General features: G+C 51.9%; 53 protein-coding genes and 1 riboswitch (2 of these 54 cut by a window edge). Of the genes, 20 read left to right on the top strand and 33 right to left on the bottom strand.

Annotated elements, in window-relative coordinates; all coding sequences use genetic code 11:
• The 3 genes from phoU to BV405_RS06150 all read left to right on the top strand — a co-directional run.
• On the top strand, window positions 1-501 hold the 3' portion of the coding sequence (gene phoU, locus BV405_RS06160) for a phosphate signaling complex protein PhoU (protein ID WP_086479975.1). It extends 222 nt beyond the left edge of the window; 501 of the gene's 723 nt are visible here — the last part of the coding sequence; its start codon lies off the left edge, out of view; the stop codon is at window positions 499-501.
• 255 nt (window positions 502-756) lie between these two features.
• The gene (cysZ, locus tag BV405_RS06155) at window positions 757-1,524 is read left to right on the top strand and encodes a sulfate transporter CysZ (RefSeq protein WP_086479974.1); all 768 of its coding nucleotides are present in this window, start codon (window positions 757-759) and stop codon (window positions 1,522-1,524) included.
• A 7-nt stretch (window positions 1,525-1,531) separates the two neighbouring features.
• On the top strand, window positions 1,532-2,365 hold the full coding sequence (locus tag BV405_RS06150; RefSeq protein ID WP_086479973.1) for a response regulator: 834 nt from the start codon (window positions 1,532-1,534) through the stop codon (window positions 2,363-2,365).
• Here BV405_RS06150 and phoR read toward each other — a convergent pair.
• The 4 genes from phoR to BV405_RS06130 form a co-directional block, all read right to left on the bottom strand.
• Window positions 2,330-3,721, bottom strand: a complete 1,392-nt coding sequence (phoR, locus tag BV405_RS06145; RefSeq protein WP_086479972.1) for a phosphate regulon sensor histidine kinase PhoR — start codon at window positions 3,719-3,721, stop codon at window positions 2,330-2,332. The two genes, BV405_RS06150 and phoR, sit on opposite strands and share 36 nt — an antisense overlap.
• Window positions 3,722-3,830: 109 nt before the next feature.
• Window positions 3,831-4,520 carry a phosphate regulon transcriptional regulator PhoB gene (phoB, locus tag BV405_RS06140; RefSeq protein ID WP_086479971.1) on the bottom strand — a complete coding sequence of 230 codons (690 nt, stop codon included), beginning with the start codon at window positions 4,518-4,520 and terminating at the stop codon, window positions 3,831-3,833.
• Between the two features lie 129 nt (window positions 4,521-4,649).
• Entirely contained in the window at window positions 4,650-5,525 is an 876-nt protein-coding gene (ubiA, locus tag BV405_RS06135) for a 4-hydroxybenzoate octaprenyltransferase (RefSeq protein ID WP_086479970.1), read from the bottom strand.
• Window positions 5,526-5,576: 51 nt separating this feature from the next.
• Window positions 5,577-6,146 carry a chorismate--pyruvate lyase family protein gene (locus BV405_RS06130; RefSeq protein WP_176330067.1) on the bottom strand — a complete coding sequence of 190 codons (570 nt, stop codon included), beginning with the start codon at window positions 6,144-6,146 and terminating at the stop codon, window positions 5,577-5,579.
• Window positions 6,147-6,286: 140 nt separating this feature from the next.
• On the opposite strand from BV405_RS06130, the gene BV405_RS06125 reads away from it, so the two are divergent.
• On the top strand, window positions 6,287-6,562 hold the full coding sequence (locus BV405_RS06125; protein ID WP_086479968.1) for an HU family DNA-binding protein: 276 nt from the start codon (window positions 6,287-6,289) through the stop codon (window positions 6,560-6,562).
• A gap of 116 nt (window positions 6,563-6,678) precedes the next feature.
• On the opposite strand, the gene BV405_RS06120 is transcribed toward BV405_RS06125, so the two are convergent.
• Window positions 6,679-8,079 (bottom strand): HDOD domain-containing protein, encoded by a 1,401-nt coding sequence (locus BV405_RS06120; protein ID WP_140054482.1) that lies wholly within the window; start codon window positions 8,077-8,079, stop codon window positions 6,679-6,681.
• 120 nt (window positions 8,080-8,199) lie between these two features.
• Window positions 8,200-10,380, bottom strand: coding sequence for an ATP-dependent DNA helicase RecG (gene recG / locus BV405_RS06115; protein WP_086479966.1), 2,181 nt, complete (start codon window positions 10,378-10,380; stop codon window positions 8,200-8,202).
• A gap of 231 nt (window positions 10,381-10,611) precedes the next feature.
• Between recG and BV405_RS06110 the strand changes: the two genes are divergently transcribed.
• Window positions 10,612-11,505, top strand: coding sequence for an SDR family oxidoreductase (locus BV405_RS06110; protein WP_086479965.1), 894 nt, complete (start codon window positions 10,612-10,614; stop codon window positions 11,503-11,505).
• Between the two features lie 84 nt (window positions 11,506-11,589).
• Here BV405_RS06110 and BV405_RS06105 read toward each other — a convergent pair whose 3' ends face one another.
• From BV405_RS06105 to BV405_RS06080, 6 genes are all read right to left on the bottom strand, one after another.
• On the bottom strand, window positions 11,590-13,266 hold the full coding sequence (locus tag BV405_RS06105; protein ID WP_217895581.1) for a SulP family inorganic anion transporter: 1,677 nt from the start codon (window positions 13,264-13,266) through the stop codon (window positions 11,590-11,592).
• Between the two features lie 259 nt (window positions 13,267-13,525).
• Window positions 13,526-13,912, bottom strand: coding sequence for a RidA family protein (locus tag BV405_RS06100; RefSeq protein ID WP_086479964.1), 387 nt, complete (start codon window positions 13,910-13,912; stop codon window positions 13,526-13,528).
• Between the two features lie 130 nt (window positions 13,913-14,042).
• Window positions 14,043-16,181, bottom strand: coding sequence for a bifunctional GTP diphosphokinase/guanosine-3',5'-bis pyrophosphate 3'-pyrophosphohydrolase (gene spoT / locus BV405_RS06095; RefSeq protein WP_086479963.1), 2,139 nt, complete (start codon window positions 16,179-16,181; stop codon window positions 14,043-14,045).
• 75 nt (window positions 16,182-16,256) lie between these two features.
• The gene (rpoZ, locus tag BV405_RS06090) at window positions 16,257-16,499 is read right to left on the bottom strand and encodes a DNA-directed RNA polymerase subunit omega (RefSeq protein WP_086479962.1); all 243 of its coding nucleotides are present in this window, start codon (window positions 16,497-16,499) and stop codon (window positions 16,257-16,259) included.
• A 113-nt stretch (window positions 16,500-16,612) separates the two neighbouring features.
• Window positions 16,613-17,266, bottom strand: a complete 654-nt coding sequence (gene gmk / locus BV405_RS06085; RefSeq protein ID WP_086479961.1) for a guanylate kinase — start codon at window positions 17,264-17,266, stop codon at window positions 16,613-16,615.
• 142 nt (window positions 17,267-17,408) lie between these two features.
• Complete coding sequence (locus BV405_RS06080; RefSeq protein ID WP_086479960.1) at window positions 17,409-19,160, bottom strand: diguanylate cyclase; 1,752 nt, start codon at window positions 19,158-19,160, stop codon at window positions 17,409-17,411.
• 304 nt (window positions 19,161-19,464) lie between these two features.
• On the opposite strand from BV405_RS06080, the gene BV405_RS06075 reads away from it, so the two are divergent.
• The gene (locus BV405_RS06075) at window positions 19,465-20,334 is read left to right on the top strand and encodes an AraC family transcriptional regulator (protein ID WP_245832252.1); all 870 of its coding nucleotides are present in this window, start codon (window positions 19,465-19,467) and stop codon (window positions 20,332-20,334) included.
• Between the two features lie 16 nt (window positions 20,335-20,350).
• Here BV405_RS06075 and BV405_RS06070 read toward each other — a convergent pair whose 3' ends face one another.
• The 3 genes from BV405_RS06070 to BV405_RS06060 all read right to left on the bottom strand — a co-directional run bounded on the left by BV405_RS06070 (window position 20,351) and on the right by BV405_RS06060 (window position 22,430).
• Entirely contained in the window at window positions 20,351-21,103 is a 753-nt protein-coding gene (locus BV405_RS06070) for an HNH endonuclease (RefSeq protein ID WP_086479959.1), read from the bottom strand.
• Between the two features lie 124 nt (window positions 21,104-21,227).
• The gene (locus BV405_RS06065; protein WP_086479958.1) at window positions 21,228-21,440 is read right to left on the bottom strand and encodes a hypothetical protein; all 213 of its coding nucleotides are present in this window, start codon (window positions 21,438-21,440) and stop codon (window positions 21,228-21,230) included.
• A gap of 126 nt (window positions 21,441-21,566) precedes the next feature.
• The gene (locus BV405_RS06060; RefSeq protein ID WP_086479957.1) at window positions 21,567-22,430 is read right to left on the bottom strand and encodes a YicC/YloC family endoribonuclease; all 864 of its coding nucleotides are present in this window, start codon (window positions 22,428-22,430) and stop codon (window positions 21,567-21,569) included.
• Between the two features lie 400 nt (window positions 22,431-22,830).
• Between BV405_RS06060 and rph the strand changes: the two genes are divergently transcribed.
• Window positions 22,831-23,553, top strand: a complete 723-nt coding sequence (gene rph / locus BV405_RS06055) for a ribonuclease PH (protein WP_086479956.1) — start codon at window positions 22,831-22,833, stop codon at window positions 23,551-23,553.
• A 359-nt stretch (window positions 23,554-23,912) separates the two neighbouring features.
• Here the strand turns inward: rph and BV405_RS06050 are convergent, their stop codons facing one another.
• Window positions 23,913-24,674 (bottom strand): exodeoxyribonuclease III, encoded by a 762-nt coding sequence (locus tag BV405_RS06050; RefSeq protein ID WP_086479955.1) that lies wholly within the window; start codon window positions 24,672-24,674, stop codon window positions 23,913-23,915.
• Between the two features lie 90 nt (window positions 24,675-24,764).
• On the opposite strand from BV405_RS06050, the gene pyrE reads away from it, so the two are divergent.
• The 4 genes from pyrE (at window position 24,765) to BV405_RS06030 (ending at window position 28,160) form a co-directional block, all read left to right on the top strand.
• A complete protein-coding gene (gene pyrE, locus BV405_RS06045) occupies window positions 24,765-25,412 on the top strand; it encodes an orotate phosphoribosyltransferase (protein ID WP_086479954.1) in 648 nt (215 codons plus the stop codon).
• A gap of 135 nt (window positions 25,413-25,547) precedes the next feature.
• A complete protein-coding gene (locus BV405_RS06040; RefSeq protein ID WP_086479953.1) occupies window positions 25,548-26,096 on the top strand; it encodes a YfaZ family outer membrane protein in 549 nt (182 codons plus the stop codon).
• 78 nt (window positions 26,097-26,174) lie between these two features.
• A complete protein-coding gene (locus tag BV405_RS06035) occupies window positions 26,175-27,539 on the top strand; it encodes a deoxyguanosinetriphosphate triphosphohydrolase (RefSeq protein ID WP_245832251.1) in 1,365 nt (454 codons plus the stop codon).
• Window positions 27,540-27,695: 156 nt separating this feature from the next.
• Entirely contained in the window at window positions 27,696-28,160 is a 465-nt protein-coding gene (locus BV405_RS06030; RefSeq protein WP_245832250.1) for a PaaI family thioesterase, read from the top strand.
• Between the two features lie 129 nt (window positions 28,161-28,289).
• On the opposite strand, the gene BV405_RS06025 is transcribed toward BV405_RS06030, so the two are convergent.
• Entirely contained in the window at window positions 28,290-28,721 is a 432-nt protein-coding gene (locus tag BV405_RS06025) for a DUF423 domain-containing protein (RefSeq protein ID WP_086479951.1), read from the bottom strand.
• Window positions 28,722-28,901: 180 nt separating this feature from the next.
• Between BV405_RS06025 and thiS the strand changes: the two genes are divergently transcribed.
• From thiS to trmB, 3 genes are all read left to right on the top strand, one after another.
• Window positions 28,902-29,102, top strand: a complete 201-nt coding sequence (gene thiS / locus BV405_RS17770) for a sulfur carrier protein ThiS (protein ID WP_217895580.1) — start codon at window positions 28,902-28,904, stop codon at window positions 29,100-29,102.
• Window positions 29,103-29,171: 69 nt separating this feature from the next.
• Window positions 29,172-29,969: a thiazole synthase gene (locus BV405_RS06020; protein ID WP_217895579.1), complete on the top strand. Its 798-nt coding sequence runs from the start codon at window positions 29,172-29,174 to the stop codon at window positions 29,967-29,969.
• 111 nt (window positions 29,970-30,080) lie between these two features.
• Complete coding sequence (gene trmB / locus BV405_RS06015; protein ID WP_086479950.1) at window positions 30,081-30,866, top strand: tRNA (guanosine(46)-N7)-methyltransferase TrmB; 786 nt, start codon at window positions 30,081-30,083, stop codon at window positions 30,864-30,866.
• Window positions 30,867-30,935: 69 nt separating this feature from the next.
• Here trmB and BV405_RS06010 read toward each other — a convergent pair whose 3' ends face one another.
• From BV405_RS06010 to thiC, 5 genes are all read right to left on the bottom strand, one after another.
• On the bottom strand, window positions 30,936-32,150 hold the full coding sequence (locus BV405_RS06010) for a polyhydroxyalkanoate depolymerase (RefSeq protein WP_086479949.1): 1,215 nt from the start codon (window positions 32,148-32,150) through the stop codon (window positions 30,936-30,938).
• 203 nt (window positions 32,151-32,353) lie between these two features.
• The gene (locus tag BV405_RS06005; protein ID WP_086479948.1) at window positions 32,354-33,826 is read right to left on the bottom strand and encodes a DASH family cryptochrome; all 1,473 of its coding nucleotides are present in this window, start codon (window positions 33,824-33,826) and stop codon (window positions 32,354-32,356) included.
• A complete protein-coding gene (locus tag BV405_RS06000) occupies window positions 33,820-34,539 on the bottom strand; it encodes an SDR family oxidoreductase (RefSeq protein WP_086479947.1) in 720 nt (239 codons plus the stop codon). Before BV405_RS06000 ends, BV405_RS06005 begins: the two co-directional genes overlap by 7 nt.
• A 118-nt stretch (window positions 34,540-34,657) precedes the next feature.
• The gene (locus tag BV405_RS05995; protein WP_245832249.1) at window positions 34,658-35,467 is read right to left on the bottom strand and encodes an EAL domain-containing protein; all 810 of its coding nucleotides are present in this window, start codon (window positions 35,465-35,467) and stop codon (window positions 34,658-34,660) included.
• 238 nt (window positions 35,468-35,705) lie between these two features.
• A complete protein-coding gene (gene thiC, locus BV405_RS05990) occupies window positions 35,706-37,604 on the bottom strand; it encodes a phosphomethylpyrimidine synthase ThiC (RefSeq protein ID WP_086479945.1) in 1,899 nt (632 codons plus the stop codon).
• A gap of 193 nt (window positions 37,605-37,797) precedes the next feature.
• A riboswitch (TPP riboswitch) is annotated at window positions 37,798-37,902 on the bottom strand.
• A gap of 158 nt (window positions 37,903-38,060) precedes the next feature.
• Between thiC and BV405_RS05985 the strand changes: the two genes are divergently transcribed.
• The 3 genes from BV405_RS05985 to BV405_RS05975 all read left to right on the top strand — a co-directional run bounded on the left by BV405_RS05985 (window position 38,061) and on the right by BV405_RS05975 (window position 42,781).
• A complete protein-coding gene (locus BV405_RS05985) occupies window positions 38,061-38,477 on the top strand; it encodes a hypothetical protein (RefSeq protein WP_086479944.1) in 417 nt (138 codons plus the stop codon).
• A gap of 311 nt (window positions 38,478-38,788) precedes the next feature.
• A complete protein-coding gene (locus tag BV405_RS05980; RefSeq protein ID WP_086479943.1) occupies window positions 38,789-40,105 on the top strand; it encodes a TolC family outer membrane protein in 1,317 nt (438 codons plus the stop codon).
• Between the two features lie 198 nt (window positions 40,106-40,303).
• Complete coding sequence (locus BV405_RS05975) at window positions 40,304-42,781, top strand: sensor domain-containing protein (protein WP_086479942.1); 2,478 nt, start codon at window positions 40,304-40,306, stop codon at window positions 42,779-42,781.
• 10 nt (window positions 42,782-42,791) lie between these two features.
• On the opposite strand, the gene hemW is transcribed toward BV405_RS05975, so the two are convergent.
• From hemW to BV405_RS05935, 8 genes are all read right to left on the bottom strand, one after another.
• A complete protein-coding gene (gene hemW / locus BV405_RS05970) occupies window positions 42,792-43,994 on the bottom strand; it encodes a radical SAM family heme chaperone HemW (protein WP_086479941.1) in 1,203 nt (400 codons plus the stop codon).
• Between the two features lie 109 nt (window positions 43,995-44,103).
• Complete coding sequence (rdgB, locus tag BV405_RS05965; protein WP_086479940.1) at window positions 44,104-44,703, bottom strand: RdgB/HAM1 family non-canonical purine NTP pyrophosphatase; 600 nt, start codon at window positions 44,701-44,703, stop codon at window positions 44,104-44,106.
• A 137-nt stretch (window positions 44,704-44,840) separates the two neighbouring features.
• Window positions 44,841-45,302: a DUF4426 domain-containing protein gene (locus BV405_RS05960; protein ID WP_086479939.1), complete on the bottom strand. Its 462-nt coding sequence runs from the start codon at window positions 45,300-45,302 to the stop codon at window positions 44,841-44,843.
• Between the two features lie 108 nt (window positions 45,303-45,410).
• Window positions 45,411-46,010, bottom strand: coding sequence for a methionine biosynthesis protein MetW (metW, locus tag BV405_RS05955; protein ID WP_086479938.1), 600 nt, complete (start codon window positions 46,008-46,010; stop codon window positions 45,411-45,413).
• A complete protein-coding gene (gene metX / locus BV405_RS05950; protein ID WP_086479937.1) occupies window positions 46,001-47,185 on the bottom strand; it encodes a homoserine O-succinyltransferase MetX in 1,185 nt (394 codons plus the stop codon). Before metX ends, metW begins: the two co-directional genes overlap by 10 nt.
• A 338-nt stretch (window positions 47,186-47,523) precedes the next feature.
• Window positions 47,524-48,117, bottom strand: coding sequence for a YggT family protein (locus BV405_RS05945; protein ID WP_086479936.1), 594 nt, complete (start codon window positions 48,115-48,117; stop codon window positions 47,524-47,526).
• Between the two features lie 187 nt (window positions 48,118-48,304).
• On the bottom strand, window positions 48,305-49,129 hold the full coding sequence (proC, locus tag BV405_RS05940; RefSeq protein ID WP_086479935.1) for a pyrroline-5-carboxylate reductase: 825 nt from the start codon (window positions 49,127-49,129) through the stop codon (window positions 48,305-48,307).
• A gap of 79 nt (window positions 49,130-49,208) precedes the next feature.
• The gene (locus tag BV405_RS05935; RefSeq protein WP_086479934.1) at window positions 49,209-49,913 is read right to left on the bottom strand and encodes a YggS family pyridoxal phosphate-dependent enzyme; all 705 of its coding nucleotides are present in this window, start codon (window positions 49,911-49,913) and stop codon (window positions 49,209-49,211) included.
• A gap of 78 nt (window positions 49,914-49,991) precedes the next feature.
• Between BV405_RS05935 and BV405_RS05930 the strand changes: the two genes are divergently transcribed.
• From BV405_RS05930 to BV405_RS05920, 3 genes are all read left to right on the top strand, one after another.
• Window positions 49,992-51,029 carry a type IV pilus twitching motility protein PilT gene (locus BV405_RS05930; protein WP_086479933.1) on the top strand — a complete coding sequence of 346 codons (1,038 nt, stop codon included), beginning with the start codon at window positions 49,992-49,994 and terminating at the stop codon, window positions 51,027-51,029.
• A gap of 222 nt (window positions 51,030-51,251) precedes the next feature.
• Window positions 51,252-52,358: a PilT/PilU family type 4a pilus ATPase gene (locus tag BV405_RS05925; RefSeq protein ID WP_086479932.1), complete on the top strand. Its 1,107-nt coding sequence runs from the start codon at window positions 51,252-51,254 to the stop codon at window positions 52,356-52,358.
• Window positions 52,359-52,610: 252 nt separating this feature from the next.
• Window positions 52,611-53,999, top strand: coding sequence for a DEAD/DEAH box helicase (locus tag BV405_RS05920; protein ID WP_245832248.1), 1,389 nt, complete (start codon window positions 52,611-52,613; stop codon window positions 53,997-53,999).
• Between the two features lie 513 nt (window positions 54,000-54,512).
• Here the strand turns inward: BV405_RS05920 and BV405_RS05915 are convergent.
• The 3 genes in view from BV405_RS05915 to BV405_RS05905 are tightly spaced (at most 15 nt apart) and all read right to left on the bottom strand, a layout consistent with a single transcriptional unit that may run on beyond the window.
• Complete coding sequence (locus BV405_RS05915) at window positions 54,513-55,745, bottom strand: heme biosynthesis HemY N-terminal domain-containing protein (protein WP_086479931.1); 1,233 nt, start codon at window positions 55,743-55,745, stop codon at window positions 54,513-54,515.
• Window positions 55,742-57,238: a uroporphyrinogen-III C-methyltransferase gene (locus BV405_RS05910; RefSeq protein ID WP_086479930.1), complete on the bottom strand. Its 1,497-nt coding sequence runs from the start codon at window positions 57,236-57,238 to the stop codon at window positions 55,742-55,744. The genes BV405_RS05915 and BV405_RS05910 overlap by 4 nt, the downstream gene beginning before the upstream one ends.
• A 15-nt stretch (window positions 57,239-57,253) precedes the next feature.
• Window positions 57,254-57,671, bottom strand: partial view of a uroporphyrinogen-III synthase gene (locus tag BV405_RS05905; protein ID WP_086479929.1) — the 3' portion only. The gene runs 368 nt beyond the window's last position; the window shows 418 of its 786 coding nt (coding positions 369-786); the start codon falls outside the window, past its right edge; the stop codon is at window positions 57,254-57,256.

Raw genomic sequence — 57,671 nt, 5'->3', positions numbered from 1 at the left:
ACCCGTATTCTGGCCCGTCGCCAGCCTGCGGCGAGTGACCTGCGTCTGGTGATGGCGGTAACCCGCGCGACGTCTGATCTGGAGCGTATTGGTGACGAGGCATCCAAAATTGCCCGTCATGCGATTCAGCTGGCTGAAGAAGGCGAGCCACCACGGGGTTATATCGAAACCCGCCACATCGGCAACCATGTACGCAACATGGTGAAAGATGCTCTGACCTCTTTTGCCCGTTTCGATACCGATCTGGCGTTGTCTGTTGCTCAGGAAGACAAAGCTGTGGATCTGGAATACCGCTCTGCGATGCGCGCTCTGGTTACTTTCATGATGGAAGACCCGCGTTCGATCAGCCGTGTGCTGAACGTGATCTGGGTACTGCGTTCTCTGGAGCGTATCGGTGACCACGCCGATAACATCGCGGAATACGTGATCTATCTGGTAAAGGGTATGGATGTTCGTCACTCCTCCCCGGAAACCATCGAGCAGCGTCTGAGTGCAGAGTAACTTCTGATCAGATGTTTGAAAAAGGAGCTTCGGCTCCTTTTTTTGTGCCTGAAAACGGACATTCAATCAAAACGGCACGCGTCAGTTTAAGCGGCTGATTTATTAAAAAATGTAATTTACACCCCTATTTTGTCAAAAGAGCGATGACTGGAACTTTATTCCCTCCTGCGGGTAGAGTTAATATCCACACGGGAGTGATTTGCATTTAAGTATTTCGCTTCTGATCTGAATTGTTAACGCTCAAACTGAGGTCTTATGACACATCTCTTTTCAGGCCCTGCAGCCCTTGCCGCAGGTTTTCGACTGATCACTACGCCGGGCATGAAGCGCTTTGTACTGGTGCCTCTGTTAAGCAATATCGTTATTCTTTCGGCTTTTATCTGGTTTGTACTGGGCTTGCTGGGTGGCTGGGTCGACAGCGTCGTTGCGATGCTGCCTGAGTGGCTGAGCTTTATGAGTTGGCTGCTATGGCCGCTGGCGCTGATTTCGATTCTGGGCTTTGTTGTCTATGGCTTTAATGCCACTACAGCTCTGATTGCTGCGCCCTTTAACGGTCTGCTGGCAGAGAAGATTGAGCATAAGCTGCGCAATGGTCAGGTGAGCTTTCCGGATGAAACCCTAGCCGAGATGGCTAAGCGCTCACTTCAGCGTGAGCTGCAGAAACAGTGGTTCTTTCTGAAACGGGTTTTGCTGCTTCTGATCATCAGTTTTATCCCGGTTATCAATCTGTTAAGCCCTGTTTTGTGGTTTTTGTTTTCAGTTTGGATGCTTTCTGTACAGTATATGGACTATCCGATGGATAACCATAAAATAGACTTCCATGCGATGCAGCGACGGCTGAAGCAGAACTGGTGGCATACCGTGAGTTTTGGATTGGTGTGCTATCTGCTGATGTTTGTCCCCTTCATCAATCTGATCTTTATGCCCGCAGCCGTTGCCGGCGCAACCTGGCTTTGGGTTCAACAGGTGTCCATCCATCCCGATGCCGCACTTGAGCTTCCATCCGGCATGAAGGATATCTGAGAGAATTATGAAAACAGCCCGAATACTTGTTGTTGATGATGCCAAATTTACCCGTGACCTGATGGTTAAGGCGGTAAAGGCAGAATATCCCCAGTTTGAAGTTGAAACCGCTCAGGATGGCCGTAAGGCACAGAAACTGCTGGAGATCGGTCGTTTCGATCTGGTGCTTTGCGACTGGGAGATGCCTGAGATGTCCGGTATCGAACTGCTAACCTGGCTGAGAGAAAACGAAGAGAGCCGTAATAAAGACGTACCTTTTATTATGGTGACCTCGCTGGGCGACAAGGAGTATGTCGTAGAAGCTGCTCAACATGGTGTGACGGATTACATCACCAAGCCATTCAACAATGATCAGCTGGTTAATAAGGTAACCAAGCAGCTGGTGAAGTCCGAGATCATCTCCCGGGAAGAGCTGGCGGAAATTATGAATCGCCGCACCCGTGTGATGGGTGGTGGTACCACGGCTAATGTGCTGACCAGTAAACAGGGCATGCAGACGGCATCCATGCAGGCAGGTCGTCGGGTTCGCGGTAAAGCGATGCTGATGTTCGGTGAAAATAAGCTGCCGGTGGTCATTCGTGAGCTGAACACTCAGGAAGTGGTGGTGATGGCCAAGCGTGGTCAGGCAATACCTGAGCTGTTTGAGGAGCTTTCTGTCGGCTTTATCGCCGGTCAGGGGGAGCAGCAGATGCGACTGACAGCCAATGGTAGTGTGGTGCTGATGCAGGCGCAGGAGAAACGCACCAACGCAGAGGCTGTCTACGTTGGTGTACGCTTTACCGATATGGATCAGAAATCCGGTCAGTTACTGTCTAAAATTATCGCCCGGTTGAGCAGCTAGGTCGGATAATTCAGGGCTTCGGGCCAGCGCCTCATTGTGGTGTCTGGCCTCTTCACCCGGCCAGATCAGGCGCAGATCGGGGAATATGCAGGTAAAGCGTGTTCCCCTGCCCACTTCACTTTTAATATCCAGTTTGGCGTTATGACGCAGCAGAACGTGCTTCACAATCGCCAGTCCCAGACCGGTACCTCCGGTTTCCGCAGAACGTCCCTTATCCACACGGTAGAAGCGCTCAGTCAGACGCGGCAGATGGCGGGCATCGATCCCTTCACCGTTATCCTCAACAATCAGCACGGCACCACTGCTTTGTGGTAACTCCTGCCAGGTCATCTCGATAGTGGAACCCGGTGGCGTGTATTTCACAGCGTTAAAGACCAGATTGGAGATCGCGCTGCGCAGCTCATTTTCAGAGCCGATCACCTGGGCGCTGGTACGCAGATCGATACGGATCTTGTGCTCTTTATCGCCGCTCAGTAGTTCAGCATCCTGCATGATACTCTCCAGCATAATACCGATCTCGATATGTTGCTGCTGGCCTTCAATATCTGTGGTTTCCAACCGGGACAACAGTAATAGGTCGTTAATGATGTTCTGCATACGACGGGATTGCTGCTGCATCTGGTTGGTTGCCCGTCCCCAGCGAGGCGGAAGTTGGTCACTGTAATCAGCAAAGGTTTCCAGATAGCCGTTAATCACCGTTAGCGGGGTTCTCAGCTCATGAGAGACATTGGCGACAAAGTCCTTACGCATCTGTTCCAGGCGGTACAGACGGGTGATGTTACGCACCAACATCAGACGCTCATTGCGACCGAAAATAGTGATCTGATACTCCAGCATTACGTTGTCATCCATGGGGGATGTGAGTACCAGAGGGTCCTGATAGTCCTGCTTGTCGTAGTAGCTGATAAAGCGAGGATCGCGCAGCAGGTTGGTCAGAGCCTGACCTTTATCGGTTGGAGAGCGAAAGCCCAAAAGGCCTTCTGCGGCCCTGTTCCACCACTCCAGACAGCCGTGCTGGTCAATCATCACCACAGCATCACGCAGAGCTCCACTGGAGCGCTGCACCTTGTTGATAATTTCAGTCAGGCGCTGCTGTTGTTGCTGATAGCGGCGCTGATGGCGGTACATTTTGTCAAACAGATAGCCCCAGATACCCCAGCTTTCCGGGGGCTCTTCATTGGAGTTATGTTCCAGCCAGTAATCAAGGCGTTGCAAAAAGCGCAGTGCAAAAGTGATGTAGATGGCCATGACAGTGGTCAGCGCCCAGGCCATAGAGCCGGAAAGCCAGCCAACAATGGCTGCAAACAAGGCGATATATACGATCCGTGTGAGTTCAGCTTGCCAGATTGGAGTCACAAGCGATTACCTTACTTCTTGCCCGTAGAAGCTGAACCATTGGGAAAACGGCCTGATCTGCAGTTACAGATCAGGCCGTTTCGGTGTTCAGCAGTTGATTTGTCCGGTATCAGACCTTAACGGAAAAACGATAACCTGTCCCGCGTACCGTTTGAATCAGTTGCTCATGTTTTTCACCCAAGGCTTTACGTAAGCGACGGATATGAACATCAACGGTGCGTTCTTCAACATACACGTTACCACCCCAGACCTGATCCAGCAGTTGGTTACGGGTATAGGCGCGTTCCTGGTGGGTCATAAAGAACTGCAGCAGACGGAATTCGGTCGGACCGATCTCCAGAGGCTCGCCATCTGAGGTAACGCGGTGACTGGCAGGGTCCAGAACCAGACCACCGACATCAACCGGATCTTCAATACCTTTAGGCGTGGTGCGGCGCAGAACGGCTTTCAGGCGGGCAACCAGTTCACGGGGGGAGAAAGGCTTGGTGATGTAATCATCCGCCCCGGCTTCCAGACCCTGAACTTTGTTGTCTTCTTCACCCTTGGCGGTCAGCATGATCACTGGGGTTTCTGCGGTAACCGGGTCACGCTTTAAGCGTCGTGCCAGTTCAACACCACTGGTTCCCGGCATCATCCAGTCCAGAAGGATCAGATCCGGGCGCTTATCGATCACCATGGCGTGTGCCTGCTGGGCGTTTTCCGCTTCCAGACAGGTGTAATCGGCCATCTCAAGGGCGACCGCGATCATCTCCCTGATCGGGGCTTCGTCATCTACTATCAGGACGGTTTTTCCTGTCATATCCGTGTTCCCGTCTAAGTCGGTTATGTCATCAGTAATGGCAATATTACAGCGAGTAAATATGACAATAAGATGACATGATGACGTTTGTGTGAACTTCCGCCGAATCTAGCAGTCTTTGGCCGTTGGCTATTTCAAAGCATAGTCCAGAATAATACCCAGTAGAATCAAAACTCCCACCCAGTGATTATTCAGAAAAGCCTTGAAGCAGGCCTCCCGTTCACGATGGAAAATCAGTTTGGTCTGGTAGATAAAAAGGCCACAAGCGGCAGCAAGACCCAAATAGAACCAGATGCCGAGCCCCTTGTGAGCAGCAACAATCAGAAGAGCTATTACCGCCAGAATCTGCAGTAAAGCAATAATATGCCGATCAAGCTCACCAAACAGGATGGCGGTGGATTTTACTCCGATCTTCACATCATCATTCCGATCGACCATGGCGTATTGAGTATCGTAAGCCACTGTCCAGAGCAGCTTGGCGCTGAACAGCAGCCAGGCTTCAACCGGAACGCTGTTAGTTTGAGCGGCATAAGCCATAGGGATTGCCCAGGAGAATGCCGCACCCAATACGACCTGTGGCAGGTGGGTGTAGCGCTTCATAAAGGGATACATAAAGGCCAGCAGTATGCCGCCAAGGGATAAAAGAATGGTTAGCGGGTTGGTCATCAGTACCAGCCCGAAAGAGATGAGTCCCAGCACAATAAACAGGCCGATCGCTTCTTTCGCCGTGACATCTCCGGTGGCCAGCGGGCGCTCTTTGGTGCGTTCCACATGGCCGTCGATCTTGCGATCCGCAAAGTCGTTAATCACACAGCCTGCTGCCCGCATGCTGTAAACACCCAGAATAAAGATTACCAGAACATCCCAATCCGGGATGCCTTCGGCGGCAATCCACAGTGCCCACAGTGTTGGCCAGAGCAGCAGATAGGTGCCGATAGGACGGTCGACCCGCATCAGTTTGATGTAGTGAGGAAACTGCTGCTGAATAAAAGCGACAGAGGACATCGGCTGGCTCCTGGGGCTGTATTAGGCGGATTTAAACGAGTTTCAGGTCAATCATGGTGTCAGATCGAGATACTGGCGGAAAGGCTCCAGAAAGAGCTCCGTCACCAGTAGTGGCGCCTGACCTATTTCAAAGGTAGATCGTCGTCCCCAGATAAAGGGGGCGCAAAAGTCAGGCTGCTGCCGGGTGATCTCCTGAGAGGTGCGTCGGGTTCGGGCATTTTTGAACAGTACGCTACCTAAAGAGCGGTTACCGAGCAACATCAGATGGCGATTGCCCTGGTTCAGGGTGGAAAGCGGAATCACCGTTCGGGCGAACACCCAGGGCTGTCCTGCGCCGTGCAGGATTACCTGGCGTATCAGAGCGTGTTCCTGTGGCGCTAAACCAAGCAGGCTGCTTTCATTCAGAGCCGGTCTGATCAGGCGCTGCTGCAGTAGCTGGACATGGAACCTCTGGCCACTGGTTTGTTTCAGCCGCTTAGTCAGAGAAGAGCCGTCTGTCAGCCAATCGAGCCATGGGGCATCCGGTTGTATCTGCCCCGGGGTATGGGGTTTTACCCAGTTGAGTTGTTCCCATTCCGGGCGGGATGCTGCCCGTCGAGATGTCAGTTGCTGTGGATCCAACACATGCCTCTTTATTCCATCTTTCAGTGGGCTGGGATTCTATCACAGACAGGGAAAAAACCTTTGCATCCCGCATGGCAGGCTGATTAAATAACTGCGGTCATACACGGATTAAATAGCAATAACAAAGAGGATAACGCATGCGTAAGCCTGAACTGGCAGCAGCCATCGCAGAGAAAGCGGAGCTGTCTAAAGATAAAGCGAATGAAGTTCTGAATGCACTGTTGGATGAGATCACTGGCGCGGTAGCCAAGGGTGATTCTGTATCTCTGATCGGCTTCGGTACTTTCTCAGTACGTGAGCGTAGTGCTCGTAAGGGTAAAAACCCACAGACTGGCGAGCCGATGGATATTCCGGCGAGCAAGACTGTTGGCTTTAAAGTAGGCAAGAAGCTGAAAGACGCTGTTGACTGCTAAGCCTCAGAGTTAATGAAAAAACCCGCAATGTTTTAGCACTGCGGGTTTTTTTGTGTCTTAAGAAAAGCGTCAAACAGAAACAGAACCTGAAAATCAAAGGGTTCCGAGGGTTGTTTCTATTTACTGGCTTTTTCCAGCATCTCTGCCAGAGAGTTCAGCTCTTCGTTGAAGCTGCTGATATCAGCAAGGGTCTCTTCAATTTTGGCTCTATCCAGATGAACACGATTCAGAACGGTTTCCGGTAGTTTGCCTAAACGCACTTCACCATCACTCTGAACCAGCTGATTGACGATATACAGCAGGTTGGCGTATTCGTGGTGAAGGCCTTCATAGGATGCATTGTGCAGATGACGGATCGCACTGCAGACTTCATCCGGAATGCCCCAGGTCTGGAACAGGAAGCTGCCGATCTGCTCACGGGTAATACCAAACAGGAAGCGTTCGATATACATCGCCGGAACATGAGGGTTGGCTTCCTGATAACGGCAATACAGGGAGAAGTACGGCGGGAAAACTTCTGCAATCACCAGATAGCCGAAGTTATTCACCAGACCGGACAGATAGCTCAGACCAACAAACGGGCGGTTCGCCGCAGGAATCTGTTTGACCAGACGTTCCATCAGCATCGCTTTCATCACCGCTTCACGCCAGTAGTTGCGGTAACCGAAAACGCCATCGCTTGGCATCTTGATGTTTTTACCCAACGACAGACCCAGTGACAGGTTCATGGTCAGGTCAAAGCCCAGCACCCGAATGACGGCATCTTCAATAGAGCGAATCTGTCCCGGCAACCCGTAGTAGGGCGAATTTGCCCAGCTGATCACCTGAGAGGCCAGACTCGGATCGGACTCCACAATAGACGCCAGTTCTTCGGCTCCAGCGTTTTCATCGCCGCGCAACATAATGATGTTGTGCGCGCTTAGCGGCAGTGGCGGAATCTCAATGCTTTCCGCCAGACGGGTACGGATACGGCGGGAAGTAATCGTTTCCACAGCCGCTTTGATCTCCATCTCGTCCTGATCGACGGCGGTCAGATTCGGGCGAATAGAAACCAGTGGGATAGCAAATTGTTCGATTTTAGCGCTGTTGCTGAAGTCTTCGATGAGGGCTTTGTATTCGTCGCCGGTAAACTCCAGCAACCAGGCCGGATCACCGGATTCTGTGAAAACGGTTTCGTTATCAAAGCAGCGGCTATCAACAATCAGATCGTAATCGATCACTTCCGGAATTGCAGGCACCGAAAGAATCTTCTTACGTTTCAGCAGGGATTGTTTGGCATCCGGTGAGATCGCACGATAGTTCTGATACAGCTTCATATCCAGCAGGCAGTGTGCCGGGAAGGCGAACAGATGACGAACTCCATCAGGATCTTCCAGTACCGAGGAGCGCACCAGCTGTTTTGCGGTGGCCCGGTTACGTGGAACCAGTCGGCTTTTGAGGGGCTTAGGAAAGTCATCCGGTGTAACGGACTGAGTCATACTCTCCTTAAGGGCCTGTACTAATCCTTGAAGGGACATGGTGATCTCCAACTAAAAACTCCTGTAATTATACCTACTATGCCTTAGCGGAAGATATAAGAACATGGCTTAAAACATGTATTTTCAATGGCTTAATTAGCGTTTTTAGTCATTATTTTGTCAAACCTGAGCATATTGCTCCGCACCACCCAGCCAGCGTTCCACCAGAGGTGTCAGGTTTTCAGGATAGTGCTCAATCAGCTGGTTTGCCGCTTTATTGACATCGTTAAGCAGATACTGATCCCGAACCAGATCAGCAATTTTCATCTGAGCCAATCCGGTCTGGCGGGTGCCGAGCACTTCACCGGGGCCTCGAAGCTCCAGATCCTTCTCGGCGATCTTAAAGCCGTCCTGAGTTTCCCGCATCACAGCTACCCGGGCTTTACCGTTTTTCGATAACGGGGTGTGATAAAGCAGCACGCAGTAACTTTGCTGATCACCACGGCCTACCCTGCCCCTCAGCTGGTGCAGTTGTGACAGGCCGAGGCGTTCCGGATTTTCGATCACCATCAGGGTTGCGTTAGGTACATCGACCCCCACTTCAATCACGGTGGTAGCTACCAGTAGCTGAAGCTCGTTGGCTTTAAAGCGCGCCATGATCTCGGCTTTTTCCTGAGGCTTCATGCGCCCGTGAACGAGGCCAATATTGAGCCCCTGCAGACGTTCTTTCAGATCATCAAAGGTGGTTTCTGCCGCCTGACATTGCAGGGCTTCGGAATCCTCAATCAGAGTGCAGACCCAATAGGCCTGCTTGCCCTGATGACAGGCCGCTGCGATGCGCTGAATAATTTCATCCCGGCGGGTATCCGCCAGTGCTACTGTCTCGATGGGGGTTCGCCCCGGGGGCAGTTCATCGATAACCGAGGTATCCAGATCCGCATAGGCGCTCATTGCCAGGGTTCGCGGGATTGGCGTTGCCGTCATAATCAGCTGATGAGGGTACAGATCGCCCTGTTGGCCTTTTTCCCGCAGGCTGAGCCTCTGGTGAACACCAAATCTGTGCTGCTCGTCGACCACGATCAGCCCCAGCTGCTTGAACTCAACAGTTTCCTGAAACAGCGCGTGAGTACCCACGACCATGGGGGCTCCGTCTGCGATACGTTCCAGCTGGGTTTGACGGGCTTTGCCTTTCAGCTTGCCCGCCATCCAGGCAACCTCTAGCCCCAGAGGCGTAAACCACTGGGTAAAGTTGTTGAAATGCTGCTCTGCCAGAATTTCCGTCGGTGCCATCACAGCCACCTGATAACCGGCTTCTATCGCCTGCAAAGCCGCCATGGCAGCAACCAGAGTTTTACCGGCTCCCACATCGCCCTGCACCAGTCGCAGCATGGGGCTGCCTTGCTGGATATCTCGCTCAATCTCATGGATTACTCGGCTTTGAGCACCCGTCAGAGGAAACGGTAATTGTGCCAGCATCTGTTGGCTGAGCATCCCTGTGCTATGGAAAACCGGAGCCTGATGATGTTTGTGCTGCTGGCGCAGTTTTAACAGACTGAGCTGCTGAGCGATCAGCTCTTCCAGAATCAGGCGGTGCTGGCTGGGATGTTTGTAATCTTTCAGGTCGTAAACCGGTGCATCCGGTGGCGGCTCATGCAGTAGCAGCAGAGACTCTTTCAGGGATGGCAGGTTGGGAAACAGGCTCTGAGGCAGCCAGTCGATCACCTCGGCCTTTTTCAGTTCTTCAAGGGCCAGATGAATCAGCTGACGTAGCCGGTTCTGGGTCAGACCTTCGGTCAGCGGATAGACAGGGGTCAGGTGATCTTCCATCTCCATAGGATGATCCTGAGCCACCAGACGGTACTCCGGATGGTACAGTTCAAGGCCGCTGGCGCCAGGGCGGGCTTCACCGTAGCAACGTACCAGAGTGCCTTTCTGGAACTGGTTTTTTTGCGCCATATTAAAGTGGAAAAAGCGCAGCGTGATACTGCCTGTGCCATCGGAAAGACGAACAATCAGCGCTTTGCGTCGCCCCTTGGTGACATCTGCAAGCGCTACCTGTCCGGCCACCACCACCTCATCGCCACGGCGAACGGCTCCCATAGGAGTGACCCGGGTACGGTCCTGATACCGTAAAGGAAGATGGAACAGCAGATCCTCAACGGTGTGGATGCGTAGCTTGGCCAGTTTCTCTGCTAAAGCAGCACCCACACCTTTTAGTACCGTAACCGGCTGAGCGAGCTGATCAGAGCCCAAGCCAGCCTTCTTACCCGGCCCTGCTTTTTTAGTGGCCCCTGATTTTTTTGCAGAGGCTTTAGTGGCAGGGGCTCTGCTGGCTTTTGGGGAGGGAGTGCTTGTTGGCATATCCTGTCCATCAGTTGGCTAACGCGCTGTTGAGTAACGCTGTATTTATCCGGTGGTTTAACGGCACACTTTGCTTGTATGATGGTCAAAGCTTAAGTGGTCAGACCTATCAGGAAGACAGGTTGACGCAATCGGGCTTTGATCGTAAAAAAATGGCAAAGGACGCGTGCTGGCCTATCTGTCAGACGCCGGTTTAATCAGATAATAGAGATTCCCGGGGAGAGAAGAAAGATGAGTGCTCAGGAGATTTTGATCGTAGGATGCGGCGATATTGGCAGCCGTACTGCCCGTCGACTGTTGACGGAGAGTCATCAGGTGCATGGCGCGCGCCGCAATCCGGAGAACCTGCCGGAAGGCGTTCATCCCGTTCAGCTGGATGTGGCAGATGCTGAATCCTGGCAGGCGCTGTCTGATAATTCACCGACTCTGAAGCCGGATTACATCATCTATTCGGTTGCCGCTGGTGGTTTCTCTGAAGAGTTCTACAAGAGTGCTTATGCCGAAGGCGTTAAACAGATGCTGCGCTGGCTGAAAAAATCCAAGCACACACCCAAGCACATTCTTTTTGTCTCCAGCACCAGCGTCTATGGTCAGACTGAAGGCGAGACGGTAGACGAGAATACCGTGCCGCATCCATCGGGCTTTGCCGGCAGCATCATGCTGAAAGCGGAAGAAGCCCTGCGTAAGAGCGGTCTCAATCATACCTGTGTTCGTTTCTCCGGCATCTATGGTCCGGGACGGGATATGCTGATTCGTCAGGTACGCCAGGGTCGTATCGCCCCTGAAGTGCCAATTAAGTATACCAATCGTATTCACAGTGAAGATTGTGCCGGTGTGCTGGCGCACTTAGTCGGCATGGTGGAAGCAGGTAAAACACCGGCACCGGTTTATCTGGCCACCGATAACGGTTCTGCACCGCTGTTTGATGTGATGAACTGGATGGCAGATGTATTGCAGGTCACACCAACAGAAGTGGTGGAATCCCCGACCCGTCGCCGCACCAGCAAGATCTGTGATAACAGTCTGTTGCTGAGTACCGGTTATGAGTTTACCTACCCGACCTATCGGGAAGGATATCGTGAAGCGCTACAGGAAGTTAAAGCTCAGATTAAAGCGGAATCCTGATTCCCTGCCCCAAGAACTCATTACAAAAACATAATCGTTCACTCTGAAAGCACAGGCTTAACTCAAGCCTGTGCTATGCCTTGTTCAAGCCTTTTCTGGCGAGTCCTTAGCTTCGGCACCAATATTTTTCAGTGCCGCCTGCAGAGCTTCTCGGCGGGATTTACAGTCGTTCTCTTTCGGGATCATATTCAGCACACCCAGTTTACCCAGCTGCTCGCGGGTGCCTTCATTCGGGCAAAGCAGGAAGACCTCGCACTGAGTATCCCGGGCGTCTTTCACCGCATTTTCCAGTGCCAGTGCCACTGTTACGTCGATCATAGGCACATCGCTGAGATCCAGAATCATCACCTTGTAATCGGCGATGGCGGCATGCTGACGAGAGATCGCCTTGGAAACACTGAAGATCATAGGGCCGGAGAGGTAGAAAAAGAGCACCTGTCCCTGTGCCTGATCCAGCATCGCTCGCTCATCGTCGCTCAACGGTACACTGTTATTGTCGGAGTCACTGATCGCCTTAACCTGACGCTTCTGCTCGCGGCTCAGCTTTTCGATAATAATAATGTTGGAGATAAAGACCCCAAGGCCAACCGCCGCAATCAGGTCGACGAAAACTGTCAGCAGCATCACGCCATACATAATCGCCATGCCCGGCAGGCTGACTTTATGGGCGCGCTGAATAAAGCTCCAGTCCAGAATATTGAAACCCACATAAACGGCGATACCCGCCAGAACCGCCATCGGAATCGGTTCCGTCAGTCCTCCGGCAATCATCACCACCAGGGCCAGAACCAGAGCGCGAACCATACCTGAAACCGGAGAACGCGCACCTACCTGAATATTGGTCACTGTGCCCATGGTGGCACCGGCACCGGGCAGAGCACCAAACAGGCCGGAGATCAGATTCGCCAGACCCTGGCCCCGTAGTTCCTTGTCCGAGTCATGTTCATTTCGGGTCAGGGAGTCGCCGATAACTGCTGTCAGCAGGGTATCGATACACCCCAGCGTACCCAGTACCAGTGCGTCGATCACCATTGCGGTAAACATCTCGGCATTGATATGGGGAATAACGAATGATGGTAGTCCGGACGGGATTTCCCCGATCCGGCGAACGGTTTCGGTATCAAACAGCAGCATCGACAGCAGAGTAATCGCAACCAGAGCCACCAGTTGCGGCGGTACATATTTGCGGTATTTCTCCGGGAAGAAGAAGAGTACGCCAAGGGTCAGAATGCCAAGGAAAAGCTCGCCCCAGCGAATATTGGACAGGGTTTCCGGCAAGGCTGCCAGAGTTCCGATAACACCACCGGGAGGAGCCGGAGAACCCAGTAAAGGCGACAGCTGAAGAATAATCAGAATAACCCCGATGCCGGACATAAAACCGGATACCACACTGTAGGGCATCAGGGTGACGTATTTGCCCAGCTTGAGGGTACCGAGAAGGATCTGAAAGGCACCGGCCATCATCACCACGGTAAAGCTCATCGCCATACCGGATTCAGGATACTTAGCCATCATACTGGTCAGAATGGCCGTCATGATCACGGTCATAGGGCCGGTGGGTTCGGAAATCAGGGTGGTCGAACCGCCAAAGAGTGCCGCAAAGAAACCAACCATAATGGCACCCCAGAGACCGGCTTCGGCACCGGCTCCGGAAGCCACACCAAAGGCCAGAGCCAGAGGTAGGGAGATAATGGCCGTGGTGACGCCGCCAAAAATATCGCCTTTGAGATTAAACGCAGAAAAACGCTGGTCGGTTATCAATGAACACCCCCGGTTTTGTTATTAGTAGGATTAGGGCAATAGTAAGAGTAAGGCTTAGCTTCAGCTGATGGTAAGACGTTATCACACCAAAGCTGTTTGCCAAGGCTTGCTGTTATTTTAAACGGGAACCGGCGTGATCGGGCACTGAAACTAAAAAAATGGCCGCAATCTGAAAGAATGCGGCCATTTTTTTGTAGATGCGTCCTCGATTCATTTCGCAGCGTAATTCGTTATCCGGTTTACGCTACGAACCGCTGAATCAGGAAAGCACAACAATCCCTTCGATCTCTACCAGAGAGCCTTTCGGCAGCTCCTTAATACCTACCGCAGCACGAGCCGGGTAAGGCTGCTTGAAGAAGCGGCCCATCACTTCGTTAACGGTAGCGAAGTTGGATAGATCCGTCAGATAGATATTCAGTTTAACCACATCAGACAGTTTGCCACCGGCTGCTTCAACCACGGCAGAGATGTTTTTGAACACCTGTTCAGTTTGCTCAGCAAAATCATCAGAGATGATTTCCATGGTTTCAGGAACCAGCGGAATCTGGCCGGACAGGTAAACGGTATCACCCGCTTTAACCGCCTGAGAGTAAGTGCCGATTGCTGCTGGTGCTTTATCAGTATGAATTACGCCTTTATTGCTCATTGCATTTCTCCGTTTCTTATTGCTTTACGCTTATCTTTTCATGGTTTCTGTACAAATTGCTGCTTCAGAAACCGAAACAGCAGATCACGAGGATCTGCTGTTTGGGGAAAGTGAAGAATCAGGTTGTCGCTTAACGCCGTGCGCGGGTGATGCGGTTGACGTTGGTCAGCTTCCGGATACGGCGCATCACTTTCGCCAGATGCACCCGGTTGGTGATGCCCATTTCGATATTCACCATGGTCAGACGGGCATCCCGCTCTTCCGTGGTGATCTTTTCGATATTGGCGTCCGCCTCTGTGATCAGGGCGGCCAGAGAGGCAATAAAGCCTTTCTGATGTTCTGCTTCAACGCGAATCACCACAGTGAAGTCGCCAGTGACACCTTCTGACCAGTCCATCGGCACGCAACGGTTGCTGTCATCACGGATATCCGCGATGTTGCGGCAGGTATCCATGTGAATCACGATACCGCGACCACTGCTGATATGACCCAGTACCGGATCGCCCGGAATCGGATGGCAGCAACGGGCGTAAGAGGTGACCATGCCCTCGGTGCCACTGATCGCCAGCTTGTTGTTGGTGGATGCCGGAGTCGGGTCCTGCTCGGCTGAGTTACCTTCCTGACCAATTAAGGCACGGGCAACACCAAAGGCCATGCGGTTACCCAGACCGATAGCATCCAGCAGATCCTGTTCGGTTTCGTACTGGAACTCTTTCAGCAGGGCTTCAATCTGGCTCTTCGGAATATCGTCATATTGCTTATCGAAGGCATCCAGCGCCTTGTTCAGCAGGCGTTTACCCAGAGAGACGGATTCCGCACGTTGCTGGTTCTTCAGGTAGTGACGGATCGCGCTTCGGGCTTTGGCGGTAGCCACAAAGCTCAGCCAGGCCAGATTGGGTCGGGCGCTTGGCGCAGTAATAATTTCTACCGACTGACCGCTTTCCAGATGGGCGCTCAGCGGCGACAGACGACGGTTGATACGGGCTGCCACACAGGAGTTACCCACATCAGTATGCACCGCGTAGGCAAAGTCTACAGCAGTTGCACCGGATGGCAGTTCCATAATGTCGCCTTTCGGCGTGAACACGTAAACCTCATCCGGGAAGAGATCCATCTTCACGTGTTCAATAAACTCTAACGAGTTACCGGCTCGTTGCTGCATCTCCAGCAGACCTTTAACCCACTGGCGGGCACGGGCATGACTGGCTCCTGTCATGCCTTTTGCGCTCTCTTCCTGCTCTGATTTGTACAGCCAATGAGCAGCGATGCCGTTATTGGCCATCGACTCCATCTCGCGGGTACGGATCTGAACTTCGATCGGAATACCGTTCATGCCGATCAGAGAGGTGTGCAGCGACTGATAGCCGTTGGCTTTGGGAATAGCGATATAGTCTTTGAAGCGACCGGGAACCGGTTTGTACAGATTGTGAATCGCACCCAGAATTCGGTAGCAGGTATCCACTTTGTCGGTGACGATACGGAAACCGTAAACATCCATCACTTCTGAGAAGGACTTACGGCGGGCGCGCATCTTACGATACAGGCTGAGCAGGTGTTTTTCACGGCCAAAGACCTTGCCGCCCAGCTCCTCTTCGTCGATACAGGTCTGCAGCGCGTTCTGAATCTCGCGGATCACCTGTTTACGGTTACCACGAACACTCTGTACCGCACGTTTCAGGCGCTCATAGCGCATCGGGTGCATACCTTCGAAGCCCAGCTCTTCCAGCTCGGTTCGTATGGTATTGATACCCAGACGGGCAGCAATCGGCGAGTAAATATCAAGGGTTTCACGGGCGATGCGGCGTTTCTTATCCGGACGCAGCGCACCCAGAGTTCGCATATTGTGCAGACGATCCGCCAGTTTCACCAGAATCACGCGGATATCCTTCGCCATGGCCAGAGCCATCTTCTGGAAGTTTTCCGCCTGGGCGAGGGCTTTATCCTCGAAGTGAATCTGTGTCAGCTTGGACACACCATCCACCAGATCAGCGACGGTTTCACCGAACTGTTTGGCAAGGGCGTCTTTGGTGACCGGGGTATCTTCAATCACATCGTGCAGCATGGCGGCCATCAGGCTCTGATGATCCATGTGCATATTGGCAAGAATGGTGGCAACCGCCAGCGGGTGAGTCACATAGTGCTCACCGCTGCGGCGGCGCTGGCCATCGTGGGCCTGCTCGGCAAAATAATAAGCCCGGCGAACCTGCTGAATCTCTTCAGGCTTCAGGTAGCCACGCAGGCGGTCCACTAAGTCTTCAATGGTTGACACAGTGCAGCTCCTTAAACTGATTTGTCTGAAAAGCTGCCGGAAAAAACGGGTTTAATCTGTGCCAACATAGGCGACTTACTCCTCGTCGTCACCCTGGAATTCACGACCGATCGCTTCAGGATCACGCAGCAGCTTGCTGGTTACGTGACCTTCTGCAATTTCGCGCAGCGCCATAACCGTTGGCTTGTCGTTTTCCCATGCCAGCATAGGATCTTTACCACCAGTGCTCAGCTGGTGAGCACGTTTGCTGGCAACCATTACCAGTTCAAAGCGGTTTTCTACGTTTTCTAAACAATCTTCAACAGTGACGCGAGCCATTTGGTATCCCCAAATTAAAAAATTACAACCAGCAGAGAATCGCCCAGTTTACTGAATTACGGCTTTCTCTGACAAGAGATCAACGACAACTTAATCCCGCAAACGGCGGGCTTTTAAGCCAAAAGATCGCTGATCAGCTGACCCTGACGCAGCTGCTGGTTTTTCAGGAGCTGGCGCTGGGCAATAATAACAGATCGCAGCTCGTTCAGAGCGACTTCAAAGCGATCATTGATGATGACATAGTCATATTCATCGTAATGGGACATTTCGCTTACCGCCTGAGCCATACGGCCAGCGATAATTTCTGCAGAATCCTGACCACGATTGTCCAGACGCTCCTGCAGTGCTTCTTTGGATGGCGGCAGAATAAAGATGCCCACCGCTTCCGGCATCAGTTTGCGAACCTGCTGCGCACCCTGCCAGTCGATCTCCAGAATGATGTCGGTGCCGGCATTCAGCTGCTCTTCCAGCCAGATGCGCGATGTTCCGTAAAAGTTACCGAAAACCTCGGCATGTTCCAGAAAAGCGTCTTCAGCCAGCAGCGCTTTAAACTGATCAACAGAGACAAAGTTGTAGTTCACGCCATCTTCTTCACCGGGACGGGGAGCACGGGTGGTGTGCGACACGGATACTTTAATATGGCGGGTCTGTTCCAGCAGAGCGGTAACCAGACTGGATTTACCGGCACCTGATGGTGCAGAAACGATATAAAGTGTGCCCCTGGAGTTGTTTTCCCCTGGATTCTGAAGCGCAGAGTTCTGAGACATGTCGGATTCCTAAAGCCTGTATTCTGAACGTGGATTTTATCGGTATTGCACGCCAGATGCGACCTTGGCGGCAGGTTAGGAAAGGCTGCGTCAGGAAAAAATGTGCAATGGTGTGCTTTTGAGTCTGCTGTCTTTCGCCAGTTTATTTACCGGCAGTTAAAGCCTGATTGAGAGCAGGCTCCGGCTGAACATTGGAAAAGCGTACGCAGTTCCGGCCGGAATGTTTGGCTTTATACAGGGCGATATCCGCCAGATTGAGCGCACTGTCGATGGTTTCCCGCTGGGTATCGATGGCAACGCCACCAATGCTGACCGTGAAATTCAGCGGCTCCCCTTCCGGCTGATCAAGGCAGGAATTCTCAACGGAACGCCGGATTTTCTCCGCCATGTTTTCAGCAGCTGGCAGAGAGGTCTGAGGTAGCAGGATGACAAACTCTTCGCCACCGAAACGGGCGATCAGATCCCCTTCCCTGCTGTGCAACCGAAGCAGGTCTGACAGGGCGACAATCACGCTATCACCCACCTGATGGCCGAAACTGTCGTTAATATTTTTAAACTTATCGATATCCAGAATCAGTAGTGACAAGGGGCTGTGATTGTCTTTCGCCTGTTCCAGTTGGTAGTTGGCTTCGGTATAGAAATAGCGGCGGTTGTACAGGCGGGTCAGAGGATCGGTCACTGCCAGCAGCTTGAGTTCATCCTGCGAGGCTTTGATATCTTCCAGCATCTTGATGCGGTAGGAGATGATGAAGGCCAGCATCAGCGACTCCAGCATGATACCGATGCCGACACCGTGGCTGCTGATGTAGTTAAAGCTGATGATCCCCTTATAGAAGAGCACGGCCACACCGCTGAACAGCACAAAGAGGCTGTGACCGATGAGAAAATATTTCGCCAGCGGATCGCCCTTTCTTACCAGAGAGATGCTGACCGATATTGTTACCAGCATCATCAGCGCAGCAAGCGAGCTGGCGTATTTCAGAGCACCAACTATATCGAACAAGCCGTAGGTAAAATCGATCGCCAGTAGCAGCAGAATAAACTGCAGGAATTTGTGTTCGGTTCTGAAGCGTTTTCCGGTCTGGAAAATATCCATCATAAAGAGGATCAGAAAGATCGGCATCGAGATCAGCGTCAGGTGCATGCTCAGGGTTCGGGCCCCATAAATATCAAACAGGCTGGCAAACAAACCGTAAGAGAGTGCAACCCACACGCACCCGGAAATCAGATACAGGGAGTAGTAGATATTCTCTTTTTTGTTGGAGGAGAAATAGAGCAGAAAGTTATAGATTACCAGCGCCAGTAAGATGCCCACCATCAGCGCGATATCGTTGTGCGCGCCGATGCCTAAAAGAGCGCGGCGGGATTGATCTTCATCCAGTATCAGCAGGCTGAACCACTGGTGAGAAAAAGAGACGCTGTTAACGTACAGCTCCTTGGTTTCCCCCGGAGCCAGCGGAAACTCAAAAATCGCACTGCCGCGATACATCAGCGGACTTTTGTCTGCCTGATCAAGGTTCAGAAACTGGCGTTTAAAGCCATCACCGACCTGTTCATAAAAATCTACCTGCCGGTTGTGATAGGCATAGGGATGGTGCAGAAACAGGCGACGGGGCTGATCGGTGAGGTTTTTGATCTGAATTTTCGACCAGGTCGTTTTTGCTCCGGTACCCAGAGAGAGTTTGTTGGTGGAATCCGTGAAATCCTGCTGACGGACCTCTTTAAAGCTCATGGAACCGGAGTGATCAACAAAGTAACCCATCTGAAAATGGGTCAGGTTGACACTGTCGCTATCCACCAGCACCGTATGATTCGATGCCAGAGCCTGCGGAGTCGAAACGAGGTAAGTGGTAAAGAAAAGGATAAAGACGAAGGCTCTTACTAATCCCGCCATGGCAGAGTTCCGTTCTGTAAATAACCCGAGGCACTAAGCGCTGTTTACGCGATGCCGAAAGCCTGCCTGTGAGGATAGCAGAGGCGGCTAATTAAGAAGTATCTGTCTGATAAGTATGCCAGATATTGCGGGAGTTACACCGAGGGTTTTTACTGGTTTTATATTTGGTCATCGATAAAGCGCAAGATGGGTCAGGTTGTCGATGCCGTCTCATCGCATACTGGCGTCAGAAGGTGGTTCCTTCCGCAGAAATCAGGCTTTTAGCCGACAGTAAACATCATCAGACAAGATATCAGGGGACTGAGTGAATCAGGCAAAACAGCGCTATCAGCAACGTATGTTGGCGGTATGTGATTACATCTACCAGCATCTGGATCGTGATCTGACTCTGGACGAGCTGAGTCAGGTAGCGCACTTTTCCCGCTACCACTTTCACCGCCAGTTCAGCCAGTTTATGGGCATGAGCGTCACCCGCTTTGTGCAGCAACTGCGACTGAAACGGGCCGCCTACCAGCTGGCCTTTCAGCCGGATCGCACCATAACCGATATCGCCTTTGATGCCCGCTTTGAGCGCCCGGAATCCTTTACCCGTGCCTTCAGACGGGGTTTTGCTCAGTCTCCCAGCGAATTTCGCCATCAGGCCGATTGGATGCTCTGGAACCGCCACTACCAAAATCCGACACCAGAACATCAACAGGAGACATCTGTGGACGTTAATATCGTGACCCAACCCGAAATACAGATCGCCGTACTGGAACACAAAGGCCCCATGGAAACGGTGATGGCCTCCGCCGGAAAGTTTCGCCAATGGCGTATCGAAACCGGCTACTCCCCCATCGCCAGCTGCAAAACCTTCGGCATCATTCTGTGCGACCCGAAAAATACCGCACCGGAGGATTTCCGCTTTGATATAGCCGGAGAAGTCCCGCAATCGGTTCCGGAAAATACCTTTGGCATCATCAACAAAACCATGGCCGCAGGCCGCTGCGCGGTAGTGCGCCACCACGGCCCCCACGAAGGGCTGGATGCCAAAGTCTATTACCTGTACGGGCAATGGTTACCGGAAAGCGGCGAAGAACTCCGTGACAGTCCCTGCTACTTCCACTACCACAACTTCTTCCCGGAAGTGGATGAGCACGAACTGATAACGGATATTTATCTGCCGATTGTGTGAGGGCGTTGATGCAGGATCAGGGCTGGAAGATTTCAGTCCTGTGAAATGCCAATGCTTCAGCGCATGGAGCTAGTTTATTCGGCATCAGAATTTGCTGACCAGCAAAGGCATCAAAGCTGTCACGGGCAAATTGAGCATCGAGCTTGAGCAGCTTTGGCGATAAAACAACTTCACGGTGCTCATTAAGCGTCAAAAGCCCCTGATCAAAGGCGCGGTCATGGATGCTTGATAAAGAAAGCCCGTTCTTGGGATCAAGTCTTCGATTTTGGTGATCTGTATTCCGCCAAGGGATGATATGGCTAGCGACCAAGAAGGTGGTGTTATCAATGCCGGTGATGCAGCATTTGTGATCGTACGCACTCAACACAGATTTCCTAAAGAAACTCTGGTTTCTTCTTCCCTTCGTGGTGATCGTATATTCGCCGGTGTCTTTTTCGTCGAGATCAGGTACTGGCGGTGCTATCTGCTGCTGTTCTAAAAGTTGCTCGCTCTGATCCAGAAAAGCTTCCCAGTCACCGCTGACTTCCTGCCAAACTTCACGATCTAGCGCAGATGCGCTTTTCAAACCGCTTCGCCCAGAATCTCGGATATCTGGATCAAGACTTGCGATATTGCACAGTTTCATCGCCAATGCAGAAGGAGTGCGTCCAAGCTTCTTAGCAACTTCGATAATACGGGGTTGATGCTGATGGAACTGCCCGAAGGGCAGTTCACAGTAGATGCGAAGGGCGATATAAAGCTCTTCCTTAGTCCAATTTCGGCGAGCCATGGTTCGTCCTTGGTTAAACTTGTTAGTGAGACAGTAGTTTTAGTTGCTGCAAGAAGTCACTGATATCCCGTTTAGAACTGTCTGTCACGGACTCATCTGTAGTTTTAATCTCTGAGTATTCATGTCAGTTGTGGTCTAGTTCTGGGTCATGATTGTCAAAATAGGCTGTAGGTTGATCAAGCTGCTCGGCAACGAAATAAACTCCGTCGATTAGATATGCTCTGATCTGTTCCTCAATGACGGAAACCGGCTGCTGTAGCGTGTTTGAAAAATTAACGGCCTGCCAGTTTTTGTTATTGCTGGCATCGCGGTACAGATACTCTAGCACTAGATTCATTGCAGATTACCTAGCCAATGGGTTGATAGGCTGAGTATTGCCAGGATGATATGTATTATCCAGAGGTTTTGAGGGAAGGTAATTTGAAAAGGAGCCATTCGGCTCCTTTTTGATTCGGTTTTCAGATCACTCGATATTCTGGATTTGCTCGCGCATCTGCTCAATCAACACTTTCAGCTCCACGGCACACTGGGTTGTCTCGGTGACGATGGATTTTGACGCCAGTGTGTTGGCTTCGCGGTTCAGTTCCTGCATCAGGAAGTCGAGGCGACGGCCGACGGGTTCTTTCTTTTTCAGGGTGCGGCGTACTTCGTTAACGTGGGTTTCCAGTCGGTCGAGTTCTTCGGCGACGTCGGTTTTGTTTGCGACGAGAACCATCTCCTGCTCAAGGCGGGCGGGATCAAGGTCATCTTTGATGCTGTCCAGCTTGTCCAGAATCAGCTGGCGCTGGCGCTCCAGAATCCCCGGTAGTGCGGCGCGTACCTGTACGACGATGGCGTCGATGCCGTCCAGTCGCTGGTTGATCAGGTTGGCCAGTTCTTCCCCTTCTCGGGCGCGCATGGCGATCAGGTCTTTCAGGCCCTTTTTGTACAGCTCAAGAGCGGCTTTTTTCAGCTGATCAGCGTCGACTTCTTCATTCTGCAGTACCCCCGGCCACTGCATGATCTGCAGCGGGTTGATAGAGCCCGGTTTGCTCAGGTGGCTGCTGATGGTTTCTGCGGCGCTGGCCAACTGCTTCACCAGCTGTTCGTCGATGTTGAGGCTGTCGCTGACCTGTGCCGGATGGAAGCGCAGTACGGATTCCACTTTGCCCCGGTTCAGGCTTTTACGCTGCAGGTCACGGATGGCAGGTTCCAGCTCGCGCAGGGTGTCCGGCAGGCGGAAGTGAGGTTCCAGAAAGCGTTGGTTAACCGAGCGGATCTCCCAGCTGAGAGTGCCCCAGGGATGCTGTTCTTCCTGACGGGTAAAGGCGGTCATGCTGTGAGTCATTGTGTGCTCCGGTCGGATGTTGAGGAGGTTGGGCTGATGTGTGGACGGGATCAGCACCATCTTCAGTCTTTTTATGTTGGCGCTAGTTTAGCGAAAGCGCGGGTCAATGTTTAGCATGCTCGGACAATGAAGCAGAGGTAACCGCTGTCCGTTGCGGGAAAGTCACTGCGGGTGAAGGCTTAACGTGTATAATTGGCACATCTGATCTTAGCGCTGGTGCTGTCAGGATGATGATCCTGTTTCGGTTTGGTCACGCCCGCAGGCATCAGCGTCATCAATTTTAGGCTTCTGGCCTGCTACGGTTTGCTTAGCTTTGTAAAAGTGAAATTCGCTAAGCGACGAAACAATTCTTCGGTTTTAACCCATTTGATTTCCGATTAAATAAACGAAAAGGTGTTCTATGGTTTCTCGTCCGAGCGGACGTGCATCTGATGCGATGCGCGAGGTGAAAATCACCCGCAACTATACCTGTCATGCAGAAGGTTCTGTGCTGGTTGAATTTGGTAATACAAAAGTGATCTGCACGGCATCGGTTGATGCTTCTGTACCGCGTTTTCTGCGCGGTAAAAATCAGGGCTGGGTAACGGCGGAATACGGCATGCTGCCCCGTTCTACCGGTAGCCGTATGGGTCGTGAAGCGGCTCGTGGTAAGCAGTCGGGTCGTACTCAGGAGATTCAGCGTCTGATCGGTCGTTCCCTGCGCGCAGCGGTAGATATGGCAGCTCTGGGTGAACACACGATTCAGATCGATTGTGATGTGATTCAGGCTGATGGAGGCACCCGTACCGCGTCGATCACAGGTGCCTGCGTGGCACTGGTGGATGCGATCCGTTGGATGCAGCGCGAGAAGATGATCAAGGGTGATCCGCTGAAGCAGATGATCGCTTCTATCTCTGTGGGTGTTTACAAAGGTAAGCCGGTACTGGATCTGGATTATCCGGAAGATTCCTCTGCTGAAACCGATATGAACGTGGTGATGACCGATCAGGGCGGCTTTATCGAGGTTCAGGGCACTGCAGAAGGCGCGCCTTATACTCAGGAAGAGCTGTTGGCGATGCTGGAGCTGGCGAAGAAAGGTTGTAACGAGTTGTTTGAGATTCAGCAGCAGGTGCTGGCAGAGTAATCTGCCACCTGTGATGCTGTTTGCCTGAGTCAGCTGTAACCAGATGGGTAGCAGGCTGAATTGTCAGGCATGAAAAAGCCCATGTCGTTATCGCATTGCGAAATCGGCACGGGCTTTTCTGTATCGACAGCTTTTATTTCGACAATGTCGGAATAAAAGCTGTTGGCATTGTGGATATTCCGAAATGCCGTCTGCACCTTCTGGGCGGCGATTCATTGTGATTTTATTCACGCCGCGTTCATCGTAAGCCAGAACCCTGCTTTTTGTGTTCAGTTTGATCATCGTCCGGGTCGGAGATCTGAAACACAAAAAGTCCGGCAGGTGCAGTTTTCTGTCTGCTTTATCAGCTGTGACAGAAATTACAGGTCAATATCGTACTCTACCACCAGAGGGGCAAACTCTGAGAAGCTGGCCTGAGTATCAAACCAGGCGTTTACGATATTGCGGCGCATGTTCGGGCCGGTTACCTGATAGTCGATACGCCAGCCATCCTGACGGTTACGGGGCTTATCCAGCTCCGGATACCAGGAATACTGACCTTCTTCACGATTGACTTCACGGAAGGCATCCAGAAAGCCCATTGGCCCGAATACCTGATCCAGCCAGGCGCGCTCAACAGGACGGAATCCCGGAGTGTCCTGGTTGTTAGCCCAGTCCGCCAGATCGATGGTTTTATGCGCGATATACCAGCTGCCGCAAATGATGTGCTCACGGCGCTTACGGCGCAGTTTTTTCAGATACTCGTTGAACTGCTCCATAAAGGCATATTTTGCCTGAGGGTCGCTGTTGTCCGGCATCAGAAAAGAAGCGATGCTGACTTTATCGAAATCTGCCTGAATAAAGCGGCCTTCAAAATCCGCCTGCTCAAAACCAAGGCCTGTCATGATCGCTTTTGGCAGTTTACGGCAATAAACACCAACGCCGCCAAAGTTGTCCTGATCTGCATCGAAAAAGTAGCCTTCATAGCCCTGCGGATACAGAACTGAATCGTCCAGTTCATAGGACTTGGCCTGCAGATTCTGCACACAGATAACATCTGCGTCTTGCTGCTGAAGCCAGTCCAGAAAGCCTCTGTCTACGGCCCGGCGAATGCCGTTTAAGTTAATGTTGATGATCTTCATACGTGGTTCCTGCTACGACGAGCGTGTATGATACCCGAGCTTTAGACGTTTTGGTAAATACTCAGCAGCCAAATCTACCGGAGTTTATGAATGCAAGACTACCAGCGCGAGTTTATTGAATTTGCAATTGAGCAAAATGTACTACGTTTCGGCGAATTTACCCTCAAATCCGGCCGAATCAGCCCTTATTTCTTTAATGCGGGTTTGTTCAAATCGGGTCAGGCTTTAGCCCGCTTAGGCCGATTCTACGCGCAGGCGATCTCTGCATCAAAAGTTGAATATGACGTCGTGTTTGGTCCTGCCTATAAAGGTATCCCGCTGGCGGCTGTAACGGCTGTTGCGCTGGCGGATCATCACGACCGTGATGTGCCTTATGTTTTCAACCGTAAGGAAGCCAAAGATCACGGCGAAGGTGGTGTTTTGGTAGGCGCGGACCTGGAAGGTAAGGTACTGATTATTGATGACGTGATTACCGCAGGTACTGCCATCCGTGAAGTGATGCAGATTATCGATGCCAATGGCGCACGGCCGGGTGGCGTAGTGATCGCTCTGGATCGTCAGGAGCGCGGCAAGGGTGAACTGTCTGCGATTCAGGAAGTCGAACGCGATTTCAAGATGCCGGTAGTGAGTATCATCACGCTGGAACAGGTACTGCAGTATCTGGATGAAAAAGGTGATGACAACGCTCAGCAACACGCTGAAGCGATCCGCAACTACCGCGAACAGTACGGCATCTGATTTTATCCGGTAATGAAAAGCGCTAATCAGGCATTTTGTTAGCGCTTTTTCAGTAACTCTGGATGACGTATATTAGCACCCATCAGAATTCTTCAGTTTTTACTTAATCCGCTTAACAACTTTCCGAGGTTTGTGATGAAACGACTGGCTTTAGCAGCGCTAACAGCAGGGATGACGGTGTCCGCTCAGGCAGCCACTATCGATGTAAACATCAATAATGAAACGATCCGTGCTGAGTATGATGCTCCGCTGCCACAGAATCGCCTGAACATGGCGGTTGGCGGTCTGTATCACGAAGAAGTTAACTCAGATATTTTGGTTGGTCACGTTGGTCTGCATACTCAGGAAGATACAGCAACTTACAGTGTGGGTGTTGGCGGGCGTGCTTATGCTGTGACAGGCAGTGGTGATGTTGATGGTTTGGCTGTAGGTTTCGGTGCTCAAGGGAGTATCGCTTTCGAGCAGATTAAACAGGTCCGTTTTGGCGGTCATATGTATTTTGCTCCTCGGGTGATCTCTTTTGGTGACCTCGATGGCATGACGGATATGTCACTGCGTGCATACTATCAGGCACTGAAAGATGTTGATGTGTATCTGGGCTGGCGTAAGCTGGAAGTGGATGTGGGCGCAGGTTCCAGTGATCTGGAAAGTAGCCTGAACTTCGGCTTTATCATGAACTTCTGATCAAAAGTTATTTGATCTGAGGCGAAGTTAGCTTCAATCTGTTGGCTGATGACGATGCTTTTTTTAAGGGGCAGAGGAATGAGTCAACAGAAGATGTCCTGGCAACGGCTGCTCTCCAGTCAACGCCTGAAAGGTACGTCCCGGCATGGAATCGATGATGTCGGGCGTTCCCCCTTCCATAAAGACCACGACCGTGTGGTGTTTTCCGGTTCCTTCCGTCGCATGGGGCGCAAAACCCAGGTTCATCCCTTTGCGGAAAATGATCATATCCATACCCGTTTAACCCACAGTCTTGAAGTGGGCTGTGTTGGCCGAAGTCTCGGCATGATGGTTGCCGATAGTCTTCGGCATCAGCTTCCTGAACATATCTCCCCCGCCGATCTAGGTGTCATCGTGCAGAGTGCCTGTCTGGCGCACGATATTGGTAATCCGCCTTTTGGCCATGCCGGTGAATACGCTATTCGTGACTGGTTCCTGCAGGCAGAAAAGCAGGGGCGACTTGAAGGCCTGACCAATGAGCAGAAAGCCGATCTGATCACCTTTGAAGGTAACGCGCAGGGCTTTCGTATGGTGACTCAGGTGGAATACAACCAGTTTGCCGGTGGTATGAAGCTGACCTACGCCACACTCGGTACTTTCCTGAAATATCCCTGGACCGCTTCAAACGCTTCGATGCCCAGCAATATGAAAAGAGCAGGTAAATTCAGCTGTTATCAGACCGAACTGCCTATGCTGCAGGAAACCGCTGAAGCATTGGGTTTGATTCAGCTGGCTGAGCAACGCTGGTGTCGCCATCCGCTGGTTTATCTGGTGGAGGCAGCGGATGACCTCTGCTACGCGCTGCTGGATCTTGAGGACGGTCTTGAGATGGACATTCTGGCTTATGATGAAGTTGAAAGCTTGCTGCTGCAGATCGCTGGTGGTGAGCCGGAAGGATACGCACAGCTAGCCAATGCCTCCAATCGTCGTCGTGTTGCTGCTCTTCGTGGCGCTGCGATGGAGCAGGTGGTTGCAGCGGTTTCCAAAGCCTTTGTTGCGCATCAGGACGAACTGCTCACAGGACAATTTAATCAGGACCTGATCGAAGTTTGCCCACCGGAGATCGCTCAGGGTGTTGCTAAGGCCAAGCAGATGGCGCAGCAACGCATCTTTGATCATCCACGCAAGGCAAAACTTGAGATCGGTGCGTACACCACCCTTGGTGTCCTGCTGGAAAGTTTCTGTGGTGCGGTGGAAGAGCTGAGTCAGCTGAAAGCAGCAGGTTCCGACGCACCTTTGAGCTTTAAACATAAACGGGTGTTGTCGTTGATCGGGGAGAATATTCCTGATACCGGCTGGAACCGTTACGAAGCCTATCGTCGGGTGCTGGATTTTATTGGTGGCATGACCGACAACTACGCGGTGGATCTGGCTCAGGAGATGGGTGGCCGTCTGAATGGCTGATGTAGTAGTTAATTTAGTATGTAGTTGATTTAGCAGATGTCTGAATGAGTGAGTGAATAGCAGAGCTGTGAACCAAGAGTCACAACAGACACTGGGCAGAGACTTGTTCGCAGCGGCATACTGAGATGCATAATAAAAACAGGCTCAGGAGTCGTTATGACCGCTGCTACAGCAATTACAAAAGCATCATCTGCAGGACAAACATGCCCAGACACCGTAATGACGGTGGACGAGATAACTCAATTTTTGCATCAGGAGTTTCCCCAGCATATCGGTGTTGTGACCAAAATGGGTAAGAACAACGCCGTGATGAGGCTGGATGTGGATGATGCCCATCTGCGCCCCGGCGGTACCGTTTCCGGCCCGACCATGATGGCGCTGGCGGATATCTGCCTCTATGTTGCGATTCTCGGTCAGATCGGGCCGGTTGCACTGGCAGTGACCACCAACCTGAATATCAACTTTCTCCGAAAGCCGGAACCGGCAAAAGCGATTATCGCCGAAGCAAGCCTGCTGAAACTGGGTAAGCGATTGGCAGTAGGTGAGATCAGCATTTTCTCTGAAGGTGATGATGAGCCGGTGGCTCATGTCACTGCGACCTATTCGATTCCGCCTCGGTAGGCGTACTTGGCGTAGAAGGCGGTCATTCCCACGCGGAGCATGGGAACGAGAGGAAGGTTGCTTTCTGATCCATGGTGGCTCCTGTAAGGACTGGCTCCCACGCTCTGCGTGGTAGCCCCCATGCGATCGTCAGCGTTTGTGCTGATAAAAGCCGTAATGCGCCAGACTCAACCAACCCAGTGCCATCAGAAAGCCGCCTGTTGGCGTGATCGCCCCTGTCGCGAAACCCAGTAAGTGTTTGCCATAAATCCCGCCGCTAAAAGCAAAAATCGCCAGTAGAAAGAAAAGACCGGGCAGAAGACTTAACCAAGCCATCGGTTTACCTTGTCGCAAAGCACCTCCTGCAATCCATAAACTGACCGCCAGCGTCATGCTGTTAAATTGCTGATAACGTACCGCGGTCTGCAGGCTGTTCAGGATGTCGGGATCGGCACTGCTGAAACCATGACTCAGCCAGGCATCCAGAAACACACCGGAAGCACCGAACAGTCCTGCCAGTAGCCACAAAAGACCGTAAAAATAAAAAAGCGCTTTTTTCGGCGTTTGTGCGGGATTTTGCATCAGGTATCTCCAGATTAGAGGCCGCAAAGCCGGAGGTTTGAGGTACAATGTCAGCCTTTTTTCAGGTCAGTGGTAGCCTCGTGAAAATCGTCGAAGGGCAATATACCCTTCCTCGCTTCGGATTTCACAGCCGCTGACGAAAACGCGACATACTAACCGACAGATCAGGTAGCAAAAGCGATGCAGATACTGGTTAATGGTGAGCCAAAAGAGCTTTCCGGTCAGGCGACACTGGCGGACTTAATCGCTGAGATGGAGTTGACCGGTAAGCGGATCGCAGTGGAGATTAACGCTGAGATCGTGCCCCGCAGTCAGCATGGTGAAACCGCGCTGAACGAAGGTGATCAGGTTGAGATTGTCCACGCCATCGGTGGTGGCTGATTAAGTATTGAGCCAGAACTCTCTACCGCCATACGGAACATAATAAACACAGACAAGGGTAAACATTCGATGACCGCTTCGAGTAACAACAAGGATCTTCTGACCATTGCAGGAAAAAGCTACCAGTCCCGTTTGCTGGTAGGCACCGGTAAATACAAAGACCTGGAAGAGACCCGTCTGGCGATTGAAGCCAGTGGTGCCGAGATTGTGACCGTAGCGGTGCGCCGTACCAATATCGGGCAGAACCCGGGGGAGCCGAATTTGCTGGATGTGATCACTCCGGACAAGTACACCATTCTGCCGAATACCGCCGGTTGCTATACCGCAGAAGATGCGGTGCGTACCTGTCGTCTGGCCCGTGAATTGCTGGATGGCCACAAGCTGGTGAAGCTGGAAGTTCTGGGTGATCAGAAAACCCTGTACCCGGATATGGAAGAAACCCTGAAGGCGATGAAGACCCTAATCGCGGATGGTTTTGACGTTATGGTTTACTGCAACGATGATCCGATCGCTGCGAAAAAGCTGGAAGATATGGGTGCCTGCGCCATCATGCCACTGGGCTCTCTGATCGGTTCCGGTCTTGGTATTCTGAACCCACACAACATCCGCATCATCATGGAAAGCGCTAACATTCCGGTACTGGTTGATGCTGGTGTTGGTACTGCGTCTGATGCGGCTATCGCTATGGAGATGGGCTGTGAAGCCGTACTGATGAACACTGCGATTGCTGCCGCGAAAGATCCGGTACTGATGGCTTCTGCGATGCGTAAGGCGATCGAAGCCGGTCGTGAAGCTTATCTGGCTGGTCGTATGCCGCGTAAAAAATACGCCAGCGCTTCTTCCCCGCTGGAAGGCCTGATCGACTGATTCAGTAAGCCGGATTGATCCGTAGCCACTAAAATGAAAGCAGACCGGGCTCGGTCTGCTGACTGTTTCAATACCCGTTTAATCAACACCATACAGGTTTAAAGAACGACAATGTCTGATGCAACTGATGCTCAAAACCCGAATCAAGCTGTCAACGAGGCTGAGGTTTCTGAGCAGCCGGTAGAAAGCCAGGAAAGAAAAGAGAACGAAACGCCTGAAGAGCATAAACGCCGTATCCGCAGCTTTGTACTGCGTACCGGACGTATGACGGCCGGTCAGCAGCGTGGCATGGACGAGTTCTGGCCGAAGTGGGGCCTGACCCTGGAGCAGGGCGCTATCGACCCGCAACAGGTGTTTGGCCGTGAAGCACCTCTGGTGATCGAGATCGGTTTTGGTATGGGCCACTCCCTGTTCGAGCAGGCGAAAACCATGCCGGATCACAACTTTATCGGCATCGAAGTGCATACCCCTGGTGTCGGTAAACTGATGGCTGAAGCCGGTGATGCCGGTCTGACCAACCTGCGTGCTTATGAAGATGATGCGGTTGAGATTCTGAACCAGTGCATCCCGGATGGTTCTGTGGATCTTCTGCAGCTGTTCTTCCCAGACCCTTGGCACAAAAAACGTCACCACAAGCGTCGTATCGTGCAGCCGGAATTTGTTCAGCTGGTGCGTAAGAAACTGAAAGTAGGTGGCCGTTTCCACATGGCAACGGACTGGGAAAACTACGCCGAGCACATGGTGGAAGTGATGCAGGTTTCGGAAGGTTATGAAAACACCGCGACCGATGGTGTTTATGTACCGCGTCCGGATTCCCGCCCGATCACCAAGTTTGAAAAACGCGGTGAGCGTCTGGGGCACGGTGTTTGGGATATCATCTACCGCAAGGTGAACTGATCATCGTCGATCAGACCCTGAGAGCCAAAATGAAAGCCTCGTAAACTTAGTTTACGAGGCTTTCTGCTTTCAGGCCTTCTGCATAAAGGCCTTAATCTCTGGGGCAATCTCTTCCCGGAAACGGCGGCCATTAAAGATACCGTAGTGACCCACGCCCTTTTGGATGTAGTGCTGGCGCTTGGCTTTCGGGATTTTGGTCAGAATGTCATGGGCGGCTTCTGTCTGTCCCATACCGGTAATATCGTCGTTCTCCCCTTCAATGGTCATCAGCGCCGTTTTCGTCACCGCAGTCGGGTCGATCTTTTTGCCCTGATAGGTCATCTCACCCCTTGGCAGATCATGATCAAGGAACACCTTTTTGATGGTTTCCAGAAAGAAGGGGGCAGGCAGATCCATCACTGCCAGATACTCGTTATAGAACTTGCGGTGCGCTTCGGCACTGTCGCCATCGCCTTTGATCAGGTCGCCAAAGAACTTGAAATGTTTATTCACATGGCTGTCGAGGTTCATGCTCATAAAGCCGGATAGCTGGATAAAGCCGGGATAGACCCGCTGACCCGCACCGGGATAACCCTCCGGAACTGTGCAGATCACCTGATCCTGAAACCACTCGTAATCCTTGCCGGAGGCGTAATCGTTTACCTCCGTTGGATTCTTGCGCGTATCAATCGGGCCGCCCATCAGAATCAGGGATTTGGGTGCGCAGGGATCTTTTTGCTCTGCCATTACCGTGGTGGCAACGATAGCCGGTACGCTAGGCTGACAGACTCCGATCACATGGGTGTCCGCACCTAGCAGCTGCAGAAACTCGATCAGGTAGCGCACATAGTCATCAAAACTGAAGCTACCCTCTTCCAGCGGTACTTCCCGGGCGTTAACCCAGTCGGTGATATAAACCTCATGGTCGGGAATAAACTGTTCAACGGTTCCCCGCAGCAGGGTGGCGTAATGGCCGGACATAGGTGCGACAATCAGTACTTTGGGGTGCTGATACTCACCTGAGCGGCGGAAATGCAGCAGATTGCAGTACGGCAGGGTGTGGATAATCTCTTCACGGATACGCACCTTCTGACCATCAACTTCGGTAAAAGGCAGTTCAAAGCTGGGTTTTTCGTAGTTATCGGTGCAACGCTCGATCAGTTCAGCAGCCGCAGTCAGCAACTTACCGGTTTGAGTGATACGCAGAGGATTCCAGGGCAGTGACAGCTGTTTTCGCCAGGCCTGCGCCCAAAGGTGGATGGGTTGAGCAACCTGACTGTAACTGTGATGCAGTTTATAGAGCATGACGGAGTCCTCTGTGTTTTTAGCTGGCTTATGTTGTTATGATTATTTGTGCGTCGCAGCATTACTAATAATAGACACAGAGGTAAAGCAGGCAAAGGTTTTTCAGTGACTGAAAATCAGGTATCTGTTTTGCGTTTTTTGGGTTGTGATTGTGGTCGTGGTGTCGATGGCAGTGTCGAATCAGTGGTGATCAGACTGCAGATCTAGTCCTGCGGATACAGCGGCCAGTCATCAATACCCACGGCATCGGTAACGGTATTCGCTCCGGAATCATCCCCTGCCCAGCGACGAATAAAGTCACCTTGCGGGTCGAATTCACTGGCCTGTTTTTCCAGATTAAAGTGTCGCCCTCCCCTTGGATCAGCGCCAACGCCTGCTATGTACTGCCAGTTGCCATAGTTACTGCCGGGATCGTAATCGATCAGTTGATGTTCAAACCAGGCAGCCCCGTAGCGCCAGTCCAGTTGCAGCTCGTTAACCAGAGCACTGGCGACAATCTGTCGGCCCCGATTGGAGAGCATACCGGTGGCTTTCAGCTGCTTCATACAGGCATTGACCAAGGGGTAAGCGGTGTTGCCCTCGCACCAGCTTTTAAAGCGCTGGGCGTAAAAACTGGTCAGAGGCTTTTTGCCTCGTTCCCCGGCAAAACAATACAGATCCACGCCAAGACGATGGGCATTCCAGTAGAAGAACTCCCGCCAGAGCAGTTCAAATTTTAACCAGTAGCTGGATTCATTGTTGCCAAACTGCTGCTCGTACTGACTGATCTCGCGCCAGACCTGTCGGGCAGATAAACAACCCTGCGCTAACCAGCCGGAGAGCAGGCTGACATGATCCGGTTGTTGCACAATATCCAATGTATTGCGGGTTTGCTTGTAGTGATCGATGGCACGGGACTTCCAGATAAAGTGATCCAGATGGTTCCATGCCACTTCGCTGCCACCACTGATCGGCAGTTCGTAAGAGGATCTGTCCAATTGAGGAGCTGGTTGATGCTCAGTCTGAGAATCCGATAACAGCGGCGGGCTTTCAGGCCATTGGCTTGCGGTTTCAGGCTCAACCCCAGTTTCAACTTCAGGCATCGGCTTTCTTTGCGCCAACAGCGGGTTAAGCTTTACCGGTTCCGGCATGATCAGCTCATCCGCAAGCTTGCGAAATGGCGTGAACTGTTTGGGTATCTTATCCACAGCCACGGGCAGATGTTCCGGTGTGAATAAAGCGTTCTGATGCAGCGTTATTACCTGACAAACGGTCTGATCCTGCAATGCCTGCCAGAAGCGTGTTTCATTCAAGCCACTGTTAAAACTACCTGCTATCAGATTAATGCGGTGTTTTTCGAGCAAAGCCAGAAGTGTTTTCTCAGGCTTGCCCTGTATCAAATGCAGTTGATGGCCGAAGCGCTGCAGGTGCTGATGCAGATCTCTCAGGGATTGCCAGATAAACCGCCGGCGATGCTGCCCCAATCGAGGAAAGCTATGGCGACTACTTTCGGTAAGTTTAGGATCGATCAGATAAACAAAAAGCAGGCTTTCACACTGGCTGATCAGGTGGTTCAGCGCGGGATTATCCTCAAGGCGAAGATCGTGGGTAAAGAGATACAGGCCGCGTTTTCCGGTTATTGGAAGAGAGTTGTCGGTTATCGAAAGAGGATTGTCCGTTGGGCGATGATCTACCATGGCAGCGTCTCCCCGTTCCAGCTGAAGAAGGAACCGGTTTTCTCCGGTGTCAGTTGTTCCAGTACATCCAACAGGTAGTGGCCGGTTTGCTCGGGAGTAAAGAGTTTGCCCTCGGGGACATTTTTCTGAAAAGGCTCAGATAGTCCGGTATCTGTGGTGCCGGGATGCAGGGCGCTAACACACAGATTTTTATGGCTGCGCTGCCACTCAATAGAGAGTGTTTTTAGTGCCATGTTGAGAGCGGCTTTTGAAGCCCGATAGCTATACCAGCCGCCTAATCGATTATCTTCAATACTGCCCACCTTGGCACTGACCGCTGCAAATATGCCCCTAGGGCTTTGTTTCAGTGCATAGGAAAAATAGCGGGCCAGCAGCAGCGTAGGCAGGGTGTTGTGTTGGATGTTGCTCAGGAAAAAATCCGGTTCAAACTGGCGGATACTTTTCTCCGGTCCGTGAAAAGTATCGCCATTAAGCTGGTGCAGAAACCCCGCACAGTTAATCAGCCAGTCGATCTGGGAGACGTTGCTTGCAAGCTGCTCAATAGATTTCTGATCGGTCAGATCGGTCTGAAACCAGTGAATGGCAGGAGAAAGGTCAGCTGGCTTTTGTTTGCGATAGGTTGCGGATATCTCAGCATCGGGATGTCGTTCAAGAATGGCTTTGATCAGCCCTTGCCCGATACCGCCATTTCCTGCGCAAATCAAAACCTTCATTCGCTTATCCTCTGCCTGAATCTTCTCTTTTTACTGCTGATCAGTACGCAGTTTTCTGGCCTCCGGTTCAGGTTGGAGGATTGAAGAGATTGGACAATTAATGAGGGCTTGGATGATGTCAGAACTGGCTGGCAGAAACCTCAGGCAAAGCTTCAAAACCGGGGCGGGCAAAGTAGAAGCCCTGAAACAGATCGATGCCCTGATTTCGCAGCCATTCATATTCTTCCCGCAGCTCAACACCTTCCGCCAGAAGTTCCAGATTCAGTTCATCACAGACCATAATAATGCCCCGGATAATCGCCTGTTTTCTCGGGTGCTTATGGATATCAATAATCAGCTCCCGATCCAGTTTGATGGTTTCCGGTTCATAATCAGCCAGCAGATTCAGGCCTGAGTAACCTGCACCAAAGTCATCGATAGCAGTGCGAAAGCCCATCTTTTTGTAGGCATCGATAATATTGACCAGGTGCTGTTTGTCGCGCACCTCTTCCCCTTCGGTAACCTCAAAGACGATTTTCTCCAGCGGGAAACCGTACTTTTTCGCTGCCTCCAGAGTGGTGCGTATGCAGAGTTCCGGTTGGTAAACCGCGTTAGGGGTGAAGTTCAGATTGAGGCGTGCATCCTGCTCAGCAAGGCCGATCTCAACCGCTTTTTTGATGGCGGTTACGCGACAGGCCTGATCGAACTGATAGAGGTTTTCTTCGCTGACATGCTGGAAAATCGTTCCGGCCGGTTCGCCGTTGATACCGCGCACCAGAGCTTCATAAGCCACGGTTTTTTGCTGGCTGGCGCTGACAATAGGCTGAAAAGCAAAGCTGAAGGTAAAAGGCAGTGGCGGCTTATCACGGCAGCGATCACATACCGGAAAACCAGAGGGATCGTATGGATTGCCTTGAGAACTGCTGCAGCCTTCAGATTGCATTGTCATGGTGATCGCCCGTTTCTGTTCATCGAGTTCTGCGTGCTTTGTTACACCCAGTTTAAGTAGCTTAGTGCAACGACGCTGTTTATATAGCCTTGGTGCAAAGATTACGGATGGTTGTACGTTAAACAGATAATTCAGATTAAAAGTGTGTGATTTCTGAGAAATAAAAAAGCCCCCGCAGATGCGGAGGCTTTAGGTTTGCAGTTTATTGGTGCTGCAGGCTCTGAAAGATCAGAGGGTGTTATACCTCCTGATACAGCTCGGCACCTTTTGCCATAAACTCTTTTGATTTCTCCTGCATGCCCTCTTCCGCTTGGGCGTTGATGGCTGCAACCTGCTCTTCATCCAGATCCCGTACTTCCTGTGAGATCTTCATGGAGCAGAATTTTGGACCGCACATGGAGCAGAAGTGCGCCACTTTGGCAGACTCTTTCGGCAGAGTTTCGTCGTGGTAAGCGCGTGCCGTATCCGGGTCCAGACCGATGTTGAACTGGTCTTCCCAACGGAATTCGAAACGAGCCTTGGACATGGCGTTATCACGCACCTGTGCTGCCGGGTGGCCTTTGGCCAGATCCGCTGCATGCGCCGCAATCTTATAGGTGATGATGCCGGTTTTAACATCATCTTTATTCGGCAGACCCAGGTGCTCTTTTGGCGTTACATAGCAGAGCATGGCACAACCGTACCAGCCGATCATGGCGGCACCGATACCGGAAGTGATGTGGTCGTAACCCGGTGCGATATCGGTTACCAGAGGGCCCAAGGTGTAGAAAGGTGCTTCGCCACACTCTTTCAGCTGCTTGTCCATGTTCTCTTTGATCATGTGCATCGGCACGTGACCCGGACCTTCGATAAAGCACTGCACGTCATGTTCCCAAGCGATTTTGGTCAGTTCGCCCAGAGTTTCCAGCTCGGCAAACTGAGCTTCATCGTTGGCGTCATAGACAGAACCCGGACGCAGACCATCACCCAGCGAGAAGGTCACGTCGTAGGCCTTCATGATCTCGCAGATCTCTTCAAAGTGGGTGTAGAGGAAGCTTTCTTTGTGGTGTGCCAGACACCATTTCGCCATGATGGAACCACCACGGGAAACAATACCTGTCATACGTTTGGCGGTCAGGGGTACATAGGCCAGACGCACACCGGCGTGGATGGTGAAGTAATCCACACCCTGTTCCGCCTGTTCGATCAGGGTATCGCGGAACACTTCCCAGGTCAGATCTTCTGCAACGCCGTTAACCTTCTCCAGCGCCTGATAAATCGGTACGGTGCCGACAGGAGCCGGGCTGTTACGCACGATCCACTCACGGGTTTCGTGAATGTTTTTACCGGTGGACAGATCCATGATGGTGTCCGCACCCCAGCGGATCCCCCAGGTCATCTTGGCCACTTCTTCCTCGATGGAGGAACCCAGTGCCGAGTTACCGATATTGCCGTTAATTTTGGTCAGGAAGTTACGACCGATAATCATCGGTTCGATTTCCGGGTGGTTGATGTTGGCAGGTAGTACGGCACGGCCACGAGCGATCTCGGAACGGACAAACTCAGGAGTGATCTCATCGGGAATAGCCGCACCAAAGGACTGACCCGGATGCTGTTCATTCAGCTGGTGCTGCTCACGCATCTCTGCCAGCTTCATGTTTTCACGGATGGCAACGTATTCCATTTCCGGCGTGATAATCCCCTGACGGGCATAGTGCATCTGAGTGACGTTTTTACCGGCTTTGGCGCGACGTGGTTTGCGCTGTAGATCAAAGCGTAGTGGTTCCAGTGTCAGGTCGGCTTCACGCATGCGGCCGTATTCGGAGGACAGTTTTGACAGAACCTCGGTATCGTCACGCTCTTCGATCCAGGCATTACGCTGAGGATTCAGACCTTTACGCACATCGATCTGAACTGCAGGATCGGTATAAGGGCCTGAGGTGTCATAAACGCGCAGCGGCTCGTTCTCTTCGTTACCAAAGCTGCCGGTGGTCGGACTCAGGCTGATTTCGCGCATCGGTACTTTAATATCCGAACGGCTGCCTTCGATATAAATTTTGCGGGAATTCGGGAATGGCTGGATGGAAGCCTCATCCACCTGTGCGGTTTGGTTCAGCGGTCCCTGAGGAGAGTTCTGATTGTTTTGAGTATTGGACATCGTACCTACCTTTTACCGTCATCGTGTCGGCTGAACTGTATGTGCAGTACTAAACAGCGCCGTGTTTAAAGCAATGACGATGTGACAGGTTGGCTGTGCCGTTGGATGAATCCTGTAGTGCGAACACAGTGAAAAGACGATTGCTGCGTTCAGACCCGAAGCTGCCTTGTGAAAGTCCGGCAGTACGGATTTTTGGATTCAGTTTCTCGATTCCTACGCTGGAATTACCCAGTTCAGGTTCTTCGGGTTCCGCTGCATTGCAGCGATCTCAGCCAACCGTGCACCCCGTCAAGATGGCACAGAGTCTAGGTAGGCTGGCAGATGATGTCCAGTGCTTTGGCAGCTAAAAAAGCCCGTTTTGGCGGAAGAATAAAAATTTGATAGCAATAAAGTGTAAAGATATTTGTCGGGCTGCCGATAGCCTGAGAACAATCATCTTTTATTGGTCGTTATCCGATGAAAATCGTCAATCAACTAGAACAGTCTGCAGGTGTTGCTAAGTCAATGAACACCGCCCTGCACAATTCGCAGGGTGGGCAGTTCTCTATGTTGCTGAGTTTGTTAACGACACCTCTCTACGCTTCCGATATTCAGGGGATCGACAGCAATGCGCAGGTTGATATGCTGCGTCAGAATCTGGAAGCCGATACCAAAGCCCGAAAAACGGCGATGGCTGTTAACCGCGCAATGAATCATTCCATGATCTCAGGTTACGGTGGTTACTTCAGCTTCCTGCGCGCGCTGTCTGATGTGTTCCCAAATATCCAGCAGGTAACCGCTGTTCGACCTGCTCAGGCGACCAATCTGTATCGTGTTGTTGAGACCCCGGAACTGGGCGAACAGCTGGCGCGTCAGATCAATCTGGCTGCTTAATTCTTCATTTTCTCCAATCTTCTGAATTATTCCGGCGAACTTCGCTTAAAGATGTAAATCCGATTAATTATCTTACTTGGGTGCACTGTAAGCCTCTGAGAGACTTACCGGCCGTGTATTGTTTTTGGTTAACAAATATATTAGATTGATCTAAAATAGCTGTCAGCCACTATATTAAGTGTGTTTGACTGGCATTACCGGATTTTGCGTTACACTGACAACGCAGCTTTAACAAGGAATGGCCCCGAAACCGTTCGGGGTGGGTTCACCGCTTATTATCTGAACGAATTGATAACGTGCAGGAGCAGACCATGCGACGACTTACCGCTATTTCAGCGGCTTTAATCTCTGCTTTGAGTATTCATGCTCAGGCGCAAACTTTATCCGGCGTCTATCAGGATGCTTTGGAGAACGATTACCAGCTGAAAATAGCCCAGTCTGAACTGAATGCGGTTATCGAAGACGAAAACGCAGCCTGGTCGGGAGTTAAACCGACAATCACAGCTGGCGGTAGTCTGATGAATAACTCGCCGGACGGCACCTATCAGGGTCGTGATGCCGGTGACAGCTATAACCAGACCCAGCTGGCGCTGACGGTCACTCAGCCTTTACTGAATGTGGGTAATATTGCTCAGATTGGTGTGGCTCAGGCGACTACCGAAAAAGCCCGTTACGAGTATCAGACCGCAGAAATGGATCTGATGGTTCGTGTCACAGAAGCTTTTTTTGGTGTATTGCGCGCGCAGGATAGCCTGACGTCCTATCAGGCACAGGAAAAGGCGATTAAGCGTCAGCTGGAGCAGGCCAAACAACAGTTTAAAGTGGGTCTGATCCCGATTACCGGCGTTAACGAGGCTCAGGCTGCTTACGATGGTGCCCGGGCGGCCCGTATCGGTGCTGAGGGGGCTCTGCTGATCAGTGAAGAGTCTCTTCAACTACTGACCGGTAAAAGCTATGGCAAGCTGAATACTCTGGCAAAAGACTTTCCGGTTAAAGCACCTCAACCGGCAACGGTTCAATACTGGATCGACCTGGCGCTGGCCAATAATCCGGATGTGAAAGCAGCACAGAAACAGAAAGATGTGGCAACAACGGCTGTTAAAGCAGCTAAGTCTGCCTATCTGCCTTATATCAATGCTAAGGCGGAGCTGGGTTATCAGAATACAGACTCTGCCGCAGAAACTGATATGACCAATCTGGCGCTGGGCGTTGAGATGGGTTGGCAGATTTACGCTGGCGGAGCGACCAGTGCGAATATCAACAAGGTTGGTCACTATCTGAACCAGTCTGAGCAGGGACTGGAGCTGCAGCGCCGCTCTGCTGCACTGAATGCCCGTAGCTACTATATTCAGGTGACCACAAGCGTGCAGCAGGTTGAAGCTCGTCGTCAGGCGTTGGTGTCTTCAGAAAGTGCTCTGCGTGCTACCCGTTCCGGTTATGAGGTAGGTACCCGTAATATTGTTGACGTACTGCAGGCCGAACAGGCTTATTACACCGCTCAGACTGCTTATCTGGATACCCGTTACAGTTATCTGGTCAATCTGATCAAGCTGAAACAGGCTGCAGGAACGCTGAAACAAGAGGATATTGCTGCTCTTGATCAGTGGTTGCAGCAAAAAGCCGGTTAATTCTTACTAACCTGAAAAGCCCCTCTTGCAGGGGCTTTTTTATTTGGGTTAACGTATATACCGCTACTTTGTAAGGCTTTTACCTAAATAAGAGGTTTGTCATCTTCTGAACACGGAAATGGCTTAACCTTTGAATCATCCTAATAACAATAAAAATCGCATCTTAAGGTGTGATCTGAGCGATAGCCGGAGTTGGCAATGGACGCGCAAGGGAAGGCTTATATCGACCCCAGCCTGTTTGATACCGGGCCTGTGGTGGTTTTTAAATGGGGTACTGAACCGGTTGATGGTAACCCCTGGCCCGTTCGTTTTGTCACCGCGAATGTTGCTGAACTTCTGGGCTATAGTCCCGACACCTTTCTGAAGAATCAACTCAGCTTTTCTGATCTGATCCACCCCAAGGATCTGAATCGTGTAGCCAGTGAAGTTTCTCAGGCGCTGGATACGCATACCTCCCGCTTTACCCATCAGGATTACCGCCTGCGCCATCGTAATGGCCATTATATCTGGGTGATGGATGTCACCAAGATCAACTGGCTTGAGTCCGGAGAGCCGGAAAGTTTTAACGGTTATCTGGTGGATATTACCGAACGCAAAAACGCAGAGAACCTTTTAGGTGAGAGTGAACAACGCTATCGCCAGCTTTTTGAAGGCAGTCGTGTTGTGGAGCTGCTGATCAATCCTGAAACCGGTGAAGTGGTTGATGCCAACGAAGCCGCTTGTCGTTTCTATGGCTACAGCTACGACCAGATCACCTCTTTGCACGCGACCGATATCAACGCTATGTCGGAGGTAGAGGTTATTCAGGCGATGGTGGATGCGGAGCAGGAAGCGCGTAATCACTTTGTTTTCCGTCATAAACTGGCTTCCGGTGAACTGCGCGATGTGGAAGTCCACAGCGGACCGGTGGAATATCGTGGCCGGAAGCTGCTCTACTCCATTATTCATGATATTACCCACCGCCTTGAAGCAGAGCGACAGAAAGAGAAGCTCTCTAATGCGCTCGATCAGAGTGGCAGTAGCGTTATGCTGACCGATGCTGATTTCAAAGTGGAATACGTCAATTGGCAGTTTTGCCGGATTTCCGGTTTTTCGCCGGAAGAAGTGATCGGCCGCCATGTGGATTTTCTCTCCGCAGGTCGTACCTCACCTGAAGTTCGTCGTCATCTCTCCGAAACTCTGCGAATGGGTAAGCCCTGGCACGGCGAATTGCTCTGTCGCCGGAAGAATGGCGAACTGTTCTGGAATAGTCTGTCGGTTTCTCCGGTCGCCTCGGAGCAGGGTGAAATAACCGGTCTGGTTGCGGTGGGTGAAGATCTGACCGAACAACGTGAAACCGACCGTAAAATTCAGCAGTTGGCGTTTTTCGACCCGATTACCGGACTCGGCAATCGACAGTTCCTGCTGGATAATCTGGATGAGTTCTTTGCCGAGGCTGAAGCTTCAGGCTTCGATCGTCAGACGGTACTCGTGTTTATCGATCTGGATGACTTTAAGCGGGTTAACGATTCCCTTGGGCACGATATGGGGGATCGTCTGATCAAAACCGCTGCTCACCGGCTTAAGGTGGTGGTGAGTGACTCTGATGTGCTGGTGCGGTTGGGGGGCGATGAGTTTGCCATTCTTCACCGTACCAGTAACCGGGAGAAACTGAACGATTGGCTGGATCAGCTCTGTTATCAGTTCAATCGCACGGTCAAGCTGGGGCCGCATACCATTAACGCCTTCGCCAGTATCGGTGTGGCCTTTTTACCTCAGGATGCTTCAGATACCACAGAAGCGCTGCGTAATGCGGAGCTTGCGATGTATCGTGCCAAACAGCAAACCGGCAGCACCTGCCATTTCTTCTCGGAAGAGCTGAATCAGCAAGCTCAGAAGCGCCTCGATCTGGAGGTCCGCCTGAGAAAGGCGATGCAGCATAACCAGCTGGAGCTCTACTACCAGCCCAAAGTGTGTCTGAAGAATAATCGCATTATTGGCGTTGAGGCTCTGATTCGCTGGAATGATCCTGAACGGGGATTAATCCCTCCGTTAGATTTTATTCCCTTTGCGGAAGATACCGGGCTGATACTGCCAATCAGTCACTGGGTGCTGGAAACTGCCTGTCGTCAGATTGTAAGCTGGCAGAAAGCGGGTCGTAAGCCGATTCGTATGGCGATAAATCTTTCCGCCCGTCAGTTTCAGGATCCGGGTTTTGTCAGTCAGGTGGCGACCATTCTGCAGCAGACCGGTGTGAATCCTAAATGGATTGAGCTTGAGATCACCGAAAGTATGCTGATGGAAAATATGCAGGATATGCTGCCGGTGCTGCATGAGCTGAAAGCACTTGGGGTAAGTCTTGCCATTGATGATTTCGGTACCGGCTATTCCTCACTGGCTTACCTGAAAGAGATGCCGATCGATGTGCTGAAAGTAGATCGCGCTTTTGTCAAAGATCTGCCCCATGGCCGCAATGATTGCGCGATCACCCGAACCATTATTGTACTGGCCCAGCAATTGGGGCTGAGTGTGGTGGCAGAAGGCATCGAGCAGTCCGAACAGGCGAAGTTTCTGCTGGAAAGTGGCTGTGATATCGGTCAGGGCTTTCTGTTCAGTCGACCTTTGACCCTGAAAGCGCTGGAAGAGAAACTAAATCAGACGACGCTTGCTCCTTTAAGCGCCGTCGCCCTGCTTTGATGGATTAGTCTTAATCATCTGCTGAGAGGAAGGTTTCCAATACCGCATTCAGGTAGGTGAACCCCTCATCGGTGGTTTTTAAACGACCAGTTCCCGCTTCCATTAGCCCCATCTGCTGCAGTTTCTCCAGCTCAGGTGACAGGCTGCTCAGTGGTTGCCCCGTACGTTGTGGATAAAGTGTTTCATCCACACCCTCTTTTAATCGCAGGGCATTCATTAGAAATTCTACCGGCATCTCTTCCGGCTCAAGCAGAGTTCGCTGTGAGATGTAATCCACCGCGCTCAGATATTGCTTCGGATGGCGCTGTTTACTGGTGCGCACTATCTCCAGTCCGCCCTCAGTCGTTGGCCAGGTGATCTTGCCATGGGCTCCGGCACCGATCCCCAAATAATCACCAAACTGCCAATAGTTGAGATTATGTCGGGCCTCTGAGCCGGGTTTGGCATAGGCGGAAACCTCATACTGCAGATAACCGGCTTTAGCGATCAGTTTCTGCCCTGCCTGCTGGATCTCCCACAGGGTATCGTCATCCGGCAACGGAGGTGGTGCCTGATAAAAGGCGGTATTCGGTTCCAGTGTCAGCTGATACCAAGACAGATGATCCGGCTGCAGATCGATCGCCTGCTGCAGATCCTGCAGTGCTTCAGCTTCAGTCTGATCCGGCAGCCCGTGCATCAGATCAAGGTTGAAGCGGGTGAAACCCGCCTTGCGGGCGCTTTCGGCGGCGCGGATCGCATCCTGATTGTCGTGGATTCGGCCAAGGCGTTTCAGCTGTTCAGGATCAAAGCTCTGAATACCGATCGACAGCCGGTTAACTCCCGCTTTGCGATAACCCTCAAACCGGGCCTGCTCCACAGTGCCGGGATTGGCTTCCAGCGTGATCTCGATATCATCAGCAAAAGAAATGCGTTGTTCCACGCCCTGCAGAATTTGACCAATCGCTTCCGGAGAAAAGAGGCTGGGCGTGCCGCCACCAAAAAAGATACTGCTGAGCTTACGTTCCTGAACACCTGTCAGATCTGCATCCAGATCCCGCATCAGCGCAGCGATATACTCCTGCTCCGGTAGACCTGCAGGCTCAAGTTCTGCACCCTGGGGCGTATCAGTCGCCGCTTTAAAGCGATCCACACCGTGGGAGTTAAAGTCGCAATAAGGGCACTTCTGAACACACCAGGGGATGTGGATATAGAGGCTTAGCGGGGGCAGAGACATGGCAGATACCGTGGATAGTGTCAGAATAGTGTCGTGAGTTTTTTTGCATCACAGGCGCAGGCAGGGCTGCTGCGCCTGTGATGGATGCGGCGTTAAACCGGCAAAGGGATCAGCCCCGGGCTTTCAGTTGGCTGACCAGATCCAGTGTCGCCTTACCGCGATGGCTGAGTTTGTTTTTCTCTTCACGGCTCATGGCTGCTGCGGTACAGCCCTGCTCTTCGATAAAGAACAGCGGATCGTAACCAAAGCCACCTTCACCTTCCGGCGCTTCCAGAATACGGCCTTCCCAACTGCCCTGAGCGATAATTGGCGTCGGGTCATCCGCGTGACGCAGGTAAACCAACACACACCAGTAACGGGCGGTGCGTTTTTCCTGCGGCAGGCCTTTCAGCTCTTCCAGCAGTTTAGCGTTGTTTTTGGCATCGGTAGCGCCTTCACCGGAGAAGCGGGCGGAATAGATACCCGGTGCGCCGTTTAGGGTATCCACTTCGATACCGGAGTCATCGGCCATAGCGGGTTGACCACTGACACGGCTGGCTTCACGGGCTTTCAACAGAGCGTTTTCGATAAAGGTCAGGCCGGTTTCGTCCACTTCAGGCACGTTATATTCGGACTGGGGGACAACTTCAAAACCCAGTGGGGCCAATACTTCACCAAACTCTTTCAGTTTGCCTTTGTTGCCACTGGCGAGGACGAGTTTTTGACTCATAGTAGGGGTTCTCTTTCTGCATTCTCACGCGGAGCGTGGGAACGAGTTTTCTGTTTGCTTACCAGACTCTCTGCTCGCTCCCACGCTCTGCGTGGTAGCGTTTATGGGAGTCCGATATTTGAGACGGCAATAGGTTTTTATTCGCCATAAAAACGGCGGATAAAGCTCAGATCGTAAGGCTGGATATTAGGATCAAAACGTACCTTCAGACGAAAACGGGTGGGTTCATCTTCGGTGAAATTAAAAGTCGTGATCTGGTAGATCGCATTGGGTTCACGAATGGTACGGAAAGCCAGATTAACGCTTTGCCCAGCCAGGTTAGCCACATCGCCGGTAACCAGAGCCTCAACCGGTTTGTAGCTGCCGTCGGCCTGTTTTTTCAGTACCGAGATATTGATCATCGCCTGATAGCGGCTGCGGACAATACCGTAAGCCTGAGCTACCTCAGGCTGCAGAAAGCCGGTGGTAAAGGTGTTGTAGTGGATCTGATAATCACCTACCTGTTCAAACTGAGCGGCTTTTGCCGGAGTCGTCATGCTGAAAAACGCCAGCAGGGTGAATAAAGCAGGTAGCAGATGTTTAAGCGATAAAACCTTCATAGAAAGACTCCACAGAAACTTAGGGGTTGCCTGTCTGACTACAGGGGAATAGCAGGGTTCCGGCACAAGCCCGAACAGGATATGTACGGGCCTGGCTGGAAATTCGGATTAACGGGTAACCCGATAAATCGCCACTTCACCGAACAGGTTCGGCCAGAGATTGGTTGCCCAGTGGCTTTCGTGCTCACTGTTGCCCACCGCCCGGTCGATAATGTGCATGTTGCGGCTTTTACACAGCTGCTCAAAATCCCGGAAGGTAGACAGGTGGATGTTCGGCGTGTTGTACCAGGTGTGTGGCAATGACTTGGATACCGGCATCTCCCCTTTCACTGCCAGATAAAAACGGCAGCGCCAGTAGGCAAAGTTCGGGAAGGTCACAATACATTCCTTACCCACACGCAGCATCTCTTCCAGCATCAGATCGGGACGCTTCATCGCCTGCAGGGCCTGGGTCATCACCACCACATCGTAACTCTGGTCTTTAAAGTTACTCAGGCCGTCATCCAGGTTCTGCTCGATGACGTTAACGCCCTTGGCGACACACTCGGTGATCTTCTGATCGTCGATCTCAAGGCCGTAACCGTGCACCTGTTTTTTCTGCTTCAGGAAATCCAGCAGATCACCACTACCGCAACCCAGATCGAGTACGCGGCTGTTGGGTTGAATCCAGTTCTGAATAATCGCTAAATCGGGGCGGCTCAGATGCATGCTGCTTCTCCCTTTTCCGTTGCCTGAACATTCTCAGCCTGATCGGCGACACGTTGCATAAAGGCGGAGAAGATCGCCTCATAACGCTCGTTCGGAATCAGAAAGGCATCATGGCCGTGGGGAGACTCAACGCAGGCATAGCTGACATTGCGACCGGCTTCCGTCAGAGCGTTAACGATCTCTTCTGAGCGCGATGGTGCAAAACGCCAGTCGGTGCTGAAAGAGACGAGCAGGAAGTTACTCTTGGCCTGTGCGACCGCTTTGGAAAGATCACCGCCAAAGGCTGCCGCTGGATCAAAGTAATCCAGCGCCTTGGTCATCAGCAGGTAGGTGTTGGCATCAAAGCTTTCCGAGAAGGTTTCGCCCTGATAGCGCAGGTAGCTTTCCACCTGAAACTCAACATCGTAGCCAAAATTGATCTTGTCGGTACGCAGGTCGCGGCCAAACTTATCGCCCATGGAGTGCTCGGACAGATAGGTAATATGGCCAACCATACGTGCCAGACGAAGACCGTGACGGGGAATCGTATTGTGGTCCGCGTAACGGCCATCGTGGAATTCAGGATCGCTCATGATCGCCTGACGGGCGACCTCGTTAAAGGCGATATTCTGTGCGGTCAGACGCGGTGCGGCTGCGATAATCACCGTATTGCGCATGCGCTCCGGATGGTTAATCGACCACTGCAATGCCTGCATACCGCCGAGGCTGCCGCCAACAATGGCCGCCCAGGTTTCGATACCCAGATATTCACCCAGACGCACCTGGCTGTTGACCCAGTCCGGTACGGTCATTACCGGAAAGTCCGGTCCGTATTGATTACCGGTCTTAGGATCGATAGAGGTTGGGCCGGTCGAGCCGCTGCAGCCGCCTAAGTTGTTCAGGCAGACCACATAAAAACGGTTGGTATCGATACACTTGCCGGGACCGATATAGGCATCCCACCAGCCGGGTTTGCGGTCATCCATCGAGTGATAACCGGCCGCATGGTGTGTGCCACTCAGGGCGTGACAGATCAGTACCGCATTGGAGCGATCAGAGTTTAGGGTGCCGTAGGTTTCGTAGATAAGTTCGTAGCTGTCCAGCGTACGGCCACAGGTGAGTTCCAGCGGGGTGTCGAAGCGGGCAATCTGCGGTTCGACAATACCGACAGAATCTTCAGGAATCGCGTTAGGCATTTCCCAGGATCTTCCTCAATCAAGATGTCTGCGGGCGGCTTAGCCTCCCCTGCGAAAACCGGTTCAGACGCGTTGCAACAGGGTTTTGGTTGCAGTGATTCAGATGCGGAACAGGTGTATTTGGAAATGCAGGGGCACAAGCCACGGAAAGGCTCACTGTAACACAGTTGTGGTCACAGACGGCAGAGGTTTATTCAGAAGAAAAATAATGGCTTATCGTTGTTTAGTTTGGTGTGCGTTGTTTGGTTTGATCAGAAGACGGAAACAAAAAAGAGCAGCGGATGCTGCTCTTTAGTGTAGTGCGGTGTTCTGTATGGTGCTGCGTTATCAGCCTGCGATTACATACCGGCAATCAGATAGCGCGGCATACCGGATGCTTGACCCAGAGTACCCATCACCATGATCTCCAGAACATTGATGCCGATAAACACAAAGATCGGGGACAGATCCAGACCACCCATGGATGGCAGGATATTACGTACCGGAGACATCACAGGCTCTGTGATCTGATAGATCAGCATCGCACCGGGATGGCTGCTCTGAGGTGCAACCCAGCTCAGAATGATGGAACCGATCAGAGCGTAGAAATAGATATCCAGCAAGGTGGTGATAACACCAGTCAGCGCACCCAGAATCAGGTTCATCGCAGGTGGTACACCTTCACCGGCGATGATAAACACCAGTGAGATACCGATCACTTTAACAAAGAAAGCGATTACCAGAGTGGCGATGCTGACACGGCCAAGAGGCTTCAGGGTTTTCTGCAGCGGATTCACCAGCGGTGAGGTCGCCTTGGCAATCGCCTGAGAGATAGGGTTATAAAAATCTGCCTGTGAGAACTGCAGAATAAAGCGCATCATCACGATAAACAGATACAAATTAACAAGGGTCATGACCAGAAAAACGCCGGCATTACCTACAGATTGTCCCATCACACGATTGCTCCAAAGCTGGTGTCGGTTTTTTTGCTTTCAATAGATATTGTTATTGTATGGAGGCGATGGCGATTATTTCCAGCTTAAATCTGATAAATAACCGCCTGAACCCTAATCCATATTGTTGGTGTTCGTTGTTCAGCTGTCGTTTTGCTATTCAGCTACTGTTGTTAACGACCCTGTTTTAGCTATCCAGCTGTTCGGCCAGTTCTTTACCGCGATTAGCGGCGGCTTTCACAGCTTTCTCATACAGCTCGGTCAGACCACCGGCATTAAAGGTATTCAGTGCCTGCTCTGTGGTGCCGCCCGGAGAGGTTACCCGGCGACGCAGTTCTGCGGCATCGTGTTCACTTTCAGAAGCCATACGGGCTGCGCCCAGTGCGGTTTGAATCGCCAGTTTCTCAGCCACTTCGGCACTTAAACCGACACTTTCACCGGCTTTTTGCAGGGCTTCCATCGCCAGGAAGAAGTAAGCCGGGCCGCTGCCGGAAACCGCCGTTACCGCATCCATCTGCTCTTCATCATCCACCCAAAGCGCCAGACCCACCGCTTGCATCAGTTTTTCAGCCAGCGCTTTCTGGATCTCAGTCACCTTGCTGTTGGCATAAAGGCCGGTCGCGCCGCAGCCCAGCAGAGACGGTGTATTCGGCATGGTGCGAACCACTGCCACATCGCCACCCAACCAGCGTTCCAGAGTTTCGGATTTCAGGCCAGCGGCAACTGACACGATCAGAGGTTTGCTCTTCTGCACCTGCTCGCGGATCTCGTTGCACAGGTCCTGCATCATCTGAGGTTTTACCCCCAGAATCACCACATCGCTCTTAGCGACCGCATCATTGTTATCGCTGCTGGTGATAATGCCGAACTGGGATTTCAGTTCCGCTAAACGCTCTTCAGAGCGGCGGGTTGCGATAATGTTTTCCGCCGGAACACCCTTGGCGATCAGGCCGCCGATGATGCTGCCGGACATATTGCCTGCGCCCAGAAAAGCGAGTTTGGCTGCTTGCATGTTAAACCTCTGAATCTGTTATCTGCGTTAAATTGCGTATTTAGCTGTCTTGTTACTGGCTTGCCTGAATCGAATCGGTTTAAGCCTGTTTGCTGTAATCCCGGGCACCGAAAATAGCGGTGCCGATACGTACCATGGTAGAGCCTTCGGCGATGGCGGCTTCAAGATCACCGCTCATGCCCATGGACAGGGTATCCAGTTGCGGGTGTTCGTCTTTGATCGCTTCCAGCGCCTGACGGAGCGCGGCTAAAGGTTCCCGCTGCGCTTCCAGAGTGTCCGCCGGTGCCGGAATGGCCATCAGGCCCCTCAGGGTCAGATTAGGCAGGGCGGCAACTTCTCTTGCCAGTTCCGGCAGCTCGTCAATCGTGATGCCGGATTTGCTCTCTTCGGCGCTGATATTCACCTGCAGGCAGATATTCAGTGGCGGTAGCTCAGTCGGGCGCTGTTCGCTCAGGCGGCGGGCGACCTTCAGGCGATCCACACTGTGCACCCAGTGAAAGTTCTCAGCGATAGCGCGGGTTTTATTGGACTGAATCGGGCCGATGAAGTGCCAGATAATATCCAGATCTGCCAGCTCCTGCTGTTTATCCAGCGACTCCTGCAGATAGTTCTCACCAAAATCCCGCTGACCGGCGTCGTAAGCTTCTTTCAACAGTTCTGCCGGTTTGGTTTTGCTCACCGCCAACAGGGTAACGTCAGCGGAATTTCGTTGATATTGGGCACAACAGGTGTCGATCTGCTGGCGCACCTCAGAGAGATTTCTGGCAATATGAGAAGCTGTCATTAATTCTGTATCCCATGTGGTGGTTTGAATGAGAACGGGGATATAGAGCAAACCCACGCATTTGGATCTTTCTCGGCCATGGATATTACCGAACTGCTGGCTTTCAGTGCAAAACAAGGTGCTTCTGACCTGCACCTTTCTTCCGGCATGCCGCCAATGATTCGCACTGATGGCGACATACGCCGCATCAATGTACCCGCTCTGAGCCACAAAGATGTGCACCGTATGGTGTACGACATTATGAACGATAAACAGCGCCGGGATTATGAAGAGTTTCTGGAGATCGACTTCTCCTTTGAAGTTCCCGGTATCGCCCGTTTCCGTGTTAACGCCTTTAACCACAATCGCGGTGCCGGAGCGGTATTCCGTACCATTCCCAGTACCGTGCTGCCGATGGATCAGCTGGGCATGGGCGAGATTTTTCAACGCTTATCGATGCTGCCCCGGGGGTTGGTGCTGGTCACAGGCCCGACCGGTTCTGGTAAAAGCACCACGCTGGCGGCGATGCTCGATTATGTTAACGAGCGCAAATACCAGCATATTCTCACCATTGAAGATCCCATCGAATTTATCCACGAAAGCAAAAAGTGTCTGATCACCCAAAGGGAAGTGCATCGGGATACCCATACCTTCAGTGATGCTCTGCGCTCTGCCCTGCGTGAAGACCCAGACATCATTCTGGTGGGCGAGATGCGGGATCTGGAAACGATCCGTCTGGCGCTGACTGCTGCGGAAACCGGCCACATGGTGTTCGGCACCCTGCACACCAGCTCAGCGGCAAAAACCATCGACCGTATTATCGATGTCTTTCCGGCGCAGGAGAAATCCATGGTGCGGTCTATGCTTTCAGAATCTTTGCAGGGAGTTGTCTCCCAGACACTGCTGAAGAAACAGGGCGGTGGTCGTATTGCGGCACACGAGATTATGACGGCAACCCCGGCGATCCGGAATCTGATCCGTGAAGACAAGATCGCTCAGATGAACTCTGTGATTCAGACCAGTGGTGGTCAGGGGATGCAAACCATGGATCAGTGCCTGAAGCTGATGCTGAACAAGGGACAGATTTCACTGGAAACCGCCCGTGAAAAGGCCGTTAATCCCGATCTGTTTATGTAATCCTGAGCGTTTTATGCGCTGTAATAATTTTGTAAATGTAATAACTGTTTTACAGCTGCAGGTATGATGGCCTGTGGCTCTTGCTGTTTTTAGTGGGTAATTACATTTTATGTAATTATTTCAACAGGTTAGAAGGATTTTTAGGAGCGATTTGTGTCTGATTCCCATCTTGAGCGAACCCGCACGCCCCGTCAACAGGGGCTTTTGGATAAGTTCTACAAGATGCTGAAGGTGATGGCCGATAAAAAAGGCACGGATATGTTTATCACCACCGGCATGCAGCCCTCGATGAAGCTGAATGGCGAGCTGGTGCCGCTGGCAAACAGCGCCCTGACGCCAGAGATGACCCGGGATCTGGTTTTTGGCGTGATGAACAGTGAGCAGACCCAGGAGTTTATGGAGCACCGCGAGTGCAATTTTGCTCTGAGTGCTTCCGGTGTCGGTCGTTTTCGGGTCAGCGCCTTTTACCAGCGCAATCAGGTGGGTATGGTGCTGCGCCGGATCGAGTTTGAAGTGCCTAGGCTGGAGAATCTGGATCTGCCGGTAAAGGTCAGTGAACTGGCGATGGAAAAACGTGGCCTGATTCTTTTTGTTGGGGCCACGGGTACCGGTAAATCCACCTCCCTTGCCGCCATGATCCAGCACAGAAATGAAAACAGTCGCGGACACATCATCTGTATTGAAGATCCCATTGAGTTTATCCATCAGCACAAAAACAGCATTGTTACCCAGCGGGAAGTGGGTATTGATACCGAAAGCTATGAAGTTGCCCTGAAAAACACCCTGAGACAGTCACCCAATGTGATCATGATTGGTGAAGTGCGCAGTTCGCAGACGATGGAATATGCTCTCGCCTTCGCAGAAACCGGTCACCTCTGTCTGGCGACCCTGCACGCTAATAACGCCAATCAGGCGTTGGAGCGGGTGATCAACTTCTTCCCACCGGAGAAGCACAATCAGGTCTGGATGGATCTTTCTCTGAATCTGAAAGCGATTATCGCCCAGCAGCTGGTGCCGACACCGGATGGCAAGGGCCGTAAGGGCGTGATTGAGATTCTGCTTAATACGCCACTGGTGTCGGACATGATCCGCAAAGGCGATGTGCAGGGACTGAAAGAGGTGATGGCTAAATCCACAGAGCTGGGCATGCAAACCTTTGATCAGGCGCTGTACGAACTCTATAAGCGTGAGCAGATCAGCTACGATGATGCTCTTGCCTATGCCGATGCACCGAACGATCTGCGTCTGATGATCAAACTGGGCACCAGTAAAAAAGGTGAGCCGTCCCGCTTTGGCGACAGTGGTGATCAGTTCACTCTGGCGGATTGATCAAACGTCATTTTTGCAGATTTGTTGGATTTTGAGCGGTATTCGGTCTGTTTTTTTAACGATCCGGTGCCGTTTTTTATCTGCCTGAAGCAGCGGCTGTGCTATGCTTCGCAGCATTCTTAGTGAGTAAAAATTAACAGGGCCTGAGTTTCATCAGGTTGCTGATCTCCCCCAATCAAACGTGCTGCCATTGAACCGGATTTTCTCTTCTTGAGCCGGTCTGTAACACGTTGATTCTGTAAGTATTTTGAGGTGTTATCTTTGTTTACCGAGCTTTCCCTGCATGAACGCCTGATGAAGGCGCTGGAAAAAATGGCCTTCAGTGAACCGACTCCGGTTCAGTCGAAAGCGATTCCTGCGGCGATGACAAAAAAAGATCTGCTGGTCAGTGCAGAAACCGGTAGCGGTAAAACCGCAGCATTCCTTTTGCCTATGCTGCATCAGTTTCTGGAAGATCCGGCGCCGAATACCGGCACCCGTGCACTGATTCTGGCACCGACCCGTGAGCTGGTGCGTCAGATCTATAAGCACTTTACCGAGCTGTCTGCCTTCACTCATATCAAGGCAACCTGGATCATCGGTGGTGAGACCTTCAAATTCCAGAAGGCGATGCTGCGTAAAAATCCGGAAATCATTATTGCGACCCCGGGCCGTATTCTGGAGCATCTGGAAAAGGATTCTCTGGATCTGAAGGATCTGGAATACCTGATTCTGGATGAAGCTGACCGTATGCTGGATATGGGCCTGAGCGAAGAAGTGCTGAAAATTGTCGACTTCTGCCGCAAAGAGCGCCAAACCATGCTGTTCTCTGCGACCCTGAGTCGTAAAGGTATCCGTGAAGTTGCTGATCGTGTTCTGGTGGATCCGGAGACAGTTATCGTTAATACCGTGCGTGATCAGCACGACAACATTACTCAGCAGTATCTGCTGGCGGATGATGTTAAGCACAAAGATGCGCTGGCGGTTCGTCTGCTGAATGACCGCGAATACGAGAAGGCTCTGGTATTCGTTAACAAGCGTGTTGATGCTGACCGTCTTGGCGGCTTCCTGCGTTACAAGGATATCCGCACCGGTGTTTTACATGGTGAGCTGGATCAGGATCAGCGTAATCACGTGATGAACCTGATGCGTCGTGGTCATATCGATGTGCTGGTGGCGACCGATGTTGCTGCCCGTGGTCTGGATATTTCCGGTGTTGAGCTGGTGATCAACTACGATATGGCGCGCAAAGGTGATGATTACGTGCACCGCATCGGCCGTACCGGTCGTGCAGGGGAAACCGGTACAGCGGTTTCCATGATCACCTCTTACGAGTGGAACCTGAAAGCTGCGATTGAACGCTATATTCAGGTGAAATTCGAAGAAGTTAAGGTGAAAGGTCTGGAAGGCAAATATAAAGGCCCGAAAGATGTGCGTGCTAACGGTAAGACGGTTGGTAAGAAGAAGCCGAAAACCGCTGCTGAGAAAAAGGCTCTGAAAGAGAAGAAGAAGGGGCAGGAAAAGAAAGCTCAGAAGCGTCAGCAGAAGAAATCTGCAGAAGGCAGCCTGAAAAAACGTGCAGCGCCGGTTGAGCGTAAGAGCGTAGGTTTTGGCACCATCCGTAAGCGCACCACTGCGGAATTTAAGCCCGAAGAAGATTGATCTTAAGGCCTGAGTCTTAAAAAGCAGGCTTAATCAAAGGCAGCCGTATCCGAAAGGTGCGGCTGTTTTTTTGTGCCTCAAAAAAGACTGGCATTTAGTACTGCCAATTTGATTGGCTGAATTTCAGGCAAAAAAATGCCCGGGGATGGGAGTCCACCGGGCGAGACCGTGATTAGCTTGATGAGGAGATAAACCAGACTCTGAATTACTGCAGCGGGAACCTGAACCTGCTGGAGAATGGTTTAAATCGGCTTAGTGATTTGGCGAATCCTTAAGCTTGAGTAAATGATATGTATTCTCATTAGGTCTGTAAAGTCTTTTTGAGAATTATTTTCATTTGCCTGCTGAAAGGTAGGTTTTTAATAGGGGGGAGGCTTTGAATCAGGCAAGAATTCTGACTGGTAATGCCATTCAGCAGACAAGAAAAAGGCAGATGACGACGCATCTGCCTTTTCATTTTGAGGATGAGTCAGGCGTTAGCCTTCCTTATCTCGGATCCAACACTATCCCAGCTCAACGAGCCGTTGTTTTCGGTAACGGCAGGCTGGGCAGGTGATAACCCGCCAGATCAAGACAGTAACGATAGTAAGTGCGGCTTTTGCTGGTGCGTCCCATTGAGGAGTACAGGCGGCTCAGTTCGGCAGCCGTCACAGCCAGTGGCTGCAGACGGAAACTCTCTTCCATAAAATCAGCGGCCTTACCCCAAAGCTGGTTACGCAGAGCAATACGGCCTGCGGTCAGATAAAGTGCGGAGCTGTCGCTGTGTTTCTTCAGCCACTGTTCAACCTGGGTCATCTGCTGGCGCACATCGCCCTTTTCCAGCAGACCGTAAATAATCACCAGATGATCCTGCCAGTTCTGACGCAGTTGCTCTGTGATAAAGCGTTCCAGCAGGATATCTGCTTTACAGGCATGCAGAGCGCGAGCGTAAGCTTCGGAAAGCTGCTGCTCTTTTTTCAGTTCCGCGGGTAGCTCTTTCCAGATCTTCTGGATGCCTTCCAGACAATCTTCCTGAGACAGGTTCTGGCATTGTTCGAGCATCGCCAGATGCAAACGTATCATCAGCTGTTTGCCTTCCGCATCGGTCAGAATGTCCTGCTTCAGCAGCTGTGGATAAAGTGTTTTCAGTCCCTGCCAGTCTTCCAGTTTCTGATAAACCTTGAGCAGGGTTTTCAGTACCCAACGGTGACGGGGATTCTTTTTCTGCAGGCGGAGCAGCTGTGCGAGACACTGTTCGTACTGACCGCGCTCCAGCTGAAACTCAATCTGGGACAGGCTGACGGCGGTTTCAGCGCCCGGCGTGCTGTCCAAGGCTTCTTTCAGTAGCTGATCACTTTGCTCGTAACGGCCCTGAGCATGAGCAGCCCGGGCGGCTGCCAGATAGTTGATCACAGGTGCGCCGGAGCGGGGGGCTGAACGCTTGAGTAAGCGCTCCCCTTTGCGCCACTGGCCTTCTGCCATCAGTAAGAGACCTTTAACCGTAGCTTTCAGGGCGCGTTTGTCACGGCCTGCGCTGGAAAACACATTCAGGGTTTTCAGCGGACGACGCACACCGGACTGCAACCGCATCAGCAGATGGAAGCCAACCAGTGCTGCACCAAATAATAGAGCACCGATCCAGAAGGACATCTCTACGGTGGTCTTACCCCAGCTGATCAGAATATAGCCCGGATCTTCCTGCATCAGCAGGCCAGCAAACATACCACCGGCTAAGGCCAGAATGGCGGCGATATAGAGGCGTTTCATGATGCAGGCGCCTCCGTTGTGTTGTCAGTTGAGGATGGTTCGGAGTTTTCCGGCGTCTCTGCCGGGACAGAACTGCTGAAGCGTTGCTTCTGCAGATCACGCAGCAGATTCAGGGATCCGGAAATATCCGGGCGCTGCTGACGGATGTTTTGCTCGGCCAACGCTTTTAGCGTGCTTACAACATTCTGAGTACGGGCTGCGCTCTGATCAAAGTGAGTCTCAACCCAGGAGGATGCCTGTTGCAGTAAAGTACGGAACAGGGTTTGTTCCTCTTTCAGCAGGGCGATCTGCGCCTGCTGCAGTGTCAGGCGCAGGTTGTGGCGCAGATAGAGGCTCTCTTCCGGTGGTAGCAGAGGTGTGATTTTTTCGTCACGGTGACGAACCACCACCAGCGTTTTGGCTTCGTTCCAGAGTGTCTGCCAGACGCTTTGTTCCTGATTGTCTTCCAGCTGAGTCTGACGGAAAGCACTGCGGTTTTCAGGCTCCATCGGTAGCGGTAACTGATCGATCTGGCCTTCAAGGGCGCTCAGTTTGAAGTAGATGCCGCTCTGATCCAGCGTATCAATACTGTTCAGCTCAGCCACTTCATTGGCGATCGCCTGGCGCACGACAAACAGCGCCGGATTATCCGCCTTCGTCAGACGCTCATCGGCACTGGTCAGCAGGGTTTTGGCACCGGTAAGGTCGCCTTCCAGCTGAAGTCTGTGATTGGCCAGTCGCAGCAGGTATTCCGCTTCCGCCTGCAGCCAGTCAGAAGGTTTTGGTCCCTGAGTGCTGGCAAAAGCGGTCGCCAGATCCTGCAGGTTCTGACGCTGCTGAGTTTGCTGCTGCTGCAGCGCCTGACTTTGCTGGTTCAGTTTGTTGGTGGCCGCAGGTAGGGTTTGCAGGCTGTTCAGGGCCTGAGCCTGACGTTGCAACTGAGCTTCCAGCTGGTTGTTGCGTTCGCTCAGTTGAGTCAGTGCCTGAGCGGTTTTTTCCTGTTGCTGCCAGAAGGTGTAGCCGGAGGCTGCGGCGGCACCAAGGGCAATAACCAGAGCGCTAAGGGCGATAACCGATCCCTTTTTGCCGGACGTTTTTTCAGCGGTTGTTTTTTCTGCCTGTGATTTCTCAGCGGATGGCTTTTCAGCGGCGGCAGGTTTTTTATCTGCCAGAGGCTTTTTCACAGCAGCCTTTTTGTCCGCTTCAGTATCCGTTGCTTTAGATTTATCCACAGAGTCCGCTTTCGGCTTATCTTCAGATAGAGTTTTATCTGAGGATGCCTGCTTGGATGGTGTGATATCCGGCTGAGACTTTGTTTCGGGCTGAGGCTCTGCTTCTGGTTGAGACTCTACTTCCGGCTGAGGTTCTTTGGAATCTGATTTCTTATCAGCGGCAGGTTCTGTTTCGCCAACCATGACAAAGCCAGTGCCCTGTGTGGTTTTTTGCTCGGGCGTGTCGTTTGCTGGCTGATCTTTCGACGTCGTGTCTGTGGTCTTATTTTCTTTATCGCTCATTGCATCGCCTCATGCTTAGCGTTGACTGGCTATGGATTCCAGGGCGGCCTGTTGCCATTGTCCACCGGCACCTTTGGCCTGGACAATCTTTTTGAAGCCCAGTGCACGGGCCTCCTGTCGCAGGCGGGGGCTGGAAACCAGTAAAAGGGTATTAAACAGGCCGGGCTCGGCACCGGCCAGCTGAACCAGATGGTTCAGGGCATCCAGGCTGCTGATCAGGATGACATCAAAATATTCGGACTGAAGCAGCTCGCGTTCGGCGCTCAGAATCGGCGGACAAACGCGTTTGTAGAAAAAGAGTTCTTTAACCTGAGCGCCCCGTTCTTCCAGCGTGCTTTTCAGCAGAGGGCGACCACCCTCGCCTTTACAGAGCAGGATTTTTTCACCGGCAACCTCGGTCAGTGCCGGAAGTGTCAGCATCGCCTCGCTGTTA

This window comes from Oceanospirillum sanctuarii, from assembly GCF_002150805.1.
Classification (GTDB): domain Bacteria; phylum Pseudomonadota; class Gammaproteobacteria; order Pseudomonadales; family Halomonadaceae; genus Oceanospirillum; species Oceanospirillum sanctuarii.
Note: the sequence above shows the minus strand (reverse complement) of the source record. Positions and strands in the feature narration are given on the sequence as shown.

Bases quoted from the DNA above. Each gene is read 5' to 3' on its own strand.
- BV405_RS05945 (WP_086479936.1), bottom strand. From the start codon at position 48,117: ATGGGACAATCTGTAGGTAATGCCGGCGTTTTTCTGGTCATGACCCTT.
- BV405_RS06000 (WP_086479947.1), bottom strand. From the start codon at position 34,539: ATGAAGGTTTTGATTTGCGCAGGAAATGGCGGTATCGGGCAAGGGCTG.
- cysZ (WP_086479974.1), top strand. From the start codon at position 757: ATGACACATCTCTTTTCAGGCCCTGCAGCCCTTGCCGCAGGTTTTCGA.
- BV405_RS06070 (WP_086479959.1), bottom strand. From the start codon at position 21,103: ATGGCTCGCCGAAATTGGACTAAGGAAGAGCTTTATATCGCCCTTCGC.
- recG (WP_086479966.1), bottom strand. From the start codon at position 10,380: ATGCCAACAAGCACTCCCTCCCCAAAAGCCAGCAGAGCCCCTGCCACT.
- BV405_RS06110 (WP_086479965.1), top strand. From the start codon at position 10,612: ATGAGTGCTCAGGAGATTTTGATCGTAGGATGCGGCGATATTGGCAGC.
- BV405_RS05985 (WP_086479944.1), top strand. From the start codon at position 38,061: ATGAAAATCGTCAATCAACTAGAACAGTCTGCAGGTGTTGCTAAGTCA.
- BV405_RS06120 (WP_140054482.1), bottom strand. From the start codon at position 8,079: ATGTCCCTTCAAGGATTAGTACAGGCCCTTAAGGAGAGTATGACTCAG.
- BV405_RS05930 (WP_086479933.1), top strand. From the start codon at position 49,992: ATGGATATTACCGAACTGCTGGCTTTCAGTGCAAAACAAGGTGCTTCT.
- gmk (WP_086479961.1), bottom strand. From the start codon at position 17,266: ATGTCTCAGAACTCTGCGCTTCAGAATCCAGGGGAAAACAACTCCAGG.
- metW (WP_086479938.1), bottom strand. From the start codon at position 46,010: ATGCATCTGAGCCGCCCCGATTTAGCGATTATTCAGAACTGGATTCAA.
- phoB (WP_086479971.1), bottom strand. From the start codon at position 4,520: ATGACAGGAAAAACCGTCCTGATAGTAGATGACGAAGCCCCGATCAGG.
- rpoZ (WP_086479962.1), bottom strand. From the start codon at position 16,499: ATGGCTCGCGTCACTGTTGAAGATTGTTTAGAAAACGTAGAAAACCGC.
- BV405_RS06005 (WP_086479948.1), bottom strand. From the start codon at position 33,826: ATGGTAGATCATCGCCCAACGGACAATCCTCTTTCGATAACCGACAAC.
- BV405_RS06050 (WP_086479955.1), bottom strand. From the start codon at position 24,674: ATGAAGATCATCAACATTAACTTAAACGGCATTCGCCGGGCCGTAGAC.
- BV405_RS06010 (WP_086479949.1), bottom strand. From the start codon at position 32,150: ATGCTCTATAAACTGCATCACAGTTACAGTCAGGTTGCTCAACCCATC.
- hemW (WP_086479941.1), bottom strand. From the start codon at position 43,994: ATGTCTCTGCCCCCGCTAAGCCTCTATATCCACATCCCCTGGTGTGTT.
- BV405_RS06060 (WP_086479957.1), bottom strand. From the start codon at position 22,430: ATGACTCACAGCATGACCGCCTTTACCCGTCAGGAAGAACAGCATCCC.
- BV405_RS06040 (WP_086479953.1), top strand. From the start codon at position 25,548: ATGAAACGACTGGCTTTAGCAGCGCTAACAGCAGGGATGACGGTGTCC.
- BV405_RS06065 (WP_086479958.1), bottom strand. From the start codon at position 21,440: ATGAATCTAGTGCTAGAGTATCTGTACCGCGATGCCAGCAATAACAAA.
- BV405_RS06035 (WP_245832251.1), top strand. From the start codon at position 26,175: ATGAGTCAACAGAAGATGTCCTGGCAACGGCTGCTCTCCAGTCAACGC.
- BV405_RS05960 (WP_086479939.1), bottom strand. From the start codon at position 45,302: ATGAAGGTTTTATCGCTTAAACATCTGCTACCTGCTTTATTCACCCTG.
- BV405_RS05975 (WP_086479942.1), top strand. From the start codon at position 40,304: ATGGACGCGCAAGGGAAGGCTTATATCGACCCCAGCCTGTTTGATACC.
- BV405_RS05935 (WP_086479934.1), bottom strand. From the start codon at position 49,913: ATGACAGCTTCTCATATTGCCAGAAATCTCTCTGAGGTGCGCCAGCAG.
- pyrE (WP_086479954.1), top strand. From the start codon at position 24,765: ATGCAAGACTACCAGCGCGAGTTTATTGAATTTGCAATTGAGCAAAAT.
- BV405_RS06025 (WP_086479951.1), bottom strand. From the start codon at position 28,721: ATGCAAAATCCCGCACAAACGCCGAAAAAAGCGCTTTTTTATTTTTAC.
- BV405_RS05915 (WP_086479931.1), bottom strand. From the start codon at position 55,745: ATGAAACGCCTCTATATCGCCGCCATTCTGGCCTTAGCCGGTGGTATG.
- thiS (WP_217895580.1), top strand. From the start codon at position 28,902: ATGCAGATACTGGTTAATGGTGAGCCAAAAGAGCTTTCCGGTCAGGCG.
- proC (WP_086479935.1), bottom strand. From the start codon at position 49,129: ATGCAAGCAGCCAAACTCGCTTTTCTGGGCGCAGGCAATATGTCCGGC.
- BV405_RS06150 (WP_086479973.1), top strand. From the start codon at position 1,532: ATGAAAACAGCCCGAATACTTGTTGTTGATGATGCCAAATTTACCCGT.
- rdgB (WP_086479940.1), bottom strand. From the start codon at position 44,703: ATGAGTCAAAAACTCGTCCTCGCCAGTGGCAACAAAGGCAAACTGAAA.
- metX (WP_086479937.1), bottom strand. From the start codon at position 47,185: ATGCCTAACGCGATTCCTGAAGATTCTGTCGGTATTGTCGAACCGCAG.
- BV405_RS05995 (WP_245832249.1), bottom strand. From the start codon at position 35,467: ATGACAATGCAATCTGAAGGCTGCAGCAGTTCTCAAGGCAATCCATAC.
- trmB (WP_086479950.1), top strand. From the start codon at position 30,081: ATGTCTGATGCAACTGATGCTCAAAACCCGAATCAAGCTGTCAACGAG.
- BV405_RS06030 (WP_245832250.1), top strand. From the start codon at position 27,696: ATGACCGCTGCTACAGCAATTACAAAAGCATCATCTGCAGGACAAACA.
- ubiA (WP_086479970.1), bottom strand. From the start codon at position 5,525: ATGTCCTCTGTCGCTTTTATTCAGCAGCAGTTTCCTCACTACATCAAA.
- BV405_RS06100 (WP_086479964.1), bottom strand. From the start codon at position 13,912: ATGAGCAATAAAGGCGTAATTCATACTGATAAAGCACCAGCAGCAATC.
- BV405_RS06125 (WP_086479968.1), top strand. From the start codon at position 6,287: ATGCGTAAGCCTGAACTGGCAGCAGCCATCGCAGAGAAAGCGGAGCTG.
- BV405_RS06080 (WP_086479960.1), bottom strand. From the start codon at position 19,160: ATGGCGGGATTAGTAAGAGCCTTCGTCTTTATCCTTTTCTTTACCACT.
- BV405_RS05910 (WP_086479930.1), bottom strand. From the start codon at position 57,238: ATGAGCGATAAAGAAAATAAGACCACAGACACGACGTCGAAAGATCAG.
- BV405_RS06020 (WP_217895579.1), top strand. From the start codon at position 29,172: ATGACCGCTTCGAGTAACAACAAGGATCTTCTGACCATTGCAGGAAAA.
- thiC (WP_086479945.1), bottom strand. From the start codon at position 37,604: ATGTCCAATACTCAAAACAATCAGAACTCTCCTCAGGGACCGCTGAAC.
- rph (WP_086479956.1), top strand. From the start codon at position 22,831: ATGGTTTCTCGTCCGAGCGGACGTGCATCTGATGCGATGCGCGAGGTG.
- BV405_RS05925 (WP_086479932.1), top strand. From the start codon at position 51,252: ATGCTGAAGGTGATGGCCGATAAAAAAGGCACGGATATGTTTATCACC.
- BV405_RS05980 (WP_086479943.1), top strand. From the start codon at position 38,789: ATGCGACGACTTACCGCTATTTCAGCGGCTTTAATCTCTGCTTTGAGT.